General features: G+C 64.7%; 46 protein-coding genes (1 of these 46 running past the window's edge). 22 read left to right on the top strand and 24 right to left on the bottom strand.

The window, feature by feature from the left end:
- The 3 genes from D7S86_RS03775 to D7S86_RS03765 all read right to left on the bottom strand — a co-directional run.
- A protein-coding gene (locus D7S86_RS03775) for a hypothetical protein (protein ID WP_121083543.1) crosses the window boundary here: on the bottom strand, positions 1-1,118 show its 5' portion. It extends 760 nt beyond the left edge of the window; 1,118 of the gene's 1,878 nt are visible here — the first part of the coding sequence; the start codon lies at positions 1,116-1,118; its stop codon lies off the left edge, out of view.
- A gap of 36 nt (positions 1,119-1,154) precedes the next feature.
- On the bottom strand, positions 1,155-3,068 hold the full coding sequence (locus D7S86_RS03770; protein WP_121083541.1) for a hypothetical protein: 1,914 nt from the start codon (positions 3,066-3,068) through the stop codon (positions 1,155-1,157).
- Between the two features lie 150 nt (positions 3,069-3,218).
- Complete coding sequence (locus D7S86_RS03765) at positions 3,219-5,078, bottom strand: hypothetical protein (protein ID WP_121083539.1); 1,860 nt, start codon at positions 5,076-5,078, stop codon at positions 3,219-3,221.
- A gap of 576 nt (positions 5,079-5,654) precedes the next feature.
- Between D7S86_RS03765 and D7S86_RS03760 the strand changes: the two genes are divergently transcribed.
- Positions 5,655-5,975, top strand: a complete 321-nt coding sequence (locus D7S86_RS03760) for a hypothetical protein (protein ID WP_121083537.1) — start codon at positions 5,655-5,657, stop codon at positions 5,973-5,975.
- A gap of 269 nt (positions 5,976-6,244) precedes the next feature.
- Here D7S86_RS03760 and D7S86_RS03755 read toward each other — a convergent pair whose 3' ends face one another.
- Positions 6,245-7,471: a porin gene (locus tag D7S86_RS03755; RefSeq protein WP_121083535.1), complete on the bottom strand. Its 1,227-nt coding sequence runs from the start codon at positions 7,469-7,471 to the stop codon at positions 6,245-6,247.
- A 324-nt stretch (positions 7,472-7,795) separates the two neighbouring features.
- The gene (locus D7S86_RS03750; protein WP_121083533.1) at positions 7,796-8,290 is read right to left on the bottom strand and encodes a GAF domain-containing protein; all 495 of its coding nucleotides are present in this window, start codon (positions 8,288-8,290) and stop codon (positions 7,796-7,798) included.
- Positions 8,291-8,509: 219 nt separating this feature from the next.
- On the opposite strand from D7S86_RS03750, the gene D7S86_RS03745 reads away from it, so the two are divergent.
- The gene (locus D7S86_RS03745; protein WP_121083531.1) at positions 8,510-9,067 is read left to right on the top strand and encodes a M48 metallopeptidase family protein; all 558 of its coding nucleotides are present in this window, start codon (positions 8,510-8,512) and stop codon (positions 9,065-9,067) included.
- Here D7S86_RS03745 and D7S86_RS03740 read toward each other — a convergent pair.
- Positions 9,055-9,882, bottom strand: coding sequence for a class I SAM-dependent methyltransferase (locus tag D7S86_RS03740; protein ID WP_121083529.1), 828 nt, complete (start codon positions 9,880-9,882; stop codon positions 9,055-9,057). The two genes, D7S86_RS03745 and D7S86_RS03740, sit on opposite strands and share 13 nt — an antisense overlap.
- Before the next feature lie 326 nt (positions 9,883-10,208).
- Here D7S86_RS03740 and D7S86_RS03735 point away from each other — a divergent pair, with 326 nt between their 5' ends.
- Positions 10,209-11,810 (top strand): peptide chain release factor 3, encoded by a 1,602-nt coding sequence (locus tag D7S86_RS03735; RefSeq protein ID WP_121083527.1) that lies wholly within the window; start codon positions 10,209-10,211, stop codon positions 11,808-11,810.
- A gap of 242 nt (positions 11,811-12,052) precedes the next feature.
- Here D7S86_RS03735 and D7S86_RS03730 read toward each other — a convergent pair whose 3' ends face one another.
- Positions 12,053-13,678 (bottom strand): methyl-accepting chemotaxis protein, encoded by a 1,626-nt coding sequence (locus D7S86_RS03730; protein WP_276313257.1) that lies wholly within the window; start codon positions 13,676-13,678, stop codon positions 12,053-12,055.
- A 231-nt stretch (positions 13,679-13,909) separates the two neighbouring features.
- On the bottom strand, positions 13,910-14,581 hold the full coding sequence (locus D7S86_RS03725) for a TetR/AcrR family transcriptional regulator (RefSeq protein ID WP_205962736.1): 672 nt from the start codon (positions 14,579-14,581) through the stop codon (positions 13,910-13,912).
- Positions 14,582-14,690: 109 nt separating this feature from the next.
- On the opposite strand from D7S86_RS03725, the gene D7S86_RS03720 reads away from it, so the two are divergent.
- A complete protein-coding gene (locus tag D7S86_RS03720; RefSeq protein ID WP_121083521.1) occupies positions 14,691-15,269 on the top strand; it encodes a hydrolase in 579 nt (192 codons plus the stop codon).
- Positions 15,270-15,552: 283 nt separating this feature from the next.
- The gene (locus D7S86_RS03715; protein WP_121084282.1) at positions 15,553-16,224 is read left to right on the top strand and encodes a glutathione S-transferase family protein; all 672 of its coding nucleotides are present in this window, start codon (positions 15,553-15,555) and stop codon (positions 16,222-16,224) included.
- A 145-nt stretch (positions 16,225-16,369) separates the two neighbouring features.
- Here D7S86_RS03715 and D7S86_RS03710 read toward each other — a convergent pair whose 3' ends face one another.
- The gene (locus D7S86_RS03710) at positions 16,370-17,332 is read right to left on the bottom strand and encodes a S1/P1 nuclease (protein ID WP_158601851.1); all 963 of its coding nucleotides are present in this window, start codon (positions 17,330-17,332) and stop codon (positions 16,370-16,372) included.
- 560 nt (positions 17,333-17,892) lie between these two features.
- On the opposite strand from D7S86_RS03710, the gene D7S86_RS03705 reads away from it, so the two are divergent.
- A complete protein-coding gene (locus D7S86_RS03705) occupies positions 17,893-18,252 on the top strand; it encodes a hypothetical protein (protein ID WP_121083517.1) in 360 nt (119 codons plus the stop codon).
- 261 nt (positions 18,253-18,513) lie between these two features.
- On the opposite strand, the gene D7S86_RS03700 is transcribed toward D7S86_RS03705, so the two are convergent.
- On the bottom strand, positions 18,514-21,009 hold the full coding sequence (locus D7S86_RS03700) for a glycogen/starch/alpha-glucan phosphorylase (protein WP_121083515.1): 2,496 nt from the start codon (positions 21,007-21,009) through the stop codon (positions 18,514-18,516).
- A gap of 424 nt (positions 21,010-21,433) precedes the next feature.
- Here D7S86_RS03700 and D7S86_RS29425 point away from each other — a divergent pair, with 424 nt between their 5' ends.
- On the top strand, positions 21,434-21,970 hold the full coding sequence (locus D7S86_RS29425) for a Spy/CpxP family protein refolding chaperone (RefSeq protein WP_158601850.1): 537 nt from the start codon (positions 21,434-21,436) through the stop codon (positions 21,968-21,970).
- Positions 21,971-22,151: 181 nt separating this feature from the next.
- Positions 22,152-22,433: a hypothetical protein gene (locus D7S86_RS03685; protein WP_121083509.1), complete on the top strand. Its 282-nt coding sequence runs from the start codon at positions 22,152-22,154 to the stop codon at positions 22,431-22,433.
- Positions 22,434-22,609: 176 nt separating this feature from the next.
- On the opposite strand, the gene D7S86_RS03680 is transcribed toward D7S86_RS03685, so the two are convergent.
- Positions 22,610-23,227: a response regulator transcription factor gene (locus D7S86_RS03680; RefSeq protein WP_121083507.1), complete on the bottom strand. Its 618-nt coding sequence runs from the start codon at positions 23,225-23,227 to the stop codon at positions 22,610-22,612.
- 527 nt (positions 23,228-23,754) lie between these two features.
- Between D7S86_RS03680 and D7S86_RS03675 the strand changes: the two genes are divergently transcribed.
- From D7S86_RS03675 to D7S86_RS03660, 4 genes are all read left to right on the top strand, one after another.
- Positions 23,755-24,927 (top strand): MFS transporter, encoded by a 1,173-nt coding sequence (locus tag D7S86_RS03675; protein WP_121083505.1) that lies wholly within the window; start codon positions 23,755-23,757, stop codon positions 24,925-24,927.
- Between the two features lie 261 nt (positions 24,928-25,188).
- Positions 25,189-26,034: an EAL domain-containing protein gene (locus D7S86_RS03670; RefSeq protein ID WP_121084280.1), complete on the top strand. Its 846-nt coding sequence runs from the start codon at positions 25,189-25,191 to the stop codon at positions 26,032-26,034.
- Positions 26,035-26,347: 313 nt separating this feature from the next.
- Entirely contained in the window at positions 26,348-27,433 is a 1,086-nt protein-coding gene (locus tag D7S86_RS03665) for a BMP family ABC transporter substrate-binding protein (RefSeq protein ID WP_121083504.1), read from the top strand.
- Between the two features lie 535 nt (positions 27,434-27,968).
- Positions 27,969-29,141, top strand: coding sequence for an AGE family epimerase/isomerase (locus tag D7S86_RS03660; RefSeq protein ID WP_166444089.1), 1,173 nt, complete (start codon positions 27,969-27,971; stop codon positions 29,139-29,141).
- A 133-nt stretch (positions 29,142-29,274) separates the two neighbouring features.
- On the opposite strand, the gene D7S86_RS03655 is transcribed toward D7S86_RS03660, so the two are convergent.
- From D7S86_RS03655 to D7S86_RS03635, 5 genes are all read right to left on the bottom strand, one after another.
- Positions 29,275-30,198: a carbohydrate kinase family protein gene (locus tag D7S86_RS03655; protein ID WP_338069147.1), complete on the bottom strand. Its 924-nt coding sequence runs from the start codon at positions 30,196-30,198 to the stop codon at positions 29,275-29,277.
- Positions 30,199-30,230: 32 nt separating this feature from the next.
- The gene (locus D7S86_RS29420; protein WP_158601849.1) at positions 30,231-30,407 is read right to left on the bottom strand and encodes a hypothetical protein; all 177 of its coding nucleotides are present in this window, start codon (positions 30,405-30,407) and stop codon (positions 30,231-30,233) included.
- A 36-nt stretch (positions 30,408-30,443) separates the two neighbouring features.
- Complete coding sequence (locus tag D7S86_RS03645; RefSeq protein WP_121083498.1) at positions 30,444-31,232, bottom strand: metal ABC transporter permease; 789 nt, start codon at positions 31,230-31,232, stop codon at positions 30,444-30,446.
- A gap of 77 nt (positions 31,233-31,309) precedes the next feature.
- Positions 31,310-32,290, bottom strand: coding sequence for a metal ABC transporter ATP-binding protein (locus D7S86_RS03640; RefSeq protein WP_121083496.1), 981 nt, complete (start codon positions 32,288-32,290; stop codon positions 31,310-31,312).
- Positions 32,287-33,213 carry a metal ABC transporter solute-binding protein, Zn/Mn family gene (locus tag D7S86_RS03635; RefSeq protein ID WP_121083494.1) on the bottom strand — a complete coding sequence of 309 codons (927 nt, stop codon included), beginning with the start codon at positions 33,211-33,213 and terminating at the stop codon, positions 32,287-32,289. The genes D7S86_RS03640 and D7S86_RS03635 overlap by 4 nt, the downstream gene beginning before the upstream one ends.
- A 414-nt stretch (positions 33,214-33,627) precedes the next feature.
- Here D7S86_RS03635 and D7S86_RS03630 point away from each other — a divergent pair, with 414 nt between their 5' ends.
- On the top strand, positions 33,628-34,089 hold the full coding sequence (locus D7S86_RS03630) for a mobile mystery protein A (protein WP_121083492.1): 462 nt from the start codon (positions 33,628-33,630) through the stop codon (positions 34,087-34,089).
- Positions 34,080-34,676 carry a mobile mystery protein B gene (locus D7S86_RS03625; protein WP_121083490.1) on the top strand — a complete coding sequence of 199 codons (597 nt, stop codon included), beginning with the start codon at positions 34,080-34,082 and terminating at the stop codon, positions 34,674-34,676. The genes D7S86_RS03630 and D7S86_RS03625 overlap by 10 nt, the downstream gene beginning before the upstream one ends.
- Positions 34,677-34,863: 187 nt before the next feature.
- Here the strand turns inward: D7S86_RS03625 and D7S86_RS03620 are convergent, their stop codons facing one another.
- From D7S86_RS03620 to D7S86_RS03610, 3 genes are read right to left on the bottom strand one after another with little or no spacing between them, the layout of a single operon-like run.
- On the bottom strand, positions 34,864-36,393 hold the full coding sequence (locus D7S86_RS03620; RefSeq protein ID WP_205962734.1) for an efflux transporter outer membrane subunit: 1,530 nt from the start codon (positions 36,391-36,393) through the stop codon (positions 34,864-34,866).
- Position 36,394: 1 nt separating this feature from the next.
- Positions 36,395-39,559 carry an efflux RND transporter permease subunit gene (locus D7S86_RS03615; RefSeq protein ID WP_121083488.1) on the bottom strand — a complete coding sequence of 1,055 codons (3,165 nt, stop codon included), beginning with the start codon at positions 39,557-39,559 and terminating at the stop codon, positions 36,395-36,397.
- 15 nt (positions 39,560-39,574) lie between these two features.
- Positions 39,575-40,885, bottom strand: coding sequence for an efflux RND transporter periplasmic adaptor subunit (locus D7S86_RS03610; RefSeq protein WP_121083486.1), 1,311 nt, complete (start codon positions 40,883-40,885; stop codon positions 39,575-39,577).
- 317 nt (positions 40,886-41,202) lie between these two features.
- Here D7S86_RS03610 and D7S86_RS03605 point away from each other — a divergent pair, with 317 nt between their 5' ends.
- A complete protein-coding gene (locus tag D7S86_RS03605; protein ID WP_121083484.1) occupies positions 41,203-41,904 on the top strand; it encodes a TetR family transcriptional regulator in 702 nt (233 codons plus the stop codon).
- A gap of 98 nt (positions 41,905-42,002) precedes the next feature.
- Here the strand turns inward: D7S86_RS03605 and D7S86_RS03600 are convergent, their stop codons facing one another.
- From D7S86_RS03600 to D7S86_RS03585, 4 genes are all read right to left on the bottom strand, one after another.
- A complete protein-coding gene (locus tag D7S86_RS03600; protein WP_121083482.1) occupies positions 42,003-42,464 on the bottom strand; it encodes a carboxypeptidase regulatory-like domain-containing protein in 462 nt (153 codons plus the stop codon).
- A gap of 230 nt (positions 42,465-42,694) precedes the next feature.
- Complete coding sequence (locus tag D7S86_RS03595; RefSeq protein ID WP_121083480.1) at positions 42,695-44,257, bottom strand: DegQ family serine endoprotease; 1,563 nt, start codon at positions 44,255-44,257, stop codon at positions 42,695-42,697.
- 99 nt (positions 44,258-44,356) lie between these two features.
- A complete protein-coding gene (locus tag D7S86_RS03590; protein ID WP_121083478.1) occupies positions 44,357-45,706 on the bottom strand; it encodes a sensor histidine kinase in 1,350 nt (449 codons plus the stop codon).
- Positions 45,703-46,368, bottom strand: coding sequence for a response regulator (locus D7S86_RS03585; protein WP_121083476.1), 666 nt, complete (start codon positions 46,366-46,368; stop codon positions 45,703-45,705). The genes D7S86_RS03590 and D7S86_RS03585 overlap by 4 nt, the downstream gene beginning before the upstream one ends.
- A gap of 322 nt (positions 46,369-46,690) precedes the next feature.
- Between D7S86_RS03585 and dacB the strand changes: the two genes are divergently transcribed.
- The 7 genes from dacB to hutG all read left to right on the top strand — a co-directional run bounded on the left by dacB (position 46,691) and on the right by hutG (position 55,681).
- Positions 46,691-48,301 (top strand): D-alanyl-D-alanine carboxypeptidase/D-alanyl-D-alanine endopeptidase, encoded by a 1,611-nt coding sequence (gene dacB / locus D7S86_RS03580; protein ID WP_121084274.1) that lies wholly within the window; start codon positions 46,691-46,693, stop codon positions 48,299-48,301.
- A gap of 539 nt (positions 48,302-48,840) precedes the next feature.
- The gene (hutC, locus tag D7S86_RS03575) at positions 48,841-49,554 is read left to right on the top strand and encodes a histidine utilization repressor (RefSeq protein WP_121083474.1); all 714 of its coding nucleotides are present in this window, start codon (positions 48,841-48,843) and stop codon (positions 49,552-49,554) included.
- 39 nt (positions 49,555-49,593) lie between these two features.
- Positions 49,594-51,303, top strand: a complete 1,710-nt coding sequence (hutU, locus tag D7S86_RS03570; protein ID WP_121083472.1) for a urocanate hydratase — start codon at positions 49,594-49,596, stop codon at positions 51,301-51,303.
- 4 nt (positions 51,304-51,307) lie between these two features.
- Entirely contained in the window at positions 51,308-51,937 is a 630-nt protein-coding gene (locus D7S86_RS03565) for a HutD/Ves family protein (protein WP_158601847.1), read from the top strand.
- Between the two features lie 16 nt (positions 51,938-51,953).
- Positions 51,954-53,267: an imidazolonepropionase gene (gene hutI / locus D7S86_RS03560; RefSeq protein WP_121083468.1), complete on the top strand. Its 1,314-nt coding sequence runs from the start codon at positions 51,954-51,956 to the stop codon at positions 53,265-53,267.
- Positions 53,264-54,697, top strand: a complete 1,434-nt coding sequence (locus tag D7S86_RS03555) for a formimidoylglutamate deiminase (RefSeq protein ID WP_121083466.1) — start codon at positions 53,264-53,266, stop codon at positions 54,695-54,697. The genes hutI and D7S86_RS03555 overlap by 4 nt, the downstream gene beginning before the upstream one ends.
- A gap of 171 nt (positions 54,698-54,868) precedes the next feature.
- Entirely contained in the window at positions 54,869-55,681 is an 813-nt protein-coding gene (gene hutG / locus D7S86_RS03550; protein ID WP_121083464.1) for an N-formylglutamate deformylase, read from the top strand.
- 472 nt (positions 55,682-56,153) lie between these two features.
- On the opposite strand, the gene D7S86_RS03540 is transcribed toward hutG, so the two are convergent.
- Positions 56,154-57,350 (bottom strand): porin, encoded by a 1,197-nt coding sequence (locus tag D7S86_RS03540; RefSeq protein ID WP_121083460.1) that lies wholly within the window; start codon positions 57,348-57,350, stop codon positions 56,154-56,156.
- Positions 57,351-57,671: the final 321 nt, after the last annotated feature.

Raw genomic sequence — 57,671 nt, 5'->3', positions numbered from 1 at the left:
TTCATCCAAAGCACATAGCCCAACGCGACATACAGCAGCACGAACTGCGCGCGTCCGTCGATCGGCCCCGGCTCCGCGGCACGCGGCCGGCCGGACACCTTTTCCACGATCGCCTTCACGGCCCAGACCGCGAACAGCACATACGTGAGCGGCCAGATCAGTTGGTGAACGGGACCTTCCGCGACGAGCGTGCCATGCAAGGTGAATAGAAACGGCCACAACAGCACGGTCAAAAACCCGTGTGGAATAAAGCGCGGATCGCCCGAATGCATGGGCTGCACCAGCGGATTCGGGAAGATCGCGCTGAATTGCGGAAACACGGGGTTGCCGAACATGAGCCAGAGCTGAACCATCCAATAGCCCGCGGTCGCGGCAAAGCCGAGCGACACACCCACGCCGAACAAAAAAGCGACGCGCAATCGCACCCCGACGCTCGCCGGATAAGCGAGCAACGCGACACATGCGGCGACCGCACAGACGGCCGTGGTCGGCTTGAGACCCGCTCCCAGACCGATGATCAAACCGCTCGCGACGGCGCCCAGCATCGCGCGAAGCCCGCGACCGCCCAACGCGTCCCACTGCCGCATGAGCACATAGAGGCCCGCAATCGTGAAGATTGCCGAGGTATCGTCGCCCATCGAATTGCCGACGCCCGTCAGCACGGCCGGCGTGAACGCACACGCGAGCGCGACGAGCAGCGGAACCCGATACCGATCGGAATCGGGGACCTCGCGGATCACGCACCGCGCAATGCCCAATGCGAAGACGAATATCACGCCATGCAGCGCACCCATCACAAAGCCCACCACGCGCGACGGCCAATGCGTATTCATCCAATACTCGGGCACATCGATGAGCGGATTGAAGTACGTCTGGATACCGGCCGGCGCGAGATCGATCGAGAGACGCCCGCCATGCAGGAACGCGTAGGCGTTGTACATGTGGTAATTGGCGAGGTCCCAGTTTGAATCGGCGCCAAGCCAAACCGAGTACAGGCCGAACAGCAACGGCACCATGACGACCGCCACGGCCAGCGCGAACGGCGCATTCAGGTTCCACGCACGCGCCTGCAGACGCGGTGACTGCGTACCCACTGCGGGATCTTCGGTTATCTGCATGGCTCGTTTCCCAGTCAATCGATCTGAAGCCCGCGCTCAGCGCGCGCTCAGCCGGCACCATTGATATTCCATCCGCCCTGTTCCGATGCGCGCCCGATAGGGTCTGCATGAGGCCACGTCAAGCACGAAACCATTGCGCGCGAAAGCCACCGCCGCCTGCTCGGCGAGCGCCCGGTCCACCGCGTCGTGCCCCAAGGCATCGTCGGACGCCGCGGCGATACGGCATTGATGCACACCGTCGGACACGGGCTCGAGTTCCGCATGAATCAGATAGTGCGATAGATACCAGCGTATCGCCTTGCAACCAAGCACGGACCGGGTCAGGCCGAACCGTTCGGCGGTTGCGCTCATCCGCGCGACGACGGGCCCGCGCCATGCGACCACGCCGTCGACGACCGCGTAAAGATCGCCGCCGCGCGCGACCGCCATCTCGTGCAGCCGCGCCGCGAACGCGGGCGATGCCGGAAACTGCCGACTCTCGATTTGCGCGAACGCGACCTGCTCGGGAAAGAACGGCACGAGCCACGCGAACGCACCGGCAGGCATCTTGATCACAACCGTCGCGCGTTCAGGCTGATCGATGACGGGGACATCGGCGTCATAGATCGGATCGGCCCATGCTTCGTGACCCCAGCTCCGCACGCCGACGAGCAACGGCAGGATCGCCGCCGCACCGATGATCCATGCCGCGCGACGGCGCGCGACCGGATACGGCCACAGACGATTGAGCAGCACGAACACGGCGATCGGCAACAGCGCTTCGATCGCCACGGTGTAACGGTAGATGCCGAAGCCCCTGAGCCAGAGCACGTAGCCAAGCGCGACATAGACGAGGACGAACTGCGCGCGCGCATCGAACGGCCTGCGCATCGGGTCGCGCATCGAGTCGCGCGTCTGGGCTTGCGCTGCGTCGTGCGCGCGCCTCGACCATTTCAACGCGATCGCCCGCGCCGCCCAGATCCAGAAAAGCACATAGGCAATCGGCCAGATCAACTGATGCACGGGATTCTCGGCGACGATCGTCGCGCGCAGCGTGAAGATGAACGGGAAAAACAGGATCCTCAGGAAGCCATGCGGAATGAACGTCGGATCGGCCGTGTTGATCGGCAAAAGCCACGGATGCGGGAAAACCGAGCTGAACTGCGGAAAGACGGGGTTGCCGAACCGGTGCCACAACTCGAACATCCAATATCCGGCGGTCACGGCGAAGCCCGACGCGACACCGACGCCGAACAGGAACGCGATACGCAGGCGAACGACGAAGCGCGCCCGATAGACGAGCAGCGCGACGCACGCGGAGACGGCGTAAATGCCGGTGGTCGGTTTGAGGCCCACACCCATGCCGACGATCAGACCACCGCAGACTGCGGCAAGCACGGCGCGAAGCCCACGCTCGCGCAACGCGTCCCAATGACGGATGAGCACGAAGAGGCCGCCGATCGTGAAGAGCGCGGACGTGTCGTCGCCCATCGAATTCCCGATGCCGGTCACGACCGCCGGCGTCAGCGCACACGCCAACGCAAGCAGCAGAGGCACGCGATACCGGTCGGCGTCGGGCACCTCGCGCGCGACCTGCCGCGCGATACCCAGCAAGAACACGAAGATCAGACCATGCGCGGCACCCAACACGAAGCCGACGACGCGCGACGGCCAATGCGTAAACATCCAGTACGCGGGAACGTCGATCAGCGGGTTGAAATACGTCTGGACGCCCGCGGGCGCAAGATCGATCGACAGCCGGCCGCCATGCAGAAACGCGTACGGGTTGTAGATGTGATAGTTGGTCAGATCCCAGTTCGTATCGGCGCCGAGCCAGACCGAGTACAAGCCGAACAGCACCGGCATCAGCACGGCCGCGAGGATCGGCGCGAACGGTGCATTCAGATTCCATGCGCGCCGCCAGACATGCGGCGACTGCGGGACCACTGCGGGATCGTCCGTCATCTGCATGGCTCATTTCCAAGAAGCGTGTCCGAGGACCCGTATGCCGGGCTGCGGCCCGGCATACGATCTACGCGCTGCTCACGCCGCGTGCGTCATCAGCGCGAGTCGACACGAAACGACACGCGTCGACGTGAATCGACATGCATCGACGCGCCGTCAACGCATCGTCAGCGGACACCACTGATACACGATGAGACCCTTGCCGATCCACGACTGATAGGGCTTGCACGTCGCGGGATCGAGCGTGAAACCGCTGCGCGCATAAGGGGCCACGGCCTGCTCGGCAAACATGCGATTCGCGTCGGCGGCGGTGACCTTGTCTTCGTCGAGCGGGACCAGCTTGCACTGGTCGCCGCCACTCGATACGGGCTCGACGCGCTCATGCAAATGCAGTGTGTTCAACGCCCTCTGCACGAACGCGCAACCGCTCGCGCTTTGCAGCAGGCCGACGCTACGCAGCATGTCGTTGCGGGCATCGAGGCTTCGGGCGCGCCATTGTTTCGCGCCGTCGATGATCGCGTACGCTTGCCCGCCGCGCGAAGCGACGAGGTTCCGCACGCGCTCGGCATACGCCGGCGTGCCGACGAAATATGCGTTCTCGATCTGCGTAAACGCGACTTCGGACGGAAACAGCGGCGCGAGCCAGGCCCACGCGCTTTGCTCGACATAGAGCACCACCGTCGTCTTCGCCGGCTGCGCGATCGCGGGCACTTCAGCGCGATAAAGCGGATCGTCCCACGCTTCGTGACCCCAGCTTCGCGTGAGTCCCGTGCCGATGTTCATGAGCGTCGACGCGCCGAGAATCCATAGCGCGACGCGCCGCGCGCTCGGATACGGCAGCATTCTCACGAGCATGACGAACACCGCGATCGGCAGCAGCACTTCGACCGCGACGAGATAGCGATAGATGCTGAACGCCTTCATCCAGACGATGTAGCCGATGACCACGTAGAGCAGCACGAACCACGCGCGCGAATCGATCTGCGTGAGCGTGCGGCGACGCAGCCGCGCGGCGATCTCGACGACGACCCCGACCCAGAACACGATATAGGCGAGCGGCCAGATGATCTGGTAGATGATGAGGTCGCTGATCCGGACCGGATGGGCCGAGAAGATGAACGGCCAAAGCAACGCTTCGAGGACGCCCTTCGTACCCCAGCGCGCGTCTCCGACGGTGATCGGCGCGCCAAGCGGATTCGGGAAAATCGTGCTGAATTGCGGAAACACGGGATTGCGGAACGTCTGCCACATGAACAGCATCCAGTAGCCGCCCGTCGCGGCGAACCCGAGAAGCACGCCGATGCCGAACACGAAACACAGCCGGATGCGCGTCAGCAGGCTCGCCGGATAAACGAGCAGCGCCGCGCACGCGGCAACGGCCGAGACGGCCGTCGTGAGCTTGAGCCCCGCGCCGGCGCCCACGAGCACGCCCGACGCGATGAGCGTCAGCACGGCGCCCGCGCCGCGCGCGCTCAACCGGTCCCAGCGCGCGAGCATCACAAGCAGCCCCGCATAGATGAAGAGCGCCGTCGTGATGTCGCCCATCGAATTGCCGATGCCCGTCACATTGCTCGCGCTCAGCGTGCCCGCGATCGCGAGCAGCAACGGGACGCGAATCCGATCGCGCTCGGGCAACGCGGGCACGGTCCGCTTCGCGAGCGCCAGCACCATCACGAACGTCAAGCCGTGGAACACGCCCAGCAGAAACCCGCCGAGTCTCGACGGCAGATGCATGTGGATCCAGTAGATCGGCACATCGAGCAGCGGATTGAAGTACGTCTGCATGCCCGCGGCGCCGAAGTCCTGATTGAAGCGGCCATTGAGCAGCGCGAACGGGTTGTAGATATGGTAATTGGCCAGGTCCCAGTCGGCATCGGCGCCGAGCCACAGCGAATAGAGGCCGCAGAGCACAGGAACCAGCACGCACGCGATCCATTCCGCGACCGGCGTATTGAGACCGAGCGCAACGCGCGCCGGACGGGGTGAGCGGACCTCGATCATCGGTTCTGTCTGCATGGCTTCGTCGTAATGGGAACGCAATGGGAATCGGATAGCGCGGGGTCGCTCGGCGGCTTTCGCCCAGCGTTTGCATTGGAGCATTGCGCAAGGATTTTGTTAGTGCGATCCGGCACACACGACGTCTGAAATTCGCGGCGTCGAATCCGCGCAACGCCGCCTGGCATACGGCTTCGCGTGCTGTTCGGCGTCGCGCCGTGGGGTCCCGCTCGGCGAATTGCAAAACTCGGGATATGCGACGCGCTGAAACGCGTCGTCGATCGTCATACGCCGAGCATCACACGGTTAACGCGGCGAATCAGACATCGGGTGTCGCGGCAGTCGGGGCGTCGGGTGTCGCTTTTCTGCCGACCCTTATTGCGGGCATTATGTTGCGCACGAACGAAGTTGCATCTAAATATTACAGACGCGCCGCCGTTAATTCGGTCGTCAGGCCCGCCAGCAGGCGTTCCGGCGGTTACCTGATCGGTCACGGCTCGATCATCAGCGAGTCGAAAGTGTTGCCTCCTAGTAATCAAAAAATCGGCAGCCTCTGTATAGTTGAGCCGCTTTCGGTATTTCCGGCGAGAAAGGAAAATGAAAACTAAGTTGTTCGTGGGTATTGGCGCCGCGTTCGTGGCGTTCGGGGCCGCGCAAAGCGCATCTGCGGGCGTGAGCGTCGGCATTAATCTGGGTGTCCCCGCTCCGGTCTATGTGGCGCCGGCTCCGGTCTACGCACCGCCGCCGCCCCCGCCTGCCGTCGTCTATGCGCCGGCACCGGGTCCGGTCGTCTACGGCGCGGCACCCGTCGTCGTGGCGCCGGCCGTCGTGATCGGCTGGCATGACAACCGCTACTGGGACGGTCGCCGCTGGTGGGGCCGCCACGACTACTACGCGTACCATCACCACCACTATTGATGCACTTGACGGCCCGCTCCAAGCGGGCCGTTTGCATTGAGGCGCATGCGCGGGCATCGCGCGAACACGTCGACTGCGCGTATCGATGCCTGCGATATGTACCCATCGCAGGCGCATTTCGCCACCGAGAACGCAAATGACGGCGCAGCCTCATGCGCGCGATCCGGAGGACAAACAAAAAGGGAGCCCGAAGGCTCCCTTTTTTTTTGCAAAGCCACACGACGGTGGCCAGCCGGTTCGCTTGTGGCGAACCGGTTGCAACGCGTGGCTTAGAAGCGCACGCGCAGACCCGTCGTGATCGCGACTTGGTTCGGCGTCGTCGATTGGGTTTCGCCCGTGATCGAAGCGACAGCTTGCTTGCCCGTCGAATCGATGCCGCTGGCGTGTTGATAGATACCGAGCAGGTAGACGTCCGTGCGCTTCGAGAACAGGTAGTCGACGCCCAGGTTGAACTGGTTGTACGTCGCGCCCGTTTGCGTACCGTTGAGCATCGTGATCGACTGGCCCTTCGTGTAGTTATACGAGAAGCCGAGCAGGACGGACGGCGTCAGCGCGTACTTGATGTTCGCTTCGACGTCGTTGAACGTTGCCGTGTCGCCGTTCGCGAACTTGTTCGTGTTCGCCGAATCCGTGAACGAACCCAGGTTGAAGAACTTGATGTTCGAGTAGACGAGACCCAGCGTTGCCGGTCCGATCGCGTAGTTGCCCGCGACGTCGATGATCTGTTCGCTGCCCGCCGTCGAGAAGCCCGAGTATGCGAGGTGCGAGCTGCCGAAGTTGTTCGCCGGCGCCGACGTCGTACCGGCGTTCGGGTTCATCCCGAAGAAGCCGTAGTTCGGGTTCTTCGCGAACAAGTAGTTTGCTGCTGCGTTGATCGGGCCGTTCGAGTAGCCCGCGCCGAACGACATCAGGCCGTTGCGCGACGAATCGCCGGCGATGCCGCCGAGGCTGTACATGCCCGTGACCTTGAAGCCCGAGTACGTAGCGCTCGTGTACTTGAACGTGTTGTTCACACGGTTCAGGTTACCGATGTTGTCGATGTCGCCTGCGTGAGCCGTCAGGTTACCCCAGGTGCCGTAAGCGGCGATCGGCTGGATCAGGTCGACGCCCGTGTCGTATTGACGACCGAGGGTGAACGTACCGTACTGCGTGCTCGACAGACCGACGAATGCTTGACGGCCGAAGAAGTCGCCGCCTTGGCCCAGCGCGCCGGTGTTGTACGAGAAACCGTTTTCGAGCACGAAGATCGCGCTGAGACCGCCGCCGAGATCTTCCGTGCCGCGCACGCCCCAACGGCTGCCCGACAGGCCGGCCGTCGCGCCGTCTTGCTGAGCGATCAGCGAGTGACCGGCCGTACCGCCCGTCACCTTCACCGACGTGCTATTGACATACGTAACGCCCGCATCGATCAAACCATACAGCGTGACGCTCGTTTGAGCCTGCGAAGCCGAAGCCACCGTGCCGAGCGCGGCCAGTGCGATAAGCGACTTTTTCATTGGATGAATATTCTCGATCTAAGGTGTGGTGAGCAGCTGCATATGGACGCGATCCACCTCGTCCATAAAAAGCTGGCCGCAGGTTACCAACCTAGACATGACAAAACATTTACATAAGCGCGAGGGGTTCGATCGCGTCGCACATCCACAACGACAATGTCACGTGAAACAACGCTCTTCGCTTCTGTCATGAATTTGACATGATTTGTCGCGGTATACCCGAATGAAAAAGGCCTGTGCGGGTGGGGCTTTCAATTGGCTTCAAACTCGGATCGCGATCGCATCATCGAACGCGCATGATTTCGATCTGTGTCCGCGCCTGTTTCAGATGGTCCAGCCGTGCTCGATGAATATCGCGCAAAGCGCTTCCATGCCCGCGCGGTCGTCGTCGTCGAAGCGCGCGACGCGCGGACTGTCGGCGTCCCAGACGCCGATCAGCGTGCCATCGCCCGCGATCAGCGGCACGACGATTTCGGATTGCGACGCGGCATCGCAAGCGATATGGCCGGGGAAATCATGCACGTCGCGCACGACTTGCGTTTCGCGCGTGCGCGCCGCGGTGCCGCATACGCCGCGTCCGAGCGCGATGCGCACGCACGCGGGCTTGCCTTGAAACGGGCCGACGACAAGCTCGGTGCCGTCGAACAGATAGAACCCCGCCCAATTGAGGTCGGGCAGACTGTGGAAGATCAGCGCCGAGAAATTGGCCGCGTTCGCGATGCGATCGGTTTCATCGACGAGCAGCGCACGCGCCTGTTCGACGAGTTCGGCATAGCGCGCGGGCTTGGACAGGCTTGAATCGATCGTGGCGGAAAACATCTCGGGCAGCGGTATCCAGGCAGAGGAATAGGCAAGGTCGCATCTTACAGCGCGGCAGCATGAGACGTTAGAGACGTTTGGGACATCCTAGACGTCCGGGCCGCTCATGCGTCATTGCAGGCATACTCTCGGACGTGTCCGGACGCGACGACCGTCGCCCCGCCCCGCAGCAAGAACGTGCGCGCGACCCCGCGCACCCCGGAGCGACCGCAAAGCCCCATGCAGCACCTCAAATACCTCGGCGCCTATCCGTCGAATCTGCTCGATCAGGTCCGCGCGATGATTCGCGACGACCGGCTCGGCGTCTACCTCGAGAAAAAATATCCTCAGCGGCACGCCGTCCAGACCGACAAGGCGCTCTATCAGTACACGAACGATCTACGGCTGCAGTTCCTGCGCGGCGCGCCGATGATCGACAAGGTGCTGTACGACGCGAAACTCGACGTGCTGCACAACGCGCTCGGCCACCATCGCGCGATCTCGCGCGTGCACGGCAACAAGATCACGGCGCGCAAGGAAATCCGGATCGCCTCGCTGTTCAAGGACACGCCGCGCGAATTCCTCGAAATGATCGTCGTGCACGAGCTCGCGCACCTCAAGGAAAGCGAGCACAACAAGGCTTTTTACCGGCTCTGCGAGCACATGCAGCCCGGTTATGCGCAAATCGAGTTCGATTTGCGGCTCTATCTCACGCATCGCGATATGCTGCGCGAACGCGAAAAAACACACGCGCCGAACGTGCCTGACGCGGATTCACACGCGACTCAATCGACGTAGAACCGCTCCCGCATTTCCTCGAGCGCGAGCGTCTGAAGGATCTCGTGCATGCGATCGGCCGGGCGCTTGCGCGGCAAGTCCTTGAAGGTCGCGATGATCAGTTCGTTCTTCATCGAATGCTCCCATCCGACGAGTTCGGTCACCGTGACCTGATAGCCGTGCGCTTCGAGCTGCAGGCAGCGCAGGACGTTCGTGATCTGGCTGCCGAATTCGCGCGTATGAATCGGGTGCCGCCAGAGTTCGGTCAGTGCGCTGCGTCCGAGCGCCTGTTGCTTGTTCTTGCGCAGCACCGCGGCGACCTCGGCCTGGCAGCACGGCACGAGCACGATGTGGCGCGCCTTTTTCTCGAGCGCGAAGCGGATCGCATCGTCGGTCGCGGTATTGCACGCATGCAGGGCCGTCACGATATCGACCGTCGCGGGCAACGCATCCGAGGCGATCGACTCGGCGACCGACAGATTCAGAAACGTCATGCCCGGAAACGCGAGGCGTTGCGCGAGTTCGCGCGACTGCGTGACGAGTTCATCGCGCGTTTCGATGCCGTAGATCGCGGGTCCCGCGGGCAGCGACTTGAAGAACAGATCGTAGAGAATGAAGCCGAGATACGACTTGCCCGCGCCATGATCGACCAGCGTCAGATCGGGATGCTCGGCGCGCGCGGACTCGAGCAGGGGCTCGATGAACTGGTACAGGTGATAGACCTGCTTGAGCTTGCGGCGGCTATCCTGGTTCATCTTCCCGTCGCGCGTCAGGATATGAAGCGCCTTGAGCAGCTCGATCGACTGACCGGGCTTGATTTCGGGGGGCGTAGACATGATCGGACCTCGATGCGCGCACGCCGGCGTGCGGCGTGCGGTGAATTCAACTCGACCCGCGGCGGGCGACAGGCGCGCGAGACTCGGCGGGTCGGGGGCCGATCATAACAAGTTCCGATGCGCCGCGTATCGGAGCGTGCTCAGGAGCGCACGCGGGACCGCACACCGGGCCGCCCTCGATCCGCACGCCGCGCGCGGTCCGGAAGACGCCGCCGCTTACGGGTAAAATGCGCGTTTTCCTGCCGTTTCGCCCCCAGTCGCGCCGCTGCGCGCCGTGGTCCGAGCGACACCGGCACGCCCTTTATTCAACGCATTCGACGGTTTCGATGTCACTTTCAGAAGTTCAACGGCGGCGCACCTTCGCGGTGATTTCTCACCCTGACGCCGGCAAGACGACGCTCACCGAAAAGCTGCTGCTGTTCTCGGGCGCGATCCATATCGCGGGCACCGTCAAGGGCCGCAAGAGCAATCGCTACGCGACCTCCGACTGGATGGAGATCGAAAAGCAGCGCGGGATCTCGGTCGCGAGTTCGGTCATGCAGTTCGAGTACCGCGACGCCGTGATCAATCTGCTCGATACGCCGGGCCACCAGGACTTTTCGGAAGACACATACCGCGTGCTGACCGCGGTCGATGCGGCCGTCATGGTCATCGACGGCGCGAACGGCGTCGAAGAACAGACGCTCAAGCTGCTCGAAGTCTGCCGCAGCCGCAAGACGCCGATCGTCACGTTCATCAACAAGCTCGACCGCGAAGTCCGCGAGCCGCTCGATCTGATCGACGAAATCGAACAGCATCTCGGCGTGTCCGCGATTCCGTTCACCTGGCCCATCGGCATGGGCAAGGATTTCCAGGGCGTCTACGACATCCAGGCCGACCAGGTCCGCGTGTTCCGTCCGGGCGACAGCACGCTCGGCGGCGATGTTCAGACACTCCAGGGTCTCGGCGACGACGAAGGCATCGCGCGCTTCGGCGAACCGTGGCGCAAGGCGAAGGAAGAAGTCGACCTGATCACGGGTGCGACGCCCGCGTTCGACCGCGCGGCGTTTCTCGAGGGCAATCAGTCGCCCGTGCTGTTCGGCTCGGCGATCAACAACTTCGGCGTCAAGGAAATTCTCGACGCGCTGATCGATCTCGCGCCGCCGCCCTCGGGCCGCATGACCGCGCAGCGCGAAGTGTCGCCCGAAGAGCCGAAATTCACGGGCATGGTGTTCAAGGTACAAGCCAATATGGACCTCGCGCACCGCGACCGCGTCGCGTTTATCCGTGTGTGCTCGGGCCATTTCGAGCGCGGCATGGCCTTGCGCGTCACGCGTTCGGGCAAGACGTTCCGCGCGAACAACGTCGTCACGTTCCTCTCGCAACGTCGCGAAACGGTCGAGGACGCGTACCCGGGCGACATCATCGGGATTCCGAATCATGGCACGCTGAGTCTCGGCGACACGCTGTCGGAAGGCGAGCCGCTTCAGTTCCTCGGCTTGCCGTTCTTCGCGCCCGAGATCTTCCAGACCGTCGAAGCGAAGGATCCGATGCGCGCGAAGCAGCTCGGCGAAGCGCTCAAGCAACTCGGCGACGAAGGCGCGATCCAGGTCTTCAAGCCGATGGTCGGCGGCATGACCGTGCTCGGCGCGGTCGGCGCGCTGCAGTTCGAAGTCGTCTCTCACCGCCTGTCGAACGAGTACAAGGTCGACGTGCGCATGGCGCCCGCGCGTTTCCGCCTGTCGCGCTGGATCACGGCCGAAGATCCGAGCCGGCTCAAGAAATTCGTCGACTTCTATACGGACCGCCTCGCGCTCGACGCATCCGACGCGCCGACCTTTCTGGCCGGCCATGTCGCCGAAATCAACGCGGCCAAGGAGTCGTGGCCCGACATCACGTTCAACGAACTTCGCGAACATTCGGGCGCGCCGTTCCAGAAGACGCGATAACGCGCGATCACGACGGATCGGCCGCGCACGCGTCGCGCCGCAGGCCGGTCCCTCTCTCAGGGCCCTCTATTCGGAACCCGTCGCTCAGGGCCTCGTCACGCACGGCCCGTCGAGCGCCGCTCGCGCGCGTCGGCGCAACGCCAGGCGAAGCGACGGCGACGGCCTAGACCGGCCCCGGACTGCGCCGCCAGGGGCACGGCGGAATCCGGGTCTGCGGCAATCGCGACTCGGGCAGAACCAGTTCAATAACCGACTGCCGTTCGCAGACCTGTGCCGAACGGTGCTCGCTGTGCCGAATTCTGCGCGGCGCCCGAACCCTGGTTCGAGACGCGGAAGGTGTTGACCGCATCACGCAATTCATTTGCTTGCTCCTCGAGCGATTTAGCAGCCGCGGCGGCCTCTTCGACCATCGCGGCATTCTGCTGGACGGCTTCGTCCATATGGGTGATCGCACGATTGACCTGCTCGATCCCGCTGCTCTGCTCCTCGGATGCAGCGGAAATCTCGCCCATGATGTCGGTCACGCGGCGCACGGCCTGCACGACCGACTCCATGGTCGTGCCGGCCCGTTCGACGAGCGACTCGCCGTCGTGGACCCGCTGGACCGAGCGCTCGATCAATGATTTGATTTCCTTCGCCGCGTCGCCGCTACGGCGCGCGAGCGAACGCACCTCGCTCGCGACGACCGCGAAGCCGCGCCCCTCCTCGCCTGCGCGCGCGGCTTCCACGGCGGCATTGAGCGCCAGAATATTGGTCTGGAACGCGATGCCTTCGATGACCGAGATAATGTCGACGATCTTGTTCGAGCTCGCCGAAATCGTGTGCATCGTCGCGACGACCTCGCGCACAACACCGCCGCCCTCGAGCGCGATCTCGGACGCGTTCGCCGCCATCTGACTGGCCTGACGCGCGTTGTCGGCGTTCTGTTTGACCGTCGCCGTGAGCTGCTCCATGCTCGACGCCGTCTGTTCGAGCGATGCGGCCTGCTGTTCGGTGCGTCCCGAGAGATCGTCGTTCGCGGCCGCGATCTCCTGCGATGCGACCGTGATCGCATCGGTCCCCACGCGAATCCGTGTGATCGTCGAGGCGAGCGTGTGCTGCATTCGGCTCATCGAATAGAGCATCGAGTGTTCGTCGGCGCCCCTGAGCGAGACGGCGCCCGTCAGATCGCCGTCGGCGATCGCTTCGGCGATCGAGCCCGCGTAGTCGGGTTCGCCGCCGAGACTGCGATGCACGCTGCGGATGATCGCGAGCATCGCGCCCGTGATCACGCCGCCGATCACGAGCACCGTGAGCAGATAGCGAATCAGCATCGAATAGAACGCCGCATCGACGTCGTCGAGATACAGCCCCGACTCGACATACCAGTCCCACGGCTTGAACTGTTTGACGAACGTGAGTTTGGGCGCCGAGTGGTTCGCGGTCGTCAGCCGCGCATCGTATTGCACGAAGCCTTCGCCGTTCGCCTGCGCGACCTTGACCATCTCGACGAACATCCGGACGCCCTTGGCGTCCTTGTAATCGGTCACGTCCTTGTTGCGCAGATCGGCGAGCGTCGGATGCATGAGCACCGTCGGATGGGCGTCGGTGATGATGAAGTAGCCGTTGCCGCTGAAGCGCATCGACGCGAGGCGCGCCATCGCCTGCTGCTTCGCGTCGTCGACACTGAGTTCGTTGCGGTCGGCGCGCGCCGCATAGTCGGCGACCAGCGCATAACCGGATTCGACAACCTTGCGGATCGCCGTCTTGCGCTCCTCGAGCATCGATGCGCGCGATTGATAAGCGGCCCAGCTTCCAAGAATGATGAGTCCCACCCACATGACCGCAAGCGCAGACCACAACTTGGCATTCAAGCTCAACCGATTCACCCTGGACCCCTTCGGACATCGTGCTGCGACGTCGGTACTCGGCGGGAGATCACCCGCCGCCGCGCGCTGGATTTCGTCATCACCTGTCCGGTGTAACGGCGCGCCCGGCGAGGGGCTTTAGAACAACCTCGATGAATTTTTTGCGACGTGGACTGAGGAATGGAGGGGCATCGCGACCGTTCGGGCAGGACAGCCACTCAGGCATGGCCACCGCTCGGACGTCGCGACCGCTCAGGCGGGCTGCGAATCGATCCAGTCGTGCAGACAATGCTCGACGAGCCGTTCGAGCTCGACGACAGCGGCCTCGCGATTGGCGAACGCAGTGTCGCCGTTGATCGCGACGGCCGATTTCATCAGATGCTGAACCACGGCCGCCCGCGCTTCCGCGCGCTCGGCGGACTGAGCGGGGGCGAGCGCGAGCAGCACGGCCCCGATCTCGGCGCGCAAACGGCCCCGGATGCTGCCCGAACCCGGCACGCTTCCGTAGCTTTCGGCAAGCATCGCGAACGCCGGATACGCATCGCGAAACCGGATCAGCGTGCGCGTGAGCCGGGCCGCGAAGCCCGCGATCCCATGCGCTTCAAGCGCGGCCGCTTCGGCGCGCAGCGCGTGCATCTGCTCCATCAGCGCGTCGAGATAACGTTGGAGCAGCGCTTGTGCGACCTCGTCCTTCGTCGGAAAGAACTGGTAGAGCGAACCGATCGACGAACCCGCGCGCGCCGCGATCGCCGTCATCGTCGCGGCGTCGTAGCCTTTCTCGGCAAAAACCTGCCCGGCCGCCTCGAGCAGCGCCGCAACGCGTGCACGCCCGCGCTCGCGCTGCGGCGCCTTGGCGCGCGCCGTCGCACCGGGATCGATCGAATCCACCGCATCGACCGGATCGCTTGCATTTTGTGAGGACATACTCATATACTCCAATGCGAGGACTTCCTCACATTTAACCCTGTTTGACCCGCATCCGCCGGAATTCAAGCTTAATTGCCGCCCATTGCCGCGGCCAAGGACCCACTTCATGCAAAGCCTCGATCCTCGCACAACTGCGCTCGTGCTGATTGATCTCCAGCAGGGAATCCTGCCGTTCGCCAAGGGCCCGCGCACCGGAGACGCCGTGCTCGAGACGTCCGCCCGCCTGGCCAAGCGTTTCCGTGAGCGCGGCGCGCTCGTCGTGCTCGTGCGCGTGGGCTGGCACGACGACTTCGCCGACTCGCTCGCGCTGCCCGCCGATCAACCGACGCGCCTCGCGCCCGGCATGCTGCCCGCGAACTGGCTCGACTTTCCGGATGCGCTCGAAGCCGGCGACAAGGATCTTTACATCACGAAGCGCCAATGGGGCGCGTTCCACGGCACCGAACTCGATCTTCAGCTGCGCCGGCGCGGGATTCGGACGATTGTGCTCGGCGGGATCTCGACGAATATCGGCGTCGAATCGACGTCGCGCGTCGCCTACGAGCTCGGCTACGAGCAAGTGCTCGTCGAAGACGCGATGAGCGCGGGCGCGACCGAGCACCACGACGCGTCGGTCAAATTCATCTTCCCTCGCGTGGGATTCGTGCGGCAGGCCGACGAGGTGCTCGCTGCACTCGGCGAGTGATCGACGTACGGTCTGGTCTGCCTAGAGTCGGTGAAGGGGGGGCGCCTCAGCGCCGCTGATCGGCTCGATTTCGCGAGCCGAGCGCGCGAGCGCGCCCACGTACAGGAGCCCGCTCGCACGGCGCCTGATGCACGCCGGATTGGCGGGATCGCGCCGCCGCGCCTCGGCTCGACAGATCAACGAAGCGCTTTACGCGCACGGTGCCGGATCGCGCCACCCGGTCGGCGTCGCGCATGCGCGGCGCGGTAGCATAGAGGCCCCATCCACGAGCGAGCGCGCCGCGATGATCATCGTCCACCATCTGAACAACTCCCGTTCGCAGCGCGTGCTCTGGCTGCTCGAGGAACTCGGTCTCGACTACGAGATCAAGCGCTACCAGCGCGACCCGAAGACGATGCTCGCGCCGCCCGAACTCCGGTCGATCCATCCGCTCGGCAAATCGCCGGTCATCGTCGACGGCGGACTCACGATCGCCGAGTCGGGCGCGATCATCGAATACCTGAGCGACACCTACGGCGAGGGTCGCTTCGTCGCGCCGCGCGGTACGCCCGCATTCCTCAAGATGCGCTACTGGCTCCACTACGCCGAAGGGTCGGCGATGCCGCTGCTCTTGCTCAAGCTCGTCGCCGGACGCATCGGCACGTCGCCGATGCCTTTCTTCGCAAAACCGATCGCGCGCAAGATCGCATCGGGCTTGCAGGATCAGTTCATCGACCCGCAACTTGCCATGCACCTCAAGTACATCGACGGCGAGCTCGCGGCGACCGGATGGTTCGCGGGCGACGCGTTCACGATCGCCGACGTGCAGATGAGCTTTCCGCTCGAAGCGGCCGGCGCGCGCGGCTCCAACCGCGCGCGATTCCCGAACATCTACGCGTTTCTCGATCGCATTCATGCACGCCCGGCCTATCAACGTGCGCTCGAACGCGGCGGCGAATATACGGTGCTGAGTTAGCCGGCGCGCGGTCTCCGGCGATCTCGCGTACGGGTGTCGGCATGCAGACATCGGCGTGCAGGCGTCGGCATGCGCGCTTCGGCATGCAGGATGGCGGGTCGTGGGCTGGCCGCGTGCTACGGCTGCGAGAATCCTGAAGATCGCATCACGACGCCGGGTCATCGGTGCCGAACGCGTCCTCGAGCACGCGCGCGAGCCGCAATCCCGCGCAGGTGAGTTGCTGCGCGACGGCCTCGACCGCGCGCAGCTCGTCGCGCTTGCCAAGACGGTAGCGCGCGCCGTGCCGCGACGCGCGCAGCGGACGATAGGCGAGCGTCCGCGCGATGCCGAACGACGCCCAAGCCCACGCCTCGGGATCGAACGCCGTGCGCGCGATGCACGCGGCGTCCGGGAGCGGCGCCTCGAACGGCGCCGCACCGCCGCGCTCGAGGCGTATCAGCAACGCATCGGCGATCGCGCGCGCATCCGCCTGCCAGTCATGCGCATTGGCCGGCCTATCGCGCGCATCGTGGCCCGTGTCCAGCACATCGCCCAAGCGCTCGACGAGCGCCGTGTCCCAGAGATGATGGAGCGTGTCGGCACGGCCGTGGCGCATCACGACGATCGTTTCGTTACCGCCGCGGTCGCGGTTCGAGATCGTGTGCATCGGCTGATGGATATCGCCGATCAGATGCACGACGAACTGTAACGCGCGCAAACGCCGATGCGCGGGCGCCGACGTATCGGCCAGCTCGCCCCGGAGCGCGATCAGTGCGTCGACGATGCATGCATGCGCGGACTCACCGGATTCGGATGCCGCGGCATCCGTCTCGACGCGTCCGAGGCACGCGGCGCGCAGATCGGGCCGGTACCGGTCGAGATTGACGAAATGCCACGGTTGCGTGATCCGATAGGCGTCGCCGCGTCGGCCCGCGTCGCGATATCGATCGGCCCAGTTCGCCTCGTCGCCGAGATCCTTGGGATCGGCAAGCCCGGACCGATCTGTCGCGAGCAACTGCATGACACGCCGGCGCACCTCGGGCGAGAGCTGGGCATCGGCGATATAGGCAATCGCCGCATGACCCGTGCGGCCCCACCCGTGCGCGGGCAACGCCAGGCTGGCCGACAACGCGAGCGCCGCGATCCGCCATGCCGAGGCGAACGGCAGGCGACCCGCATGGCGGCCGGTCCGCGCGGCGCGCGAACCTCGCCTCCGGCCTATGGCGCGCGTCTGATGTCGGTCGCACGGACGATCCGCGCGGGTCGTCGACGACCGCACGGCACAGCGCATCGCAAACATGATCGGCTCCCGATGTTCAAGCGGTCCCGCAGACTGCTTTCGGAGCAAAAGATCGGCTTGTCCATTGCGCTCAATGCCCGATGATCATGACCCTACATCCGTTATGGAGACTGCGAGCTCGTCGGATTGCCGCGTTCGCGGGGTCCGAACACATGACCTAGATAACCCTATAAAACGTCTGACTTTGACGCAGCCGACTCAACACAACATCGCGCAAACCCTTGTCGCCATTGGATTTTTCGAAACTCAAATCCGTCCGACGGGCGAACCGTGCCAGGCGCTGTTGCGAATTCCTGAACAGTGATTACCAAATTCAAGCATTTATCAAAAGCAATCCGCGCGAGACAATCCGTGCCATAGATCAAAATCAATAGCAATAGGGTCTCGCCATGAATGCCACTCTGTACTGCCCTTACCCCCGCCAGGCGACCAAGCCGGCGAAGGCGAAGCAACGCGCCGAACTGCCGCGCAAGACGCGCGAGCCGGAACCGCAACACCACGATGCACACGAATCGACGCCGTCGCGCCTGATGCTCGCCGTGACCGCGACGCTGCTGATCGCCTTCCTCGGCATCATCAGCGCGATCATGCTCGACGATTCCGTCAAGGGTTCATCGTTCGGCACCGAGCCGGCCGGCGTCTCGACCGATGCGGCGCTGCCCGCGGCCGAAGCCCTCGCCAACTGGCTCGACACCGATCCGGTGGCGCAGAACGCGACGCGCGCGGTGCTTGTCACGTACGCGCACTGAACCGCCTCGATGCCGACGTCTTACGCATGAACGCAGTATCCTGACCACGCACTCAAGCGTGTGCCAGGTTGGGCGTGTGCGAATCGGCCCGTTCCGATGCCACGCTGAAGTCGCCGCAAATCTCCGCCGCTTCCCGCAGTCCACGTAGCCCGCAGTCGTCGAACGCAGTCCGCCGCACACCTCCCCTTAGCGTCGATCACCAGGCCGAACATCGGTCTGCGCGCCGTATTGATTCGGTTCGGGACTCGATTCGGCCCGAGACTAAAGCAGCGGTACCGACACCGGCGAGATCTTCCAGATCTTCCCGGCATACTCGTCGATCGAACGGTCCGACGAGAAGCGTCCCGAACGCGCGACATTGAGTACGGACATGCGCGTCCATCGCGCGACGTCGCGATACGCTTCATCGACTTCGTACTGACACGCCGAATACGACGCGTAATCGGCCGCGAGCATATAGGTGTCATGCGTCAGCAAATGATCGACGATCGGCCGGAACAGCTCCGTATCGCCGCGCGAGAACAACCCGTTGCGGATCAGCTCGACGACCGCGTACAGCTCGGGATTGGACTCGACGACCGCGCGCGGGTCGTAGCCGGCGCGCCGGCGCGCATCGACCTCTTCCGCCGTCATGCCGAACGTGAAGAAGTTCTCGGCGCCGACTTCTTCGCAGATCTCGATGTTCGCGCCGTCCATCGTCCCGATCGTCAAGGCGCCGTTCATCGCGAACTTCATATTGCCGGTGCCCGAGGCCTCCTTGCCCGCCAGCGAGATTTGCTCGGACAGGTCGGCGCCCGGATAGATGCGCTGCCCCGTCGTCACGCTGAAATTCGGCATGAACACGACCTTGAGACGGCCGCGCACCTCGGGGTCGTAATTGATCACGTCGCCGACGGCCGTGATGAGCCGGATCATGAGCTTCGCCATGAAATAACCGGGCGCCGCCTTGCCGCTGAACAGGAACGTGCGCGGCAGGATCTCGGCAGACGGATTCGACTTGAGCCGGTGATACATCGCGATAACCTGCAATACCGCGAGATGCTGGCGCTTGTATTCGTGGATGCGCTTGACCTGCACGTCGAACAGCGAATCGGGATTGACCTCGATGCCCGTGCGCTTCGCGATGAGCTCGGCCAGTTGGACCTTGTTCGCGCGTTTGATCTCGCGCCAGCGCGCGCCGAATGCGGGGTCGTCGGCATACGCTTCGAGTTCGCGTAGACGGTCGAGATCGCGAATCCATCCGTCGCCGATCGTGTCGTGCAGCAGCTCGCTCAAGCGCGGATTCGCGAGCGCGAGCCAGCGCCGCGGCGTGACGCCGTTGGTGACCGAATAGAACTTGTGCGGCCACAGCGCATGAAAGTCGGCGAGCACATCCTTCTTGAGCAGCTCGGAGTGCAGCGTCGCGACACCGTTGATCGCATGGCTGCCGACGCTCGCGAGATGCGCCATGCGCACGTAACGCTCGCCGCTTTCGTCGATCAGCGACAGCGCGCGAACCTTCGCGTCGTCGCCGAGAAACGCGATGCGCACGTCGTGGAGAAAACGATCGTTGATCTCGAAGATGATTTCGAGATGTCGCGGCAGCACGCGCCGGAACAGTTCGAGCGGCCAGCGTTCGAGCGCTTCGGGCAGCAGCGTGTGATTCGTATAGCCGAACGTGCGCGTCGTGATCGACCACGCGTCGTTCCAGGGCAGCACGTAGTCGTCGACGAGGATGCGCATGAGTTCGGCCACGCCGATGGCCGGATGCGTGTCGTTGAGCTGGACCGCGAATTTTTCGTGAAACCGCTCGATCGAGACGCCCTGCCCCTGGAGGATCCGAAACATGTCCTGCAGCGAACACGCGACGAAAAAGTATTGCTGCTCGAGACGCAACTCCTTGCCCTGCGGCGTTTCGTCGTTCGGGTAAAGAATCTTCGACAGGTTCTCCGACGTGACTTTCTTGTTGACGGCGCCCATGTAGTCGCCGCGGTTGAAGATCTCGAAGTCGAACGACTGCGTCGCCTCCGCGCTCCAGAGCCGCAGCGTGTTCGCGGTGTTGACGCGATATCCGAGGATCGGCGAATCGAACGGCACGCCGACAACCGTCTTGGCCGGCACCCAGCGCACGCGATGCCGATCTTCGGCATCGGTATAAGTCTCCGTATAGCCGCCGAGCTTGACCTCGACAGACCACTCGGGCCGGCGGATCTCCCATGGGTTGCCGTAGCGCAGCCAGTTATCGGTGTTCTCGACCTGCCAGCCGTCGCGCAGGGTCTGATAAAAGATACCGTGCTCGTAACGGATCCCGTAGCCGAGCGCGGGCAGTTCGAGCGTCGCGAGCGAGTCGATGAAACAGGCGGCGAGGCGTCCTAGACCGCCGTTGCCGAGGCCCGGCTCGGCTTCCTGGTCGAGCAGGTCGTTGAGGTCGAGGCCGAGCTCGGCAATCGCCTGCCGCACCTCTTCGAGGATGCCGAGGTTGATCAGGTTGTTGCCGAGCGACGGTCCCATCAAGAACTCGGCCGACAAATAGCTGACGGTGCGCGATGCATGATCGGTGTACGCGGTCGCGGTACTGACCCATCGATAAAGCAGACGATCGCGGACGGTGTAGGCGAGCGCGAGGTAGTAGTCCATGTGTGTCGCAACCTGCAGGAATTTGCCCTGGGTGTAGAACAGGTTGTCGAGGAACGCGCGCTTGAAAGAATCCTTGCTCAGCGATGTTCGATCGCTCTCGATGGTGTGCACAAGGTCTGCCGACAATTCGGTAGGGCTCATCAGATCGCTCCTCCACATGACAGGTCAGTGACGGCCGGGGTACCGGCGCATGGTGCCTATCCTAGCGCGTCATATTCCGTAACGTCGAATTTCATCGCGGCTTCGCCCCATCCGGGCCGGGAACCGTAATTGCTTGTTCAAGCACGGTTATTTCGTCAAAGCGTCAAACCAGAGTGCAACACTTGTAACGCCCGTCAACGCGAGAGTCCGTCCGCGCGTCAATGCGCACAAGGGGCGGAAGAATCTTTCGGCTCCGCGACGGTTAGACGCAAATGCGGTCCTCGCCTGTCAATTCTGCACACGGCATGCAGGCATGCCGGACATGCGAAGACCTAGCGCTTGCGCCAGGCGTCAAACGTCACGCCGTGCGATGGATGCGCGGCATGGCGCACCAATCTTGAAGACCATCCAAGAAGGAGAATCCATGAAACTGGTACTCGCAACTCTCGCCGCCGCCACCTCGCTGGCATGTGCATCAGGCGCCTACGCGCAAGCGGCCGCGAGCGCGCCGGCCCCGGCATCGGCTGCCACCGCTGCCAAGGTCGCGAAGTTCGATCAGAAGGCCGACGCGCGCCTCGAGGACCGGATCAAGGACCTGCACGCGAAGCTGCAGATCAAGCCGGACCAGGAAGCGCTCTTCGGCAAGCTCGCGGACACGATGCGTTCGAATGCGCAGCATATGCGCGAACTCTATGAACAGCGCATGACGCAGACCGACACGTTCACGGCGATCGACGATCTCAAGTCGTACGGCGATCTGGCCCAGGCCCACGCCGACAGCATCAAGAACCTCGAAGCCTCATTCGAACCGCTGTACGCCGCGTTGTCCGACACGCAGAAGAAAGCGGCCGACGTCGAGTTCCGCCATACCGGCCAACCGCACCCGGGTGGCAAGCCCCCGCGTCACCATCCGAAGCCGCAAGCGGCGCCGGCCGACGCCGCCTCGGCAGCGGGCAAGTAACGCAGCCGCCGCCACGCGCGCCGCGTGATGCGGTCGATCGGGCCCCGGTCGGATTCGATACGCGGCTCGAACAGAATCATTGCGCCCGGACGAGACGGATTCAGGATGCGCCACTGCGCGAAAGCGCGGCAGCGCGCACCCCGCAAGGCCTCTTGTCCGGGCAAGCACAAGGAGATCGATCATGAAGAAATGGATAGTGCTCACCGCGCTCGGCGCGATGGCGGCCGGCGCGAGCTTCGCCGCCTCGGCGCGCGTCGACCTGAGCATCGGCATCGGCTTGCCGGGCGTCGTTGCCGCGCCGCCGCCCGTCGTCTACGCACCGCCCGTCTATGCGCCGCCGCCGCCGGTCGTCTACTACGGCGGCGACCGCTGGCATCGGCCGCCGCCCCCGCCGCCGCGCGGATACTACGGTCACGGCCCCCATGGCCCGCACGGCCCCCACGGCAACGACTACCGTCGCTAAGTCGTGACACGACGCGCGGCGAGCGCCGGACGCGTCATCCGCGCGTCGAGCCTCGCCGCGGCGTCCACGTCAATCCGTGCGCCCGGCGAGCACATATCCGGGCCGAGCGCGTCGGTCGCATCCGCCGCTTCAGCCGCTTCAGCCGCCCGCGTCGATCCCGTACCGCCGGGCGTGCGTCAGTCGATCAGTTGATTCGCGCGCGAGAACTCCGTCAATTCGAACACGGACCGGACCTCGAGCTTCTTCATCAACCGCATCTTGTAGGTGCTGACTGTCTTGTCGCTGATCAACAGCCGGTTCGCGATGTCCTTGTTGTTGAACCCGCGCGAGACATAGCGCAGGACCTCAAGCTCACGCTGCGATAGACCGCGCAGGCGTCGATCCTTGTCGCCGACCCGGTATTCGTAGATGCTTTGCGAGAAGCACTGATAGCCGGACATCACGATCCGCATCGACGTCACGACTTCCTTGACGTCGCGCAACTTGCTCACGAAACCGTTTGCTCCCGCGGCCCGTACGCGCGTGCCCATCACGCGTTCATCCTTCGCGGACAGGACGAGGATCGGCAGCCGGCTGCCCTGCGAACGCAGGCGCTCGAGCACCGACAAGCCGTCGAGCTTCGGCAATTCGAGATCGAGCACCATCAGGTCGGGACGGCAATGCGCGACGAGCCGCAACGCCTCCTCGCCATCCGGCGCCTGTCCGACGATGGCGAATTCGCCACTGCGCTCGAGCTCGCCCGCGAGCGTCATTCGGATAATGGGATGGTCGTCTACGATGATGATTCGCTTCATTCGGTTCTAGTCCTATTCCCTGTTCGATGTCGGATCCCGGCGCGCGTCGCCGCTGCGCGCGCAACACGCTCGGGCGTCGCATGCCGGTCCCGTCGTGCCGTCGAAGGCCCGGAATTCGTCCATCCGAATTACCAAGACGATTCCTAAGACTTAAGGCAGGATGATTTTTTGCTCTGCGGCCCCCGACACCTTGAACAGCACACGCCGCTTCCAGGCTCAGTTCAATCCGACGTGTTGAGCGCGGATGCCGATTCACGGGCCGGTCAGAATCCAGCCGACTAAGGATCGTCTTAGCTAAATTAGGGCACTTGTCTAATTTGATTACGCGCACTGTCGGCCGCGCTCGCCGACGAGCCGTCCGATCGCCCCGCACGGCCCTGTTGACATTGCGCCACGCTTGTCGCGGCGTCGCAGCATTGGGAAGGCAAACGTTTAACTGATCCCGTAGAATCGAGTCCGACGCGCCTCGCCGCGTCCGGCCCGATGTCCGCACGTCTGCGGGCGGCCGCCCTCCCCTGGTTTCTGTCATGCCGCTCGCTCTGTTTGCCCTTGCCATCGCCGCTTTCGGAGTCGGCACGTCGGAGTTCGTCGTCATGGGGCTGCTGCCTGATGTCGCGCGGGACCTCGGGGTCTCCATTCCGTCGGCGGGGATGCTCGTCACCGGTTACGCGCTCGGCGTCACGATCGGCGCCCCGATCGTCGCGATGGCCACGGCGAATGTGGCGCGCAAACGCGCGCTGATGGGCCTGATCGGCGTGTTCATCGTCGGTAACGCGCTCTGCGCGATCGCGCCGAACTACACGATTCTGATGATCGCGCGCATCGTGACCGCATTCGGTCACGGCGCGTTTTTCGGTATTGGATCCGTGGTCGCGGCGAGCCTCGTCGCACCGAACCGGCGCGCCCAGGCCGTCGCGCTGATGTTCACGGGGCTGACGCTCGCGAACGTGCTCGGCGTGCCGCTCGGCACGGCGCTCGGGCAGATCGCCGGCTGGCGCGCGCCGTTCTGGGTCGTCAGCGCCATCGCGCTCGTCGCGGCCGGCGCGGTCGCGCGCTGGGTGCCCTCGAACATCGAAATGCAGCGCACGAGCCTCGCGCGCGAATTCCGCGTGCTCCGCGATCCCCAGGTGCTCATGGCGCTCGGCGGCAGCGCGCTCGCGTCCGCGAGCCTGTTCTCGGTCTTCACCTACATCACGCCGATCCTCGAAGACATCGCCGGACTCGCGCCACATGCCGTCACGCTGGCCTTGCTGACGTTCGGTCTCGGGCTGACCGCGGGCAGCACGCTCGGCGGGCGGCTCGCCGATTGGCGCCTGATGCCGTCGCTGCTGGCGTTCCTCGGGGCGACCGCGGTCGTGCAGCTCGTCTTCACGGTCACCATGCACGACCCGCTCGCGGCGGTGATGACCCTGTTCCTCTGGGGCGTGTTCGCGTTCGCGATCGTGCCGCCGCTCCAACTGCGCATCGTCGACAAGGCCGACGACGCACCGAATCTCGCGGCCACGCTCAACCAAGGTGCATTCAATCTCGGGAATGCGACCGGCGCCTGGCTCGGCGGCACCGCGATCTCGGCGGGCGTCGCGCTGACGAAGCTGCCCTGGGTCGGCGTCGTCTGCGCGCTGCTGTCGCTCGGCGTCATGGCCGCGTCGGCCATGCTCGAACGCCGCGGCGTGTCGGGCGCGGCGTCGAGCGCGTCCTGAGACAGTCCCGTCCGCGCGCGTTCGCCGCGCGGACATCCGGCTCGGAGATCCTCGTTTACCCTCAAACCTCGCGCATTTCGTATTGACCGCTTCTTGCTGCAATGCGATTGGGGATAACGTGGTTCTTTGCTCTTCGCCGGGCGCCTCATGTCGTTCGGATGCGGCGGCGCTGAAGCTTATCTGTATTCATTTGCGGCAAACGTGCGCGGCGCTGCTACGATCGACCGGCGTGTCCCGCATTCGCGCCCTCGACGCAAGTCCATGACGATCCATTCCATCCGCGAGTTACTCGAGCTTGCCGCCTCGCATCCGCAATTGGCCGGCGCACTCCACGAGGGCGAGGATGGGATCGTCGCGCGGTCCCAGGGCGTCGAACTCTGCAGCGAGTACCTCGCGATCTACGACCTCGCGTCGTATGCGTCCTCGGGTGCGCCCGCGATGTCGGGCGTCGGCGAATTCGGCGACGAAGTCGGCTTCGAAGCCAAGCTTCGCGCTCGCGATCTCACGACGGGCAAAGTGCTGTCGCTTGCCGATCTGTTCGCGACGATCCGCGACGACCAGCAGCTCGTCGCGCTCGACCGGCTCGCGCGCGCGCTTCATGCGATCAACTTCTTCGGCACGCACCGCAACGGACTCCTGTTCCTCAATGTCCACGAACGGCTGCTCAAGAGCGTGCGCTACGACCACGGCCGGTATTTCTCGCTCGTGCTGCTGTCGTTCGGTTTGAATCCGGGACGCATCGTCATCGAGATTCCCGAAGCCGCGTCGGCCCATCGGACGTTCCTCGGATACCTGACCAAGAGCTATCAGAGCTATGGATTCAAGGTCGCAGGCAATCTCTCGAATGCGGGGCAGATCCTGTCGGCCGCCGAAAGCCGGCTCGACTTCGTCAAGATCGATTCGAGCGCGGCGATCCGCGACTCGATGGTCAAGCCGCTCGTCGGCTATGCGAACCGCCTCAAGGTGCCGCTGATCTTCAAGCGCATCCGCGACGACGCTCAATTCCGCATGCTGCGCCAGTACGACGTCCGCTATGTCGAAGGCGACTACCTGACGGCGCTCGCGACCAACGATCACGGCCCGCACGATCTCAGCGAGTGGTTGTAGACGCGCGAAGCAGTCCATCGCCCGTGCCCGATGTGCGGACACGGCAGCGCACACCGCGCTGTCCTCGGCGACGCCGCGCCCCATTCGGGTTAGTCCGCTTGGCGAGACCGCTTTGCCTCAGCAAACTGGAGCCCGCGCCGGGCACGATGACCGATCCCTTTATCCGCCAAGTCATATAGACGGAATAGGATGGCATGGCCCGCACCTTGCTTTGCCCTACGCGCTGGCCGCGGGCCGGTTGCATCGCGGGGACGACGGGGCGATGCGAGCGATTCCGCGACCACTGGACTCATACACTCGACCGGAGATCGGCATGACAAGAAAGCTGCACAAGTTGCTCGGGGCCTTGACGGCCGCATTCACGCTCGGCGCGCTCGCGCCGGTTGCGAGCGCCGCGCCCGTGGGCGTCGCGTTCGTCTATCTCGGCAACCCGGGCGACGCAGGCTGGACCTACGCGCACGAACAGGGCGTCAAGGAAGTCGAGCAGAAGTTCGGCGACAAGATCAAGGTCACGCGCGTTGAAAACGTGCCCGAATCGGCCGATTCGGAACGCGTGTTCCGCGATCTCGCGACGAAGGACAACAAGATCATCATCGGCACGAGCTTCGGCTACCAGGACTTCGAGCTCAAGGTCGCGCAAGACTTCCCCGATTCGGTCTTCCTGCACGCGACCGGCTTCAAGAAGGCGCCGAACTTCGGCACGTACGACGTGCGGACCTACCAGATCGCCTATCTCGCCGGCATCGCGGCGGGCTATACGACGAAGTCGAACACGCTGGGCTTCGTCGCATCGGTCCCGGTGCCTGAGGTCGTGCGCAACATCAACGCGTTCACGCTCGGCGCGCGCTCGGTCAATCCGAAGATCACGACGAAGGTCGTCTGGATCAACAGCTGGTTCGATCCGGGCAAGGAAAAGCAAGCGGCTGAAACGCTGATCGGCCAGGGCGCCGACGTGCTGATCCAGAACACCGATTCGACGGCGACGATCCAAACCGCCGAAGAGAAGAAGGTCCACGCGATCGGCTGGGATTCGGACATGAAGAAGTTCGGTCCGAACGCACAAATCGGTGCCTGCGTGAGCCACTGGGGCGTCTACTACGCGTGGGCGATCGATCAGGTGCTCAGCGGCAAGTGGAAGAACACGCCGGTCTGGTGGGGTCTCAAGGAAAAGGCGCTCGACTTCGAGGACATCAATACGGATGCCGTCTCGTCGACCGCGCAGAAGGCGATCAGCGACAAGCGTACGGAAATCGCCGCCGGCAAGTTCGATCCGTTCGCGGGCCCGATCAAGGATCAGTCCGGCGCGATCAAGATCGCCAAGGGCGCGACGCTGGCCGATCCTGACCTCCAGCGTCTGAACTGGTTCGTCGAAGGCGTCGACGGTTCGATTCCGAAGTAAATCCGCAGGCGGCGCACCTTCCTGGCGAGGTGTGCGCCCGGCCCGCGACGGGGCGTCGTTCGACCGACGCCCCATTTTCGATCATCGAGCGCCACCCGTCAGCGTGGCTGCGCCGCATTACAGCACCACGATGGTGCTTATATGCCCTTTACGCGCGCACGTCGCACCGTTCCGGGTCGACTCCCCGTTCGAGCCGTACGGGCACACCGACTCACCGCCTCCTCGCCCGCGCTTCCCCCGATCCCTTTGCACCCTCGCCGCTGCGCGAGATCCGTTCGGCCCGTCGACAGGGCGATTTCGACGTCCAAGCGCCTCGAAGGCGGCACGCGGTCGTCGTGGGGCCGCCGACGCGCCGTGAATCGCCTGAATCGCCGGCCAGGCAGCGGCACGAACACACTCAACTCCATACGACACCGATCCGCACATGCACGGTGCGCGCGGACACGATGCCCGTGCGTCTGGTTTAGAATGCCCTGCCTCCCGTGTCCCGGATCCGCAGCCGCGGATGCCCTCTTTCCGACGCCGCATAAAGACGATGCCCAACTTCCGCTCCCGTGAATTCCTGATCGACCATATCGCCCATACGATGGCGTTTTACCACCCGGCGTGCATCGATCCGGCGGGCGGATTCTTCCACTTCTTCCGCGACGACGGCAGCATCTACGACCGCAGCACGCGTCACCTCGTCTCGAGCACGCGCTTCGTCTTCAACTATGCGATGGCCTACAAGCAATTCGGCCTCGAGGCCTATCGCGACGGCGTGCGTCACGGCGTCGAATTTCTGCGCAACGCGCATCGCAATCCGCACACCGGCGGATATGCATGGCAACTCAAGGACGGCAAGGTCGAGGACGGCACGAACCACTGCTACGGCCTCGCATTCGTCGTACTCGCATATTCGAAGGCGATCGAAGCCGGTCTCGACGAAGCGCGCGGCTACCTGAACGAAACATGGGATCTCATGGAACGGCACTTCTGGGATCCCGCCCACGGTCTCTACGCCGACGAGGCGACGCCGGATTGGCAGGTCTCGGACTACCGCGGGCAGAACGCGAACATGCATGCGTGCGAAGCCATGCTCGCCGCCTACGAGGCGACGAAGGAATCGCGCTATCTCGAGCGCGCAAAGCAGCTCGCCGACAACATGGTCAACCGCCAGGCCAAGCTCGCCGATGGGCTCGTCTGGGAGCACTACAACAAGGACTGGTCGGTCGATTGGGAATACAACAAGGGCGACCGGACCAACATCTTCCGTCCGTGGGGCTATCAGCCCGGCCACCAGACGGAATGGGCGAAGCTGCTGCTGATTCTCGATCGCCATGCGCCGGCCGACTGGCATCTGGCGCGTGCACGCGAGTTGTTCGATCGCGCCGTCGAACTGTCATGGGACGCGCGTCACGGCGGCCTCGTCTACGGCTTCGACACCGAAGGCAAGTTCTACGACGAAGACAAGTATTTCTGGGTGCAGGCCGAGTCGCTCGCGACCGCCGCGCTGCTCGCGGACCGCACGGGCGACGACGCGTACTGGCAGTGGTACGACAAGCTCTGGGACTATGCGTGGACGCATTTCGTCGACCACCAGTACGGCGCGTGGTACCGGATCCTGACGCCCGATAACCGCAAATACAGCGACGAGAAGAGCCCGGCCGGCAAGGTCGACTATCACACGATGGGCGCGTGCTACGAAGTCCTGAACGTGATCCGGTGACCGGCGCGGCGCCGTGCGGGCCGCCTGGCGCGCCCGCCCATGCGCTGCCCCAACGTTGCATCGTTCCATCCGCGCCGACGGCTTCGATCCGATTCGAAGCGTGCGGCGCGCGAAGCCGAATCCGTACGGCGAACTAGGCCGACACGCCGATCAGCGCCTCGACTTCCGCATGCGTCGGCGCATACGCACCCGTATGCGAGCAGACGACGGCCGCCGTCGCCGCCGCGAATTGCAGATGACGCTGCCAGCCCGCATCGGGCTCCGTCAGCATGCTCGTGATAAAACCGCCGATACACGAATCGCCCGCGCCGACCGTATCGGCCACCGTCACGCGACTCGCGGCTTGCTCGTATTCGCCGTCCGGCGTGTAGAGCGTGATGCCCTCGCTGCCGCGCGTATAGACGATCAATGCCTGCGGCGCGAGCGTACGCAGACGCGCGAGCGACTCGGCGGGCGTCGCATCGGGGTAGATCTTGAGGATGTCTTCGTCGGACAGTTTGATGATGTCCGACAGGCCCGCCATGCGTTCGACGAACGCCGGGAAATCCGGTCCCATCAGATTCCGATAGTTCGGATCGAAGCTGATCTTCGCGCCGTGCGTCTTGAGCATTTCGGCGATCGTGACGAGACGCGCCGCAAGCGGCTGCCGCACGAGGCTGATGCAGCCGAAGTGCGCGATCTCGCACGCGTCGAGCCACCCGTCGGGCAGCTTGCGTTCGTCGAATGCGAGGTCGGCCGTGTCGGTGCCGAGGAAAAAATATTCGGGCGGATTCGCGTTATGCACGATCGCCATGAACGGCGGCTTCTTGACGACTTGCAGGAAGCGCATGTCGAGATTCGCCGCGATCGACTTCTCGACGATTTCCTTGCCGAACAGATCGTCGCTGACCGCGCCGCCCCAGCCCGTGGGCAGACCCAATGTCGCGGCCACGCGCGCGACATTCCAGCACGAGCCTCCGGCCGCGCTTTGCCAGGTGTTCTGGCCGGTGCGCACGAAGTCGGTCAGGGCTTCGCCGAAAACAAGCAGGCGGGGCAAGGCTGCGGCAGTCGTCATCATCGGAACTCTGAATTGCTCGGGTGGGTACGGGGTCACGCGACACGGACGCGTCGTGTAAGCGAGATGATACCAAGCACGCGAGCGCGAGCGCGACGCATCCGCTCGATTGGATCGACGCAGCGCACGTCGGTGAGCGGGTCGATAAGCACGTCGATGAGCGAGTCAGTGAGCGCGCGGGTAAGCACCTCGGCAATCGGATCGGAGAACACGTCTCCGATCCGATTGCCGCGCACGTCAGTCAAGCGTCAGTGCGCACGCCTGAACGGCAGGCTCACGCCATACGCGAGCGCCGACAACAGCGTGATCCAGAAGCTGCTCGGCCAGTCCGTGTAGTACGCGAACGTGATGCCGAACCACGCTTCGGCGAGCGCGAGGATCGCCGCGCAGGCGATGCCCGCCGAGAGGCGCGTCGTCATGTTCTGCGCGGCCGCCGCGGGTCCGACCATCAATGTGAACACGAGCAGCACGCCGACGATCTGCGCGCATTCGGCGACCGCGACCGACACGATCACGAGAAACAGGATCGAGACGCCGCGCAACGACACGCCCTTCGCCTCGGCGAGCTCGGGCTGCAAGGTCGCGAACAGCAAGGGCCGCCCCATCGCCGCGAGCGCGATCACGCAGATCAGACCGAGCACGACAAGCACCGCGAGCGTCTCGCGGCTCACGCCGAGCACATTGCCGAACAACAGCGCGGTGACCTGCGTCGCATACGCGGTATAGAAATGCAGGAACAGCAAACCGAAGCCGAGCGACAACGAGAGGATCATGCCGATCGCGAGATCGCGTCCGGCGAGCCGTTCGCCGAGCGCGCCCATGCCGATGCCCGCGAGGACGGTGAACCCGATCAGCCCCCAGAGCGGCGACACGCCGATCAGCACCGCGCCGGTCGCGCCCGTGAAGCCGACGTGCGACAACGCGTGGCCCGCGAACGTCTGGCCGCGCATGACGAGAAAATAGCCGACGATGCCCGCGAGCACGGCGACGACGCCCGACGCCGCAAACGCGTTGACCATGAAGTCGTATTCAAACATTCGGGTTCCGGATTCGAGTCGTGAGGGTCGTGATCGGACGAGGGAGGCAACGCGGGTCGAAGCGCACGGCGCACGCTTCAGTGACGGTGCACGTGATGATGCGCCGGCCGATGCAGCGCGTCGTGCGCGTGGTCATGGTCATGCGCATGCGCGCCGCCGCAGTCGCCTTCGTGCCGGTGCTCGTCATGTTCGAGATCGGACGCGCCCGACATCACGAAAATCCGGCCGCCGAGCCGCATGACGTCGATGCGCGAACCATAGAGCTTCGAGAGCACGGGGCCGTTGATGACCTCGTCAACCGTGCCGAGCGCAGCCTGGCCGCGCCCGAGATAGAGCACGCGATCGAGCGTGTGCAGCAGCGGATTCAATTCGTGCGCGCTGAACAGCACCGTGATGCCGAACTCGCGCTGGAGCGTATGGACGAGATCGACGGTCGCCTGCTGATGATGCGGATCGAGACTGATCAACGGCTCGTCGAGCAGCAAGAGTCCCGGTTCGCCGAGCAGGCATTGCGCGAGCAGCAGGCGCTGGCGCTCGCCGCCCGACATCGAGATCAACGGACGCTCGGCGAGCTCGAGCGCGCCGACGCGTGCCAGCGCGGCATCGACCTGGCGACGCACGCGCGCGCTGCGGCCGAGCGCCATACCCCAACGATGCCCGTCGAGCGCGCACGCGACGAAGTCGCGGCCGCGCAGGCGGCGTTCGGCAAGCGTGGCGCGAATCTGCGGCATATAGCCGATCGCCGGATTGCCGCGCGACGCCGGCTTGCCCAGGATCCGGATCGATCCGCCGACGGGCTCGACCAGACCGAGCAGCGCGCGCATGAGCGTCGTCTTGCCCGCGCCGTTCGCGCCGAGCACGCCGATGAACTCGCCCGCGCCGATCGACAGGCTCACGTCCTCGAGCACCGTACGACCCGCGAGTTCGATCGTCACATGATCGAGTTCGATGACCGGACGCGTCGCGGCGCTCGCCGGCGCGTGCGTCCCCGCGCGCGTGCCGTGGCGCGCGCCTTCGCGTGTCGCGTCGTCAAGCCCGGTGCCCGTTGGGTGACTCATTGAGCGGCCGCCCCCGACGACGATCCGCGATGCGCGTGCGGCGCCTGCTTCGCGAGCGCGGCGTCGAGCGCGTCGAGTTGTTCGCTCATCCAGGTCTGATAGTTCACGCCGTGCGGCTCCGTTTCGGTCACGCTGACGATCGCCACGCCCGAGGCTTTGGCGATCGCGAGCATCTTGCGCGTCATTTCGTCGCTGACCTGCGCGTTGTAGATGAGCACCTCGACGCGCCGGTTGCGCAGATCCTGTTCGAACGCCGCGAGGTCCGACGCGGTCGGCTCGGTGTCGTTCATGACGGCGGTCTGCAGACGCCGGTTGCGCACGTCGAGGCCGATCGCATCGGCCATATAGCCGAAGACCGGTTCCGTCGCCGTGATCGGGATGCCGGCGTACTTCGCGCGCATGCTCGCGATTTTCGCATTGATCGGCGCGAGCGACGCGAGAAACGCGGTGAGGCGCGCATCGACGTCGGCACCGCTCGACGGATCGGCCTGCTTGAGCGCGTCGGCGTACGCCTTCGCGACCGCCGGCATGGTCGCGGGGTGATACCAGAGATGCGGATTGTCGCCGTCCTTCGCACCGACGAGCGCGCCGGCCTCGATCAGAACGCGACCGGGACGCGGCGACGCGCTCAGGAGCTTCTGCATCCACGGATCGTAGGCCGCGCCGTTGAAAAGCACGATGCGCGCGCTCGACAGATCGCGCGCCGTCGACGGGCTCGTCTCGAACAGATGCGGATCCTGATCGGGGTTGCTCATGATGCTCTTGACGGCGACGTGATCGCCGCCGATCTGCGTCGCGACGTCACCGTAGAAATTCTCGGCGGCAACGACCGGGACCCTCGCAGCCGCGTGCGCATCCGCCGCGACGGCAAGGCCGAAAAGGCTGGACAAGCCGAACAATGCGGCGGATACGAGCGCGGACATCGCGGCACGGCTCGCAGGCCTGGTCGGGCGAATGGCGGCGTTCACGAAGGAACGCGATACGAGTTTCATCGATCGTCTCCGGCAGAGCGTGCCGCCGCTGCGGCATCTCGGATTCAGTCAGGGTGCAGATGGTATAACATAACACTCAAACCGCGCCAGTCACTCCCTCAGTCACTCCCTCAGTCACTCCGCCAGTCACTCCGCCAGTCACTTCGACGTCACTTCGTTGCCGCCGTATCGCAAAGCATCAAGACGCTCGCCACTTCACTATGGAGAAGCAATGTATTCAGTTTTGCGTCGCCATATCGACGCAATCAGAATTTATTTGCTTCTTTTTAATAAAGCAGTTCAATTGAATTAACTTCATCATAGGCTATCATTTACTCCATATTCGATAACCTATAGGTCAGCACAATGGATCCCAAAATGCGGCAACTTCGACTTGAGCAGGTTCAGGCGTCGGCGTCGGCCTATTCGGATTTGACAGGCCGCCGGCCTCCGCCACGTGGATGGCTCAAGGCCATCCGCGAGTCGTTGGGGCTGACCGAGCGACAGCAAGCGGACCGATTGGGCGTGACCGGTTCGGCCTTGCACAAGTCGGAGACGGCGGAGGCGGAAGAGCGAATCACGCTCGGACAATTGCGCAAACTGGCGAATGGGCTGGACTGCGAGTTGGTCTATGCACTGGTGCCCAGAAAGCCGCTGACTCAAGTGGTAGAAGACCGGGCCCGCTCGATCGCGCTGCAGGAAGTGAGCGGCGTTGCACACACCATGAGTCTCGAAGATCAACGTCCGGCAACCGAGCGACTTCGCAAACAGGTCGAGCAGAGAACCGCGGAACTCCTCCGGGGCCGCTGGTCCGACCTATGGCGATAGCGTTAGCCGAACAGGAAGGCCAGACACCGCTCGACCCGAACGAGCTTGCAGGGCTGATACCGACGCACTTGACGACCCAGGGCGACCTCAACGACTGGGAGCAGGAGAACATCCTGCAAGCCGTGCAATGGGCTCGCCGTCAACGCAAGGTCGATGTCCTTAGCGAGGCGTTCTGTCGAACCCTTCATAAGAAAATGTTCGACCAGACTTGGTCGTGGGCAGGCACCTTCCGCAAGTCCGACAAGAACATCGGGTGTGACTGGACGCAGGTCAGCGTCAAGCTGCGCAACCTTTTCGATAACACGCGATGGTGGGTCGACAACGACACGTTTCCACCCGATGAGATTGCCGCCCGCTTTCACCGCGAACTCGTCTGGGTTCATCCCTTTCCCAACGGCAACGGTCGACACTCGCGCATGATGGCGGATGCGCTCCTGCGCAGCCAGAACCGGGCGCCGTTTTCGTGGGGCGGCGGAGGCACGTTGGTCAAAGCCGATAACGCTCGATCGGATTACTTGATCGCCTTGCGTGCCGCGGACAGAGGCGATTACACGTTGCTGCTGGCCTTCGTCCGAAGCACGGTTTAGCCGGGCGCCCCCTTCGGAGGCTCGCGGTCATCGCGGGGCCGACCCGTCGACCCGCACCGCCGTAACACGAGCGACTCGAATGTGCGCTCGTCAAAGATCCGGGATGTTACGCGGACCGCAATGCATGCAGCCCGCAGGCTCGCCGTCACGGCGGATCATGCGATCTCGCCGCAACGGCCCGCCGTTCCTACCCCGCGGTCGCCGCCGATGCCGCGCTCGCGGGCGCGGCCGGCTCGATCGAATACTCGGCGTCCGCCGGACGCGGCGTATCGCCCGTATGCTCGATCCATCCGCCGCCCATCGCTTCGTAGAGGTTCACGAGATTCGTGAGCCGCGCGAGCTGCGCTTCGATCAGCGCAAGTTGCGCCGAATACAGCGAGGTTTGCGCAGTCAGCACGTTCAGATAGCTGTCGACGCCGTTCTTGTAGCGCAACGTCGACAGGTCGAGCTGACGCTGTGACGCGAACGTCGCGCGGCCTTGCGCCTCGATCTGCGCATCGTACGTGCCGCGACCCGCGATGCCGTTCGCGACTTCCGTGAACGCCGCCTGGACCGCCTTCTCGTACTTCGCGAGCGCGACCTTCTGATTCGCCTGGACTTCGTGCAGACCCGCGATGTTCGCGCCGCCGTCGAAGATCGGCAACGTGATCGACGGCGCGAAGCTCCACGCAGCCATGCCCGGCTTGAGCAGCGTGCCGAGCGACTCGCTGATCGATCCGCCGAAGCTCGTCAGCGTGATCTGCGGGAAGAACGCCGCGCGTGCCGCGCCGATGTCCGCGTTGGCCGACTTCAGGTTCGCCTCGGCTTCCATGACGTCGGGACGCCGCGTCAGCAGATCCGACGGCAAGCCGGCCGGAATATCGGCCATCATGTTCTGGTCGGCGAGCGACGTCGAAGGCGGCAGATCGTCAGGCAACGGTTCGCCGACGAGTTCGACGAGGTCGTTGAGCGCTTGCGCGCGCAGCCGCAGTTGCGTCTGATAGTTCGCACGCGCGTTCTCGACGACGCCTTCGGCCTGCCGCAGATCGAGTTCCGATCCCGTGCCGACGTCGAACTGAAGCTTCGTGAGCCGGTACGACTCGGTCGCGGTCTTCAACGTGTCGTCGGTGACCTTGAGCTCGGCGTCATACGCGATGAGCGTCAGATACTGATTCGCGACTTGCGAGACCAGCAGGATCTCGGTCGCGCGGCGCGCCTCGGCCGTCGAGAAATACGTCTGCAACGCGGCCTGCGAGAGGCTGCGCAGACGCCCCCAGAAATCGAGCTCCCAGCTCGACTGCTGCAGCCCGACCTGGTATTCCGACACCGTGCGCGTGCCATACGTCTCGGAATTGAACGCATTCGATGTCCGCGATTCCGAGCCACCGAGGCTGATCGACGGCATCAGCGCCGCGCGCTGGATCTGGTACTGCGCGCGGACCGAATCGACCTGGAACGCCGCGGCGCGCAGGTCGCGGTTGTTCTTGAGCGCGAGTTCGACGAGCTTCTGCAGACGCTGATCGTTGAAGAAGTTGCGCCAGCCGATATCGGCGGCGAGCGTCGTCCCGCCGCCCATGCCCTTGGCCGCGTCGCCGACCGTCGGATAGGTCGACGAGACGGGCGCCTCGGGCCGGTCGTAGTGCGGAATCATCGTGCACGCCGCGCACAACGCGAGCGCGGCGAGCGACGAAGCCTTCAGCGCGACGCGGGGCAAATTGCGCTTGCTTGTCTTTTTCATATCAATGTCCTTGGTCCGCCGACGTCGCGGCTGCGGCCTGGCCGGTGCCGGCCTGCCCCTTGCCCTTGCTGAAGCGGTCGCGAATCACCACGAAGAACATCGGGATCATGAAGATCGCGAGGAACGTCGCGCTCAACATGCCGCCGATCACGCCCGTACCGATCGCGTGCTGGCTGCCCGAGCCCGCGCCGTTCGACACGGCGAGCGGCAACACGCCGAGAATGAACGCGAGCGACGTCATCAGAATCGGCCGCAACCGGAGCCGCGCCGCTTCCGTGGCCGCGTCGAACGCGCTCATCCCCTCGGACTGCTGGAGATCCTTCGCGAATTCGACGATCAGAATCGCGTTCTTCGCCGACAGACCCACGGTCGTCAACAGACCCACCTGGAAGTAGACGTCGTTGGCGAGCCCGCGGCCCGTCGCCGCGAGCAGCGCGCCGAGAATCCCGAGCGGCACGACCATGATCACGGCGAACGGAATCGACCAGCTCTCGTAGAGGGCGGCCAAGCTCAGGAACACGACGAGGATCGAGATCGCATAGAGCCCCGGCGCTTGCGAGCCCGAGATCTTTTCCTGCAGCGACAGACCCGTCCACTCGAAACCGTAGCCCGGCGGCAGCTTCTTCACGAGCCGCTCCATCGCGGCGATCGCCGCGCCCGTGCTCTTGCCCGCGGCCGCCGCACCCTGGATTTCGACCGCGGAAATCCCGTTGTAGCGTTCGAGCTTCGGCGACGAATACGTCCAGTGGCCCGTCGCGAACGACGAGAACGGCACCATCGTCCCCGACGCGTTACGCACGTACCAGCGGTTCACGTCCTCCGGGTTCATCCGGAACGACGTATCGCCCTGCACGTAGACGCGCTTGATCCGGTTGTCCGTATCGAGGAAGTTGTTCACGTACGCCGATGCCCACGCGATCGAGAACGTGTTGTCGACGTCGGTCTCGCTGAGGCCGAGCGCGATCGCCTTCTCGCGGTTCACGTCGACCTGGTACGACGGCTGGTCGCTCAGGCCGTTCGGGCGCACGAGCGCGAGATCGGGGTCCTTCGCGGCCATGCCGAGCAACTGGTTACGCGCGTCCATGAGCTTCGCGTGACCCGCGCCCGTACGGTCCTGGAGTTCGAAGTCGAAGCCGGCGGCGGTCCCCAGTTCGGGAATCGGCGGCGGATTGACCGGAATCACCATCGCGTCCTTGTAGTGCGCGAAGTGCATGAAGAGCCGGCCCACAAGCGCGGGAATCTTCTGATTCTCATGCGTACGCACCGACCAGTCCTTCATCCGCACGAAAACGAGACCCGAGTTCTGGCCGCGGCCCGCGAAGTTGAAGCCGTTGACTTCGAACACCGATTCGACGATGCCGCTCTCGTCCTTGAGCAGATAGTCGTTGACCGCGTCGAGCGCGTTTTGCGTACGCTCCTGCGTCGCGCCCGGCGGCGTCTGGACAAGCACGAACATCGTGCCCTGATCCTCATCGGGCAGGAACGACGTCGGCATGCGCACGAACAGCAGACCCACGCCCACGACGAGCGCCGCATAGATGACGAGCCAGCGTCCCGAGCGGCGAATCACGTGATGCACGCCGTCGTGATACTTGTCGCGGCTGCGCTCGAATGTCCGGTTGAACCATCCGAAGAAGCCCTTCTTCACTTCGTGATGGCCCTGCTCGATCGGCTTGAGGATCGTCGCGCAAAGCGCGGGCGTCAAAATCAGGGCGACGAGCACGGACAGCACCATCGCCGCGACGATCGTCAGCGAGAACTGACGATAGATCGCGCCGACCGAACCGCTCGAGAACGCCATCGGCACGAACACCGCCGAGAGCACCAGCGCCACGCCGACCAGCGCGCCCGTGATCTGGTCCATGGCTTTGCGTGTCGCATCGCGTGGCGAGAGTCCCTCCTCGGCCATCACGCGCTCGACGTTCTCGACGACCACGATCGCATCGTCGACCAATAGCCCGATCGCGAGCACGAGCCCGAACATCGAGAGCGTGTTGATCGTGAATCCGGCCGCCGCCATGATCGCGAACGTGCCGAGCAGCACGACCGGCACCGCGATCGTCGGGATGATCGTCGCCCGCAGGTTCTGCAGGAACAGATACATCACGAGGAACACGAGCACGATCCCTTCGAACAGCGTCTTGACGACTTCCTCGATCGACAGGCGAACGAACGGCGTCGTGTCGTACGGATACTTGACGACGAGGCCGTGCGGGAAGTTCTGCTGAAGGTCGGCGATCCGCGCGCGCACGGCCTTGGCCGTCGCGAGCGCGTTGGCGCCCGTTGCGAGCTGGATACCGAAGCCCGCGGCCGGCTTGCCGTTGTACTTCGTGTCGAACACGTAGGTTTCCTGCCCGAGCGCCACGCGCGCGACGTTCTTGATCCGAACCTGCGATCCGTCGGTGTTGACCTTGAGCAGCACGTTGCCGAACTCTTCGGGCGTGCGCAGCAGCGTCGCCTCGGTGATCGTCGCCGTCAGCATCTGGCCGGGCACGGGCGGCGTGCCGCCGAGCTGGCCGGCCGGCACCTGGACGTTCTGACCGCTCAGCGCGTTCGTGACGTCGACCGGCGTGAGCCCGTAGTTATTGAGCTTGACCGGATCGAGCCAGACACGCATCGCGTACTGCGAGCCGAACACCGTCACCGTCCCCACGCCGTTGACGCGGCTGATCGGATCCTGGATATGCGAGGCGACGTAGTTCGCGAGGTCGGTCCGCGTCATGCTGCCGTCGTCGGACACGAACGCGAGCACGAGCAGGAAGCTGCTGCTCGACTTCGTAACCTTGATCCCCTGCTGCTGAACTTCCTGCGGCAGCAGCGGCGTCGCGAGCGACAGCTTGTTCTGGACCTGGACCTGCGCGATGTCGGGGTTCGTGCCGGCTTCGAACGTCAGCGTGATCGTCGCCGTGCCCGAGTCGTCCGACGTCGAACTCATGTACATCAGGTGGTCGATCCCGTTCATCTGCTGCTCGATGACCTGGGTCACGGTGTTTTCGACCGTGCTCGCGCTCGCACCTGCATACGACGCGCTGATCTGAATCGACGGCGGAGCGATCGTCGGATACTGCTCGACAGGCAGACGCCCGATCGAGAGCGCGCCGGCGAGCATCAGGACGATCGCGATCACCCATGCAAAGATCGGGCGATCGATAAAAAACTTGGCCATATCGCAAGCTCCCGATTATTGCGCCTGGGCGCTCGACGCGTTGCCGGCCGACGCGGCCGCACCGCTGCTCGCCGCGGCGGGGCCGCTCGCGGGACGCGTGAGATTCTGGTCGGTGCCCGACACGCCCGCGGCGCTCGCGGCGGCGGCCTCTTCGCCCGCTGCCGCGGCCGGCGGCAGGTTCGCGTCGATCGCCTTGACCGTGATGCCCGGCTGGACCTTCATCGTGCCCTGCACGATGACCTTGTCGCCCGCGTTGAGGCCGCTTTCGACGATCCAGTTCGAACCTTGCGTGCCCGAGACCTTGATCGGACGCACCTCGACCTTGCTGTCGGCATTGACGACGAGCGCGACAGGGTCGCCCTTCGGCGTATGCGTGATGCCGACTTCAGGCACGAGCATCGCCTGCGCGTTGACGCCCTGCGCAAGCTTCGCGTGCACGAACATGCCGGGCAGCAGCGTGTGGTTCGGATTCGGGAACAGCGCGCGCAGCGTGACCGTGCCCGTCGTCTGATCGACCGTCACGTCGGCAAACTCGAGCTTGCCCGTCTGCGCATACTTCGAACCGTCTTCGAGCGTCAGGCTGACCTTGGCCGCGTGCGAGCTCGCGGACTGGACTTGCCCGTTCGCGACGGCGCGGCGCAGCTTGAGCAGGTCCGTCGTCGATTCGACGACGTCGACATAGATCGGATCGAGCTGCTGGATCGTCGCCATGAGCGTCGCCGCGCTCGCCTGGACATAGGCGCCCGGCGTGACCTGCGAGATCCCGACGATGCCCGAGATCGGCGAGACGACGTCCGTGTAGCCGAGGTTGATCGACGCGGTCTGCACGCCGGCCTTGCCCGTGCCGACGTCGGCGGCAGCCTGGCCTTGCGAGGCGACCGCGTTGTCGTAGTCTTGCTTGCTGACGGCGTTCTGCGCGACGAGCACCTTGTAGCGATCGGCCTGCGCGGTCACCGACACGAGATTGGCCTCGGCCTTCGCGAGGGTGGCCTTCGCGCTATCGAACTGTGCCTGATACGGCGCCGGGTCGATCTTGTAAAGCCGTTGACCGGCCTTGACCTCGGCGCCTTCCGTGAATTCGCGGCGCAGCACGATGCCGTCGACGCGCGCACGCACTTGCGCGACGAGATAGGCGTTCGTGCGGCCCGGCAGGTCGGCGACGACCTCGACCGGCTGCGGCTGAACCGTGATCACGCCGACCTCGGGTGTCTGAGGCGGCGGCGGCCCGTCCTTCTTGCCGCAAGCGGACAGCGCGAACACTGCCAGCACTGCGGCCGCGGTGCCCGTAACACCGATAAATCGTGCAGATACCCGATCGACGTGCATGAACGACCTCTATTAACTGAGAATTGATCTTCGGCCTCGACGCCGTGGTCTGGCGCGCGCACCGTTTATGCGTTCTGACTGCCCCCCGCGACGACGACGTACGCGAACGCCCGTGCGGTTTTTCCGCTTTCCGGCGGCGGAAAAATGGGAGTGATATTACCGCGCAAAATCGTCATGTTTGCGGGTAATTCCTGCCGGGGCAGATTTTCCAAGCCTCGCATTATAGATACAATCACGGATGTATGTATCCACAGGAATCTTACTAAGATTTCAGATTCGGAAAATAAAACCGAGACAAGGGGCTGAGGAGGAGAAGCATGGCGCGTCGCACCAAGGAAGAGGCGCAGGAAACGCGTTGCCGAATCCTGGATACCGCCGAGCATGTTTTCTTTGAAAAGGGCGTCTCCCGGACGTCGTTGACCGATATTGCGGTCGCGGCGGGTGTCACGCGCGGTGCGATCTATTGGCACTTTCGCAACAAGTCCGATCTGTTCGAAGCGATGTTCGCGCGTATCAAGATGCCCTTCGAGGAGCTCATCGAGGCGACGATCGACCTCGGCGAACCCGACCCGCTCCAGCGCATGCGCGACGTGCTGATGCTCGTGTTCGAGGGCACGGCGAGCAATCCGCAACGCGCGCGCGTGCTCGACATTCTGTACTTCAAGTGTGAATTTACCGAGGACATGGGCGTCGTCCTCTCGCGCCATACGGACGCGATGCGCGACGCGCGGCACAAAATGGCGGCGGGCCTGCGCAACGCGGTCGCCAAGGGGCAACTCCCGCACGACCTCGACGCGGACCGGGCGGCGGTCATGCTGCACGGTTTTTTGAACGGCATGCTCGCGGACTGGCTGCTCACGCCCGATCAGATCGATCTCGCGCGGAAAGCGAGCACGTATATCGACGCGCTGTTCGACATGCTCCATCACTCGCCCGCGCTGCGGCTCGGCGCGATCGGCGAGCCCGACGCGATGTCGCCGGGCGTGCCGCCGCGACCCTCGTCCCCGGGACTCGGCTAAAAACCCCGGCCCAAAAAAAACGGGCCGGCGACACTGCCGGCCCGCGACCCGTTTTACCGCCGTCGACGCATTCGCGACGTCGTTATTGCGTGACGCCGCTATTGCGTATTCCAGCGGAACGACGCCTTCTGATGCGCGCCGCCGACCTTGATGGCTTGCGTCTTTTCCTCGCCCTTGTACGACGCATGCACGACGTAGTCGCCGGGCGGCAACTTCACGAGCATGTATGGACCGTCGGCCGTCGCATGGAATACGCTGCCGCCGCCGCCCGTCACATCGACGTGCACGTCGGACAGATAGTCCGATCCCGGGCCCGCGAACAGCAACTCGACGGGCCAATGCGGCGCCGCGGCCTTGAGCGCGTGCGACTCGTCGAGGCCGACGCCGCCTGTCACATAGCTGACATCGCCCGACTGCTTGACGGCCGGCATCCCGGCCGGCGCGACGCCGCTGTCGTTGCTCTGGGCGCACGCCGCGCCGACCGCGCCGGCGCCGATCGCCAGCGCGATCACGCCGCCCGCCATGCTCCGCACCCAGCGTGATGCATTGAATCGCGTCATCGTTCACTCCTCGTTGATCCGAGACCCAAGGAAGCGCAAAAAGCGCGCCCGCCCGTCTCGGTGGGGATCTCGGTGGGGATCTCGGTGGGGATCTCGGTGGGGATCTCGGTGGGGATCTCGGTGGGGATCTCGGTGGGGATCTCCGTGGGGATCTCCGTGGGGATCTCAGCAGGATCCCGGCAAGAATCGACGAGGCCGCGTCACGCGCGGCCTCGCCTACGACACAACGCTTACTCGAGATCGACCGGGACGAAGATCTGCTGATTGTTGCGTTGAATCAGCAGCGCCACCGACGTCCCCGCGTTCGCGAGGCGATCCTTGAGCTGATCGGCCGCCGTCAGCGGCTGGCCGTTGATCGCGAGAATCACATCGCCGGGCTGAATGCCCGCCGCGGCAGCCGGTCCCGCGACCTGCTCGACGAGCAGACCGCCCGCGACCGACGCCTGACGGCGCTCGTCGGGCGTCAGCGCGCGCACCGCGACGCCGAGCTTGACCTGCGACGCGTTCGAATCGTCGGATGCCACCTTCGTCGCATTCGGGAACGTGCCGATCGAGACGGTGATGTCCTTCTCCTTCTTGTCGCGCCAGACGGTCAGATGCGCGGTCGAACCCGGCTTCATGTCGGCGATGATCGTCGGCAGCGTCGCCGAGTCGTCGATCGTGACGCCGTCGACCGCGAGGATCACGTCGCCCGGCTTGAGTTGCGACTTCGCCGCGGGACCATCCTTGTCGATCGAGCTCACGAGCGCGCCTTCGGGCTTGGGCAAGCCGAACGACTGCGCAAGCGACTGATTGACGCTTTGGACCGCGACGCCGAGACGGCCGCGCTCGACATGCCCCGACTTGATCAGATCATCCTTGATCTTCATCGCGAAGTTGATCGGAATCGCGAACGACAGCCCCTGGAAGCCGCCCGTGCGGCTGAAGATCATCGAGTTGATGCCGATCACGTTGCCGTTCATGTCGAACAGCGGGCCGCCCGAGTTACCCGGGTTGACCGGCACGTCGGTCTGAATGAACGGGATGTAGTTCTCGTCGGGCAGCGAGCGCGCCTTCGCGCTGATGATCCCCGACGTCACGGTGTTGTCGAAGCCGTACGGCGAACCGATCGCGACGACCCATTGACCGACCTTCGACTTGCTCGCATCGCCGATCTTGACGGTCGGCAGCGATTTCGCGTCGATCTTGAGGACCGCGACATCCGATTGCTTGTCCGAGCCGACCACCTTCGCGCGGAACTCGCGCTTGTCGGTGAGCTTGACCGTGATCACGTTCGCGCCGGCCACCACGTGCGCGTTCGTCAGGATGTAGCCATCGGGGCTGATGATGAAGCCCGAGCCGAGGCTCATGCTGTTCTGATCCGACGCGCCGCCGCCGTCGTCGTCGCCGCCCGCGCCGCCGCCCGGGAACTGGTCGCCGTAGAAGCGTTTGAAGAACTGGAAGAACGGATCGTCGGGGCTCATATTGCCGAACGGCGTCACGCGGCGTTGCCCGTTCGCCGTCGGCTTGCTCTTCGCCAGATGCTCGGCGCTGATATTGACGACCGCCGGACCATAGGCATCGACGAGACCCGAGAAATCGGGCATGCCCGTCGTGCGCGCGGCTTCGGCCGGCATCATCGGCGCGGAGGCCGGCGCAGGTACCGCCGGCTGCAGCGAAGGCACCGCCCCGGCCGCGTGCGCGTTGTCGATCCATTGAGGCGCGGCGTCATGCCGGCCCGCGACGAAACCTGCTGAAATCGCAACCACCACCGCGACGGCGACAAGGCTGCGTGAGAACCGTTTTGTTGGCATGTTGGGCTCCTCGCACACAATCGGAATTGGATGGACGCAGACTAAGGGACGTCTCTTAAAACAAACTTAAGTATTTGTCGAACAAGGCAATAGCCCGTTTCAAACGGCCGGAGCACCGGCCCGCGCGACGAGCGGAAAATCGATCGTCACGCGCAGGCCCGCGCCGTTCGCGCTGTCCGCGAGCTTGACCGTCGCGCCATGGCGCTCGGCGATGCGTCGCACGATCGCGAGACCGAGTCCGCTGCCCGACGGATCGCGCCCGGTGTCGTGCACGCCGCGGTAGAAACGATCGAACACGCGCTCGCGTTCGGAGACCGGAATGCCGGGTCCCGAATCGTCGACGACGACACGCGCGACAGCGGCGCCGTCATGCTCGGCGCGCGTCACCGAGACGTCGATGCGGCCCCCCTCGGGCGTGTATTTGACCGCGTTGTCGAGCACGTTGTTGAGCATGACGCGCAACGCCGGCGCCTGGCCGTCGACCTCGGCATGCGCCTGTTCGCCGACCCCGAGATCGACGCGCTTGCCTTGCGCGATCGGCGCGTGCGCCGTCACGCATTCGAGCAGCATCGCCGTCAGATCGACGCGCTCGCGCGACACCGACGCCGCATCGCCGCCGGGTTCCGAACGCGCGAGCGCGAGCAATTGCTCGACGAGGCGCGTCGCGCGTTCGACGCCTTTCTTGAGATCGCCGAGCGCTTCCGTACGATCCTCGTCCGCGCGCGCGCGTTCGAGCAACTGTAACTGGATCCGTAACGCAGCAAGCGGCGTACGCAATTCATGGGCGGCATCGGCGACGAACGCCTTCTGCGCGTCGAGCGATTGCCCGAGACGGCCGAGCAGCCCGTTGAGCGCTTTCGCGAGCGGCTGGATCTCTTCGGGCAGCATCGTGTCCTGCAGCGGTTCGAGCGCATCGGGCTTGCGCACGTCGAGCGCGCGCGCGAACCGCTGAAGCGGCAGCAGGCCGCGACCGACGACGAGCCAGACGATGATCGCGAGCAGCGGCAGCAACACGAGCAAAGGCAGGATCGTGCGCCACGCCATCTGCGCCGCGAGATGATCGCGCACGCTCATCGGCTGCGCGAGCTGCACGACGTTGTCGCCGACCATCGCGCCGTAGACGCGCCAGTCGCCATGCGGCGTGTGCTGCGTACTGAATCCGAGCGCCGCATTCGGCGCGAGCTGCGCGTTCGGGCGCGAGTAGTAGAGCAACACGCCCGTGCGGCTCCAGATCTGGATCACGACGCCTTCGTCCGTATCGCCGTTCGATCCGAACACCGACGAGAACGATTCGGAAGGCAACGCCGCGGCGGTCTGCTGAAGCTGGAAATCGAAGATTTCATTCGCCTCGGCGAGCGCCTGCGAGCGGATCAGAAAGCCCGCGATCACGAGCCCCACGAGCACGGTCATCAGCAACCAGAGCAACAAACGTCGGCGAATCGAGCTCATTCTGCGGGCCGATTGATCATATAGCCCAGGCCGCGGACATTGCCGATCAGGTCCGATCCGAGCTTCTTGCGCAGCGCGTGCACATAGACCTCGACCGCGTTGCTGCCGATCTCCTCGCCCCAGCCATAGATCTTCTCTTCGAGCTGCGCCTTGGACAGCACCGCGCCGGGCCGCGCGAGCAAGGCGGCGAGCAAGGTGAACTCGCGCGCGGACAATGCGACGGGCTCGCCATGCAGCGTGACCTCGTGCGTCGCGGAATCGAGCGTCAATGCGCCATGCCGGATCAGCCCGTCGCTGCGGCCCTCGCGACGGCGCACGAGCGCACGCATGCGCGCGCCGAGTTCGTCGAGATCGAAAGGTTTGACGAGGTAGTCATCGGCGCCCGCGTCGAGCCCCTTGACGCGATCGCTGACCGCATCGCGCGCGGTCACGATCATGACAGGCACGTCGCGCCCGCTCGAACGCAGCGTGCGCAGCACGTCGAGTCCGTCGCGCTTCGGCAGGCCGAGGTCGAGCAGCACGATATCGTAAGGTTCGCTTCCCGCGGCCGTAATCGCGCTCGCGCCATCCTGAACCCAATCGACCGCGCAGCCGTCGGTACGCAAGGCCTTGCGCACGCCTTCGGCAATCATCCGGTCATCTTCGACGAGCAGTACGCGCACGGCGTTGTCCTCTCAAGTCAAGCGCCCGCGCGCCGTTAAAGCGTTGCAGGCATGCAGCGATTCAATGTCCGCCGAGGCGGCGCCGACGATTTTATCTCTACAATGAGCCCTCGTTCGCGCCGGACCCTGACGGGCCGAATCGCGCATGGCGCGCCGACGACTCGATCCGGGGGTCAGACCTGAAATGTCGGCGGGGCCCGGCGGATCGCTCGCCGACGGCGCCGCCGCCGGATTCGAGGATCGGGCGGCGCGCCTGGCCCGCGTATCGGAACGGCCGTCCGGCGACGACCTTGCATGCTTAGCTTCGACCCGCATTCAGCCCATGTTTTTCGCTTTTCGTCCTGCCTCATGCCTGCCTGTGCGCGTCGCGCGCGCGGCGCAGCCCGCCCTGCCCTCAGCGCCTCGTGCCATGCGCCGTTCCTTGTCCTCTCTGCTGATCGCGACGAGCGCGCTCGCGCTGATGTTCGGTACCCCGAACGATGTGCACGCCACGTCGAAATACCGGCGCAACGGCAGCGGCGCGGATAACGGGCGCACGTACTCGCACAAGCGCCTGCGCACGACGCTGCCCGGCGCCGAGCAATTGCCGCCGAAGGTCGCCGAAGCGTTGACGCACGAACACATTCCGCTGTCGGCGATCAGCATCTATGTCGAGAAGATCGGCGCGACCGTGCCGCTGATCGACCTGCACGGCGACGCGGTGATGGCGCCCGCATCGACGATGAAGCTCGTGACGACCTATTCGGGTCTGTCGATGCTCGGTCCCGACTACCGATGGAAGACCACGGCCTACGCCGACGGCACGGTCATCGGCGGCGTGCTGCACGGCAATCTCTACATCAAGGGCACGGGCGATCCGAAACTCGTGCCCGAGGAACTCGTCGATCTCGTGAACCGGATCCGCGCGGCCGGCATCATCGGTCTCGAAGGCGATCTCGTGCTCGACAAGCGCTATTTCGATCCCTCGACGCGCGACGCCCCGCCGCTCGACGATGCGGCCGACGCGCCCTATAACGTCGGTCCCGATCCGCTGCTCTACGCATTCAAGTCGCTGACGTTCTCGATGCATCCCGACGATGCGGCGGGGCAGGTCGGCATCGATGTGTTGCCGCCGCTCGCTCAGCTCCACGTGAGCAATCAGTTGCGCCTGAGCCGCGGTCCCTGCCTGAGCGCCGCGCTGACGCCCGATCTGACGCCGAATGCGGACGGCACGGTCGATGCCACGTTCTCGGGCGATTATTCGGCGCGCTGCGGCGATCACGTGACGAATATCGCGGTGCTCGATCACACCGCGTTCTTCGGCGGCGGCTTCCTGGCCCTGTGGCAACAAAACGGCGGCACGTTCAAGGGCACGGTCCACGAAGGGCCGACGCCGCCGGGCGCACACGAACTCGGCGTGCACCAGAGCCCGCCGCTCGGCGACATCGTGCACGACATCAACAAGTTTTCGAACAACGTGATGGCGCGCAACCTGTTCCTGACGATCGGCGCCGTCGAAGGCAAGCCGCCCGCGACGACGAATGAATCGGCATCGATCATTCGCGCGTGGCTTGCGAAGAACAACATCGCGATTCCCGACCTCGTGCTCGACAACGGCTCCGGGCTCTCGCGCGACGAACGCATCACGGCCGTCGGCATGGCCGAACTGCTGCAGTCCGCGAACCAGAGCCCGGTGGCCCAGGTCTTCACGGACTCGCTGCCGATCGCCGGTGTCGACGGCACGATGCGGCATCGGCTGGCGAACGAACCGGTCGTCGGCAACGCGCGGATCAAGACCGGCACGCTGTCGGATGTCCGGGCGATCGCGGGCTATGTGGCGAGCCGCAACGGCAACACCTATGTCGTCGTGAGCTTCATCAACAGCCCGCGCGCCGAAGCGGGACGCGCGGCGCACGATGCGCTGCTCGAGTGGATCTATCAATCCGCGCAATAAGGCCGCGTGCAATAAGTCCGTGCGATAAACCCGCGCCTTGAATCCGCGCAATCCATCCGTGCACGCGCCGACGTGCACACCCCGCCTCATCCCCTCCGAGTTTGCCGCGCATCGGGGAAGACCGACCGGTCTTCCCCTGCCTCGGCGCGCACGCACGCCCATCGTCCGCCTGCCCATCGTGCGGACGCGCACCCGTGCGCCCGCCTGCGCGTGAAGCACACTCATGCCGAGCACTCATCTCAAATGTCTAGTCATCATCGGCCGGGGTTTACCCTCCAAACGTTGACAGACAATCAGAAAATTCTGAATTTATTTCGCACAATCAGTTAGTTATAAAAACACTGATCGATCGCGTCCGTTTTATTTATCACTTGCACTACCCGAAATTCGTCCGCAAACTTGTCTATACAAGATACGGCGGCATGCGTGTCGCACGCGCTCGATCCGTGCGTCGCGTGCCGCCGCGCCGCTGTCCGACTCGGCGCCGCGCAATCGGCTGTGAACCTGCATCTCGTTCTTGGAAACGCTCGACCTCGCCTATGGAATCCGATACGCAACCCGCCAAGACGCCGCCTGCCTACGAGCAGATCAAGCGCTACGTGATCCGGCAAATCGAAGCCGGCACATGGCGCGACGGCGACATGATCCCGTCGGAAAGCGAACTCGTGAAACAGTTCGGCGTCGCGCGCATGACCGTCACGCGCGCGCTGCGCGAACTCAGCGGCGAACGCGTGCTCACGCGCGTGCAAGGCGCGGGCACCTTCGTCGCGGCGCGCAAATACGAAGCGACGCTCGTCGAGATCGGCAACATCGCCGACGAGATCGCGGCGCGCGGCCATCGCCATCGCGCGCACGTGCTCTCGCTCGACGAGAGCCGCGATCCGGCGGCGCTCGAAGCGCTCGGTCTCGCGCACGGGCCGGCCTTTCATTCGCGCATCGTCCATTACGAGGAAGACGAGCCGATTCAGCACGAAGATCGCTTCGTGAATCCCGCCGTCTTTCCCGAGTATCTGAAGCAGGACTTCACGCAGTACACGCCGAACCAGTACATGGTGCGCGTCGCGCCGATCCAGCGCGCCGAATACCGGATCTTCGCGCAACAGGCCGATGCGGCCCTGCGCCGTCTGCTCCGCATGGAGATCGGCGAACCGTGCCTGATGCTCTGGCGCCGCACATGGGTCGGCACGCAGGTCGCGACATCGGTCACGCTCTCGCATCCCGCGAACCGTTTTCAATTTTCAGGCAGCTTCTGACGCCTGAGCGTCGTTCACCCGTTCTTGAGGAGAGTCACGATGAATGCCCCCGACACATCGATCGGCACGCGCACCGATCCGACGCGCACGATCCGCGCGCCGCGCGGCACCGAGCTGTCATGCAAGAGTTGGCTCACCGAAGCGGCCTATCGCATGATCCAGAACAATCTCGACGACGAAGTCGCCGAGAATCCGCAAAGCCTCGTCGTCTACGGCGGCATCGGACGCGCCGCGCGCAATTGGGAATGCTTCGACAAGATTCTCGAGACGCTGCGCCGCCTCGAAGACGACGAGTCGCTGCTCGTGCAATCGGGCAAGCCCGTCGGCGTCTTCAAGACGCATCCCGATGCGCCCCGCGTGCTGATCGCGAACTCGAACCTCGTGCCGCGCTGGGCGAACTGGGAGCACTTCAACGAACTCGACCGGCGCGGCCTGTTCATGTACGGGCAGATGACGGCCGGCAGCTGGATCTATATCGGCAGCCAAGGCATCGTCCAGGGCACGTACGAGACCTTCGTCGAAGCGGGTCGCCAACACTACGGCGGCGACTGGAAAGGCCGCTGGATCCTGACCGCCGGACTCGGCGGCATGGGCGGCGCGCAGCCGCTTGCGGCGACGCTCGCGGGCGCGGTCTCGCTGACGGTCGAATGCAAGCAAGCGAGCATCGATTTCCGCCTGCGCACGCGCTACCTCGACAAACAAGCCAAGGATCTCGACGACGCGCTCGAACTGATCCGATATCACACGGCGCGCGGCGACGCGATCTCGATCGGCCTGCTCGGCAACGCGGCCGACGTGCTGCCCGAGATCGTACGGCGCGCACAGGCCGGCGGCATCCGCCCCGATCTCGTGACCGACCAGACGTCGTCGCACGATCTGATCAACGGTTACCTGCCGCGCGGCTGGACGCTCGACCAATGGGCCGCGGCAAGCCGCGACCCGTCGCGGCACGCCGAACTCAAGGCCGCCGCGCAAGCCTCGTGCGCGACGCATGTGCGGGCGATGCTCGATCTGCATGCGATGGGCGTGCCCGCGGTCGACTACGGCAACAATATCCGGCAGGTCGCATCGGACGACGGCGTCGCGAACGCATTCGATTTTCCGGGGTTCGTGCCCGCCTATATCCGCCCGCTCTTCTGCGAGGGCAAGGGGCCGTTCCGCTGGGTCGCGCTGTCCGGCGATCGCGAGGACATCTACAAGACGGACCGCAAGCTCAAGGAACTCTTCCCGCATAACGCGGCCATGATCCGCTGGCTCGACATGGCGCGCGATCGCATCGCGTTTCAGGGCCTGCCCGCGCGCATCTGCTGGCTGGGTCTCGGCGAACGTCATGTCGCGGGGCTCGCGTTCAACGAGATGGTCCGCAACGGCGAACTGAAGGCGCCGATCGTGATCGGCCGCGATCACCTCGACACGGGCTCCGTCGCGAGTCCGAACCGCGAGACCGAAAGCATGATGGACGGCACGGACGCCGTATCGGACTGGCCGCTGCTCAATGCGCTGCTCAACACGTCGGGCGGCGCGACATGGGTCAGTCTTCACCACGGCGGCGGCGTCGGCATGGGGTATTCGCAGCACGCGGGCATGGTCATCGTCGCCGACGGCACCGATGCCGCGCACAAGCGGCTCGCGCGCGTGCTGGTCAACGACTGCGGGTCAGGCGTCATGCGTCACGCGGATGCCGGGTATCGCCAGGCCATCGACTGCGCGCGCGCACAACAACTCGACCTGCCTTTCATCACGGACTAAGCGCATGCACAACGCCTCGCCTATTGTGACGTTTGAAAAGATCAGCGCGGCCAGCCGCCAGCCGGTGCTCTGGAAGAATCGCGGCGGCGTGACGCGCGAAATCGCACGCCAGGCCTCGACGCGCGACGATACGTTCGACTGGCGCGTGAGCGTCGCGGACGTCGATCAACCCGGACCGTTTTCGACGTTCGAGCACGTCGACCGCATCCTCGTCGTGATCCGCGGCGACCAGATGGTGATCCGGCGCGACGACACCGCGCTGCGGCTCGCCTGCTGGGAGCCCTATGCGTTCCCCGGCGAAGCGCCGATCACCGCGCATTTGCCGAGCGGTCCGACGCGCGATTTCAATCTGATGGTGCGCCGTGCGCATGGGCGAGGCAGCGTGCACGTGCATCGCGACGCCGAGTCGCTCGCGATGACGGACGGAACGGCCGTGTTGTATTGCGCGACCGGGGCGTTCTCGATCCGCGCGCTCGATGACGACGGCGCGCCCGTCGAACTCGAAGAAGGCGACGCGCTGCGTATCGATCTCGATGCGGATATGGCGTTCGACGTGCAGCCGACACGCGCCGACTCGGTCCTGATCGACGCGCGCATCGTGCCGTTCGTGCGCGCGACGCGCCCATCCGCATGACGACCGGGAGCCTCGCATGTCAATCACGACGCCGGCGCTGACGCTCTGGCATCACGCGCGAATCGCGCCGAGCGCGGATCCGGCGAACCTGCTCGAAGACGGTGCGCTGCTTGTGCGCGACGGACGCGTCGAATGGATCGGCCCGCTTGTCGAGGCGCCGCCGTCGGCGCGCGACGCGGTGCGCATGGACCTCGGCGGTCGGCTCGTGACGCCGGGTCTCGTCGATTGCCATACGCACCTTGTGTTCGGCGGCAATCGCGCCGAGGAATTCGCGATGCGGCTCGACGGCGCGAGCTATGAAGACATCGCGAAGCGCGGCGGCGGCATCGTTTCGACGGTCCGCGCGACGCGCGACGCGAGCGAGGACGATCTGTTCGAACACGCGCTGCGCCGGCTCGATGCGCTGCTTGCGGAAGGAGTCACGGCGATCGAGATCAAGTCGGGCTACGGACTCGATCTCGAGACCGAACGCAAGATGCTGCGCGTCGCACGCCGCCTCGGCGCCGCGCGCGAGGTCACGGTCTCGACGACGTTCCTCGGCGCCCATGCGTTGCCGCCCGAGTACGCGGGACGCGCCGACGACTATATCGGCCTCGTCTGCGACGTCATGCTGCCCGCGCTCGCGCGCGACGGCCTCGTCGACGCGGTCGACGTGTTCTGCGAACGCATCGCGTTTTCGCTCGACCAGTCGCGCCGCGTGTTCGAAACGGCCCGGCGGCTCGATCTGCCCGTCAAGATGCACGCCGAACAGCTCTCGCTGATGGGCGGCGCGGCGCTGGCCGCCGAGTATGGCGCGCTGTCGGCCGATCATCTCGAGTTCCTCGACGAGGCCGGCGTGCTCGCGATGCGACGCGCGGGGACCGTCGCGGTCCTGCTGCCGGGCGCGTTCTATTTCATTCGCGAGACCCGGTTGCCGCCGCTCGATCTGCTGCGGCGTCATCAGGTGCCGATCGCGGTCTCGACCGATTGCAATCCCGGCACGTCGCCGATCACGTCCTTGCTTCAAACGCTCAATATGGCGTGCACGCTGTTCCGGATGTCGGTCGGCGAAGTGCTCGCGGGCGTCACGCGGCATGCGGCGACCGCGCTCGGGCATCCCGATGTCTGCGGCGAGATCCGCCCGGGCGCATGGGCCGACTTCGTCGCATGGGACATCGGATCGCTCGCCGAGCTTGCGTACTGGAGCGGACTCGATCGATGCGCGATCGTCGTCCGGCATGGACGCATCGCGCGCGATGCGCGTCGTGTTCACGAGGGCCGCGACCTCGATGGCGGCCGCGACACGCGCGTGCGCCGCGAAACGCCCCACGTTTCCGGACCCGCCTCATGAACGACCGCGCACTCTTCGCCGCGCACGCGCGGCTCCCCGATGGCTGGCGCGAGAACGTGCTGCTCGAATGGGACGCCGACGGCACGCTGACGCGCGTGTCGCCCGACTACGCGCTCGCCGGCGACCTTGCGTCGCGCGACGGCGGTCCGGATTCCGCCCGCGCCGCGCCGCTCGCGCGCGCCGCGGGCCCGCTCGTCGCGGGCATGCCGAATCTGCACTCGCACGCGTTTCAGCGCGCGATGGCGGGCCTCACCGAACATCGCGCCAATGCGACGGACAGCTTCTGGAGCTGGCGCGCGCTCATGTATCGCTTTGCCGCGAAGCTCACGCCCGACGGCATCGGCGCGATCGCGCGCTGGCTCGACATCGAGATGCTCAAGGCCGGCTACACGTCCGTCTGCGAGTTCCACTACCTGCATCACGGACCGGACGGCCGCCCCTATCCGAATGTCGCGGAGACCGCCGAGCGCGTCGTCGACGCAGCGGCGCGGACCGGCATCGGCATGACGCTGCTGCCGGTGCTCTATCAATTCAGCGGATTCGGCGCGCGCGCCCCGAATCCTGATCAGCGGCGCTTCATTCATACGCCCGACAGCCTGCTGCGCGCGCTCGACGGCCTGCGTCTGCGCTATCCCGAAGATCCGATGCGACGCTACGGCGTCGCGCCGCATTCGCTGCGGGCCGTCTCGCGCGACACGCTGCGCGAACTGCTCGCGGGGCTCGATCGCGATTTTCAAGGCGCGCCGATCCATATCCATATCGCCGAGCAGACCGCCGAAGTCGACGCCTGTATCGCGACCGAGGGCGCACGGCCCGTGCGGTGGCTGCTCGATCAGTTCGAGGTCGGTCCGCGCTGGTGCCTCGTGCACGCGACGCATCTCGACGAACACGAAACGCGCGCGCTGGCGCACACGGGCGCGACCGCGGGCTTGTGCCTGACGACCGAGGCCAATCTCGGCGACGGCCTGTTCCCCGCGCTCGACTACGTGAACGCGGGCGGCCGGTTCGGCATCGGGTCAGACAGTCATATCGCGGTGGACTGGCGCGCGGAGCTTCGCTTGCTTGAATACGGTCAACGCCTCGCGCGCCGCGAACGCAATGTGCTCGCGTCGCGCGCGCAACCGGCTGTCGCCGATCATCTGTTCGACGCGGCGGCACACGGCGGCGCGCAGGCCACGGGACGCGCGGTCGGTTCGATCGCGGTCGGCCGACGCGCGGATTGGATCGTGCTCGACCCCGATCATCCGAACCTCGCCGAACGTCCGCCATCGATGTGGCTTTCGGGCGCGGTGTTCGGCGAACATGGCGCGTCGCCGGTGCGCGATGTGTACGTCGGCGGACAGCGGCGCGTCGAGCGTGGCCGGCATGCGCAGGAAGAGGAGGCGTTCGCCGACTATCGACGCGTCCTGCGCGAATTGCTCGCCGATTGAAACGCGACGCCGGACGCCGCGGCCGATCATCGTCAACGGGATGCGCGGCGTGACCCTGCATCGCGCGCGTGCACCATGCCATGTTCATCGGCCTGCGCCGCAACGGCTATGCTTACGGGCGCGCCGCACGTCGCCCGCACTCTCAGACCCGCCACACGAAAACGCACTGTCATGACGGAACACACAGCCCGACCGGTCGCCTCGCTTCATCGCGGCACGATTCCCCTGCTGATCTCCATCCCTCACGTCGGTACGCATCTGCCCGACGACATTGCCGCGACGATGCACGCCGTCGCGCGCGAACTCGACGATACCGACTGGCATCTCGACCGGCTCTACGGCTTCGCCAAGGATCTCGGCGCGTCGATTCTGACGCCGTCGCACTCGCGCTATGTCGTCGACCTGAACCGGCCGCCCGACGGCGCGAGCCTCTATCCGGGCCGCGATACGACGGGCCTCTTCCCTGTCGATACGTTCGACAAGGCGCCGCTCTATCTCGACGGTCAGGCGCCCGACGCGGCCGCGCAGGCGGCCCGTCGCGATCGATACTGGCAGCCGTATCACGACGCACTGCGTCAGGAGCTGGATCGCCTAAAGCGCGAACACGGCCGTGTGCTGCTCTGGGAAGCGCATTCGATCCGCTCGGTCGTGCCTCGGCTGTTCGACGGACGCCTGCCCGACTTCAATTTCGGTACCGCCGACGATCGAAGCGCGCGCCCGGGTCTCGCGACGCTGCTCGCGGACCGCGTGGTGCAGCACGGCGGTTATTCGGCGGTCGGCAACGGCCGCTTCAAGGGCGGCTACATCACGCGCCACTACGGCACGCCCGAACGCGGCTTCCATGCGGTCCAGCTCGAACTCACGCAGATCAGCTACATGGAAGAGACGTCGCCGTACGCATACGACGACGCCAAGGCCCACGCCATCGAGCCGCTGCTCAAGGCCCTCGTGACCGACGCGCTGGCGTTCTGCACGCAGGGTTGAGCGCGCCGCGCCCGACGCATCGGACAGAGATGCCGGAACGGCGCATCCGGCATGCACCGAGACGATGCGTGCACACGCCATCGATTCCCCATCCGACGACGTTCCGCGGCATCAAGACGACCGCGTGCACGGATGCGATGCATGCGCACCGTGCCGGTCTGCGTCCGCCGGCGCGACGTGCGACCTTATCCGCTCAGGCAATCGACCGACAGGCGAGCGCGTTCAGACGCGCGCGGACTTAAGCGCGCCGAACGCGACGACCGGTGCACTGAATGGCATGGAAGTCGCTTCATTCGTCCGATGCGCTTGAATGACGCGCCGCACGCCAATTCGCATACGGCGCGCATCCGTTTTCACCGCTTATTCGGCTCATTTCAATAGCTCACAAATAATTAAAGCCAGCCAGTGGTAAAACCACTGACTGGCTTTTTGAGATGCTTCGATATAGCGGGATATGGATCCCGCTTTTCGATCAGAAGCGGTGACGCAAACCGAGCGAAACCATGACTTGTTCGGACGTACCCGGATAACCGTACGAACCGATCGATGCCGAAGCCGGACCTGCCGTAACGGTCGTCGTGTCCGTAATCGTGTCGGGCAGATAACCCGTCTGGCCATTCGCATGCTGATACGCGCCGACGAGATAGACGTCGGTGCGCTTGGACAGCGAATAATCGGCGCCGAGCGAACCCTGGTTATAGATCGCCGTCGTATTGCCGCTCGAGTGCATGTACGTATACCCGAGGCCCAGCAGCAGCGCCGGCGTGGCCTGGTAATTCGCGAAGCCCGAACCCGAGTTGTACTTCTCGGTCGTGCCGAACAGCGATGCGGTATCCGGACGGTACATCGCATTGCTGTAGCTCAGACCGAACGTGAACGGTCCGAACACGTATTGACCCGCCACGCGCGCGACCGCGATCGACCGGGCCGATGCATAGGCGCCGTTGATCAGATCGCCGTCGAACGTGCCCGTCGACGTCGCGCCCGTCGACCAGCCATCGCGTCGGCCGAGGCTCGCGTTCGAGTTGTCGGCGACCCAGTAGCCGGCCGCGATACCGAACGGCCCATTGTTGTACTGCGCCGCGACCGACCAGGTCTGGCCCGAGCCCGTCGTGCCGGCCACGCCGCCGAACGCATACATACCCTCGACCTGGAAGCCCGAGATGGTCGGCGAGACGTACTTGAGGGAATTCGTCGTGCGCGAAGAGTTGTCGTAGTTGTCGACGTCGCCAGGCGTCGCAAAGATCGAACCGAAGTAGTTGTCGCCCGTCAGCGGCTGAACAAAGTCGACGACCGGGTCGTATTGCTTGCCGAGCGTGAACGTGCCGTATTGGTCGTTGGTCAGCCCCACGAACGATTGGCGGCCGAACAGGGCGCCGCCTTGCTGCGACTTGCCCGTACTCGGATCGAAGCCGCCTTCCAACGTGAAGATGGCCGACGTGCCGCCGCCGAGATCTTCATTGCCTTTCATGCCGAAGCGCGTACCGGCCAAGTCGCCGCCGCTCGCATTGCCCAGCGTCCAGAGATGTTGGCCGCTCTGATTCGCGTGATCCACAAAGGTCAATTCTTCGTCGATGACGCCATACAGCGTGACGCTGTTCTGAGCCTGAGCGGCCCCTGCTGCCGCGAGCATCGATAGAGAGAGGGAAGACAAGATGAGTCGTTTCATTCAGCTCTCCGCAATATTATGTTCATGAACGTCGATACCGAATGCACAGTAGCGCAGCGTTCAACACCAAGCGAGCGGACATAAACGAATGTCGCCAAAACAACACACTTTTATAAAAGTTACACATCAAACTTATGAAAATTGACACCTGATTAATGAGCGGCATCGATGCATGCAAAATGCGGCACCGCATATACATGCTTTATCGCGACGCCGCATTCGAATTGATCCTCTATCGCCTGCTATCGCCACGGTGAATCCCGCGTTGTACGCTTCGTTACAGTTCAGGAAAAAATCGCTCGTGCGAAACGCGGCCGCAAG

Origin of the sequence: Pararobbsia silviterrae (genome assembly GCF_003628125.1) — a bacterium.
GTDB classification, from domain to species: domain Bacteria; phylum Pseudomonadota; class Gammaproteobacteria; order Burkholderiales; family Burkholderiaceae; genus Pararobbsia; species Pararobbsia silviterrae.
The sequence above is the reverse complement of the archived record's forward strand: the minus strand, read 5'-3'. Positions and strand labels throughout refer to the sequence as shown.

Bases quoted from the DNA above. Each gene is read 5' to 3' on its own strand.
- hutU (WP_121083472.1), top strand. From the start codon at position 49,594: ATGAATGCCCCCGACACATCGATCGGCACGCGCACCGATCCGACGCGC.
- D7S86_RS29425 (WP_158601850.1), top strand. From the start codon at position 21,434: ATGAAACTGGTACTCGCAACTCTCGCCGCCGCCACCTCGCTGGCATGT.
- D7S86_RS03760 (WP_121083537.1), top strand. From the start codon at position 5,655: ATGAAAACTAAGTTGTTCGTGGGTATTGGCGCCGCGTTCGTGGCGTTC.
- D7S86_RS03680 (WP_121083507.1), bottom strand. From the start codon at position 23,227: ATGAAGCGAATCATCATCGTAGACGACCATCCCATTATCCGAATGACG.
- D7S86_RS03630 (WP_121083492.1), top strand. From the start codon at position 33,628: ATGGATCCCAAAATGCGGCAACTTCGACTTGAGCAGGTTCAGGCGTCG.
- D7S86_RS03705 (WP_121083517.1), top strand. From the start codon at position 17,893: ATGAATGCCACTCTGTACTGCCCTTACCCCCGCCAGGCGACCAAGCCG.
- D7S86_RS03635 (WP_121083494.1), bottom strand. From the start codon at position 33,213: ATGTCCGCGCTCGTATCCGCCGCATTGTTCGGCTTGTCCAGCCTTTTC.
- D7S86_RS03540 (WP_121083460.1), bottom strand. From the start codon at position 57,350: ATGAAACGACTCATCTTGTCTTCCCTCTCTCTATCGATGCTCGCGGCA.
- D7S86_RS03565 (WP_158601847.1), top strand. From the start codon at position 51,308: ATGCACAACGCCTCGCCTATTGTGACGTTTGAAAAGATCAGCGCGGCC.
- D7S86_RS03645 (WP_121083498.1), bottom strand. From the start codon at position 31,232: ATGTTTGAATACGACTTCATGGTCAACGCGTTTGCGGCGTCGGGCGTC.
- D7S86_RS03660 (WP_166444089.1), top strand. From the start codon at position 27,969: ATGCCCAACTTCCGCTCCCGTGAATTCCTGATCGACCATATCGCCCAT.
- D7S86_RS03745 (WP_121083531.1), top strand. From the start codon at position 8,510: ATGCAGCACCTCAAATACCTCGGCGCCTATCCGTCGAATCTGCTCGAT.
- hutI (WP_121083468.1), top strand. From the start codon at position 51,954: ATGTCAATCACGACGCCGGCGCTGACGCTCTGGCATCACGCGCGAATC.
- D7S86_RS03600 (WP_121083482.1), bottom strand. From the start codon at position 42,464: ATGACGCGATTCAATGCATCACGCTGGGTGCGGAGCATGGCGGGCGGC.
- D7S86_RS03590 (WP_121083478.1), bottom strand. From the start codon at position 45,706: ATGAGCTCGATTCGCCGACGTTTGTTGCTCTGGTTGCTGATGACCGTG.
- D7S86_RS03755 (WP_121083535.1), bottom strand. From the start codon at position 7,471: ATGAAAAAGTCGCTTATCGCACTGGCCGCGCTCGGCACGGTGGCTTCG.
- D7S86_RS03750 (WP_121083533.1), bottom strand. From the start codon at position 8,290: ATGTTTTCCGCCACGATCGATTCAAGCCTGTCCAAGCCCGCGCGCTAT.
- D7S86_RS03620 (WP_205962734.1), bottom strand. From the start codon at position 36,393: ATGAAAAAGACAAGCAAGCGCAATTTGCCCCGCGTCGCGCTGAAGGCT.
- D7S86_RS03725 (WP_205962736.1), bottom strand. From the start codon at position 14,581: ATGTCCTCACAAAATGCAAGCGATCCGGTCGATGCGGTGGATTCGATC.
- hutC (WP_121083474.1), top strand. From the start codon at position 48,841: ATGGAATCCGATACGCAACCCGCCAAGACGCCGCCTGCCTACGAGCAG.
- D7S86_RS03615 (WP_121083488.1), bottom strand. From the start codon at position 39,559: ATGGCCAAGTTTTTTATCGATCGCCCGATCTTTGCATGGGTGATCGCG.
- D7S86_RS03675 (WP_121083505.1), top strand. From the start codon at position 23,755: ATGCCGCTCGCTCTGTTTGCCCTTGCCATCGCCGCTTTCGGAGTCGGC.
- D7S86_RS03665 (WP_121083504.1), top strand. From the start codon at position 26,348: ATGACAAGAAAGCTGCACAAGTTGCTCGGGGCCTTGACGGCCGCATTC.
- D7S86_RS03685 (WP_121083509.1), top strand. From the start codon at position 22,152: ATGAAGAAATGGATAGTGCTCACCGCGCTCGGCGCGATGGCGGCCGGC.
- D7S86_RS03655 (WP_338069147.1), bottom strand. From the start codon at position 30,198: ATGATGACGACTGCCGCAGCCTTGCCCCGCCTGCTTGTTTTCGGCGAA.
- hutG (WP_121083464.1), top strand. From the start codon at position 54,869: ATGACGGAACACACAGCCCGACCGGTCGCCTCGCTTCATCGCGGCACG.
- D7S86_RS03700 (WP_121083515.1), bottom strand. From the start codon at position 21,009: ATGAGCCCTACCGAATTGTCGGCAGACCTTGTGCACACCATCGAGAGC.
- D7S86_RS03670 (WP_121084280.1), top strand. From the start codon at position 25,189: ATGACGATCCATTCCATCCGCGAGTTACTCGAGCTTGCCGCCTCGCAT.
- D7S86_RS03735 (WP_121083527.1), top strand. From the start codon at position 10,209: ATGTCACTTTCAGAAGTTCAACGGCGGCGCACCTTCGCGGTGATTTCT.
- D7S86_RS03715 (WP_121084282.1), top strand. From the start codon at position 15,553: ATGATCATCGTCCACCATCTGAACAACTCCCGTTCGCAGCGCGTGCTC.
- D7S86_RS03625 (WP_121083490.1), top strand. From the start codon at position 34,080: ATGGCGATAGCGTTAGCCGAACAGGAAGGCCAGACACCGCTCGACCCG.
- D7S86_RS03640 (WP_121083496.1), bottom strand. From the start codon at position 32,290: ATGAGTCACCCAACGGGCACCGGGCTTGACGACGCGACACGCGAAGGC.
- D7S86_RS03605 (WP_121083484.1), top strand. From the start codon at position 41,203: ATGGCGCGTCGCACCAAGGAAGAGGCGCAGGAAACGCGTTGCCGAATC.
- dacB (WP_121084274.1), top strand. From the start codon at position 46,691: ATGTTTTTCGCTTTTCGTCCTGCCTCATGCCTGCCTGTGCGCGTCGCG.
- D7S86_RS03595 (WP_121083480.1), bottom strand. From the start codon at position 44,257: ATGCCAACAAAACGGTTCTCACGCAGCCTTGTCGCCGTCGCGGTGGTG.
- D7S86_RS03765 (WP_121083539.1), bottom strand. From the start codon at position 5,078: ATGCAGACAGAACCGATGATCGAGGTCCGCTCACCCCGTCCGGCGCGC.
- D7S86_RS03610 (WP_121083486.1), bottom strand. From the start codon at position 40,885: ATGCACGTCGATCGGGTATCTGCACGATTTATCGGTGTTACGGGCACC.
- D7S86_RS03740 (WP_121083529.1), bottom strand. From the start codon at position 9,882: ATGTCTACGCCCCCCGAAATCAAGCCCGGTCAGTCGATCGAGCTGCTC.
- D7S86_RS03555 (WP_121083466.1), top strand. From the start codon at position 53,264: ATGAACGACCGCGCACTCTTCGCCGCGCACGCGCGGCTCCCCGATGGC.
- D7S86_RS03720 (WP_121083521.1), top strand. From the start codon at position 14,691: ATGCAAAGCCTCGATCCTCGCACAACTGCGCTCGTGCTGATTGATCTC.
- D7S86_RS03770 (WP_121083541.1), bottom strand. From the start codon at position 3,068: ATGCAGATGACGGACGATCCCGCAGTGGTCCCGCAGTCGCCGCATGTC.